The sequence below is a fragment of the Rhizobium sp. rho-13.1 genome (assembly GCF_007000305.1).
GTDB lineage: Bacteria > Pseudomonadota > Alphaproteobacteria > Rhizobiales > Rhizobiaceae > Rhizobium > Rhizobium rhododendri.
Genome location: NZ_SCFL01000017.1, coordinates 1 through 57,671 on the forward strand (window position 1 = coordinate 1; position 57,671 = coordinate 57,671).

General features: G+C 60.4%; 52 protein-coding genes (1 of these 52 running past the window's edge). 25 read left to right on the plus strand and 27 right to left on the minus strand.

Annotation, left to right across the window (positions count from 1 at the left end; translation table 11 throughout):
• Positions 1-353: 353 nt before the first annotated feature.
• Together EQW76_RS24305 and EQW76_RS24310 are read left to right on the plus strand one after the other, a co-directional pair.
• Positions 354-635 carry a hypothetical protein gene (locus tag EQW76_RS24305; RefSeq protein ID WP_142828747.1) on the plus strand — a complete coding sequence of 94 codons (282 nt, stop codon included), beginning with the start codon at positions 354-356 and terminating at the stop codon, positions 633-635.
• A gap of 154 nt (positions 636-789) precedes the next feature.
• A complete protein-coding gene (locus EQW76_RS24310) occupies positions 790-2,676 on the plus strand; it encodes an MFS transporter (RefSeq protein WP_142828745.1) in 1,887 nt (628 codons plus the stop codon).
• Between the two features lie 39 nt (positions 2,677-2,715).
• On the opposite strand, the gene EQW76_RS24315 is transcribed toward EQW76_RS24310, so the two are convergent.
• The 5 genes from EQW76_RS24315 to EQW76_RS24335 form a co-directional block, all read right to left on the minus strand.
• Positions 2,716-3,522, minus strand: coding sequence for a phosphatase PAP2 family protein (locus EQW76_RS24315; protein WP_224127844.1), 807 nt, complete (start codon positions 3,520-3,522; stop codon positions 2,716-2,718).
• 87 nt (positions 3,523-3,609) lie between these two features.
• Positions 3,610-4,722: a 3-isopropylmalate dehydrogenase gene (gene leuB, locus EQW76_RS24320; RefSeq protein WP_142828743.1), complete on the minus strand. Its 1,113-nt coding sequence runs from the start codon at positions 4,720-4,722 to the stop codon at positions 3,610-3,612.
• Positions 4,723-4,899: 177 nt separating this feature from the next.
• Positions 4,900-5,715 (minus strand): sugar phosphate isomerase/epimerase family protein, encoded by an 816-nt coding sequence (locus EQW76_RS24325; RefSeq protein ID WP_142828741.1) that lies wholly within the window; start codon positions 5,713-5,715, stop codon positions 4,900-4,902.
• Between the two features lie 153 nt (positions 5,716-5,868).
• A complete protein-coding gene (locus tag EQW76_RS24330) occupies positions 5,869-6,684 on the minus strand; it encodes a sugar phosphate isomerase/epimerase family protein (protein ID WP_142828739.1) in 816 nt (271 codons plus the stop codon).
• A gap of 174 nt (positions 6,685-6,858) precedes the next feature.
• Positions 6,859-7,518, minus strand: a complete 660-nt coding sequence (locus EQW76_RS24335) for a YggS family pyridoxal phosphate-dependent enzyme (RefSeq protein WP_142828737.1) — start codon at positions 7,516-7,518, stop codon at positions 6,859-6,861.
• Positions 7,519-7,713: 195 nt separating this feature from the next.
• Between EQW76_RS24335 and leuS the strand changes: the two genes are divergently transcribed.
• The 3 genes from leuS to holA are packed head-to-tail and all read left to right on the plus strand — an operon-like array spanning position 7,714 to position 11,932.
• Complete coding sequence (gene leuS / locus EQW76_RS24340) at positions 7,714-10,344, plus strand: leucine--tRNA ligase (protein WP_143123319.1); 2,631 nt, start codon at positions 7,714-7,716, stop codon at positions 10,342-10,344.
• Entirely contained in the window at positions 10,334-10,873 is a 540-nt protein-coding gene (lptE, locus tag EQW76_RS24345) for an LPS assembly lipoprotein LptE (protein ID WP_142828733.1), read from the plus strand. Before leuS ends, lptE begins: the two co-directional genes overlap by 11 nt.
• Positions 10,874-10,894: 21 nt before the next feature.
• Entirely contained in the window at positions 10,895-11,932 is a 1,038-nt protein-coding gene (gene holA / locus EQW76_RS24350) for a DNA polymerase III subunit delta (protein ID WP_142828731.1), read from the plus strand.
• A gap of 1 nt (position 11,933) precedes the next feature.
• Here holA and EQW76_RS24355 read toward each other — a convergent pair whose 3' ends face one another.
• From EQW76_RS24355 to hemE, 8 genes are all read right to left on the minus strand, one after another.
• The gene (locus EQW76_RS24355; protein WP_142828729.1) at positions 11,934-12,818 is read right to left on the minus strand and encodes a ParB/RepB/Spo0J family partition protein; all 885 of its coding nucleotides are present in this window, start codon (positions 12,816-12,818) and stop codon (positions 11,934-11,936) included.
• Positions 12,819-12,854: 36 nt separating this feature from the next.
• Positions 12,855-13,652, minus strand: coding sequence for a ParA family protein (locus EQW76_RS24360; protein WP_111222118.1), 798 nt, complete (start codon positions 13,650-13,652; stop codon positions 12,855-12,857).
• Between the two features lie 18 nt (positions 13,653-13,670).
• Entirely contained in the window at positions 13,671-14,288 is a 618-nt protein-coding gene (gene rsmG, locus EQW76_RS24365; RefSeq protein WP_142828727.1) for a 16S rRNA (guanine(527)-N(7))-methyltransferase RsmG, read from the minus strand.
• A gap of 25 nt (positions 14,289-14,313) precedes the next feature.
• Positions 14,314-16,191, minus strand: a complete 1,878-nt coding sequence (gene mnmG, locus EQW76_RS24370) for a tRNA uridine-5-carboxymethylaminomethyl(34) synthesis enzyme MnmG (protein WP_143123320.1) — start codon at positions 16,189-16,191, stop codon at positions 14,314-14,316.
• A 101-nt stretch (positions 16,192-16,292) separates the two neighbouring features.
• Complete coding sequence (gene mnmE, locus EQW76_RS24375) at positions 16,293-17,612, minus strand: tRNA uridine-5-carboxymethylaminomethyl(34) synthesis GTPase MnmE (protein WP_142828723.1); 1,320 nt, start codon at positions 17,610-17,612, stop codon at positions 16,293-16,295.
• Between the two features lie 82 nt (positions 17,613-17,694).
• On the minus strand, positions 17,695-18,960 hold the full coding sequence (rho, locus tag EQW76_RS24380) for a transcription termination factor Rho (RefSeq protein ID WP_143123321.1): 1,266 nt from the start codon (positions 18,958-18,960) through the stop codon (positions 17,695-17,697).
• A 185-nt stretch (positions 18,961-19,145) separates the two neighbouring features.
• Positions 19,146-19,691: a protoporphyrinogen oxidase HemJ gene (gene hemJ / locus EQW76_RS24385; RefSeq protein ID WP_142828721.1), complete on the minus strand. Its 546-nt coding sequence runs from the start codon at positions 19,689-19,691 to the stop codon at positions 19,146-19,148.
• Positions 19,688-20,722, minus strand: coding sequence for a uroporphyrinogen decarboxylase (gene hemE, locus EQW76_RS24390; RefSeq protein ID WP_142828719.1), 1,035 nt, complete (start codon positions 20,720-20,722; stop codon positions 19,688-19,690). Before hemE ends, hemJ begins: the two co-directional genes overlap by 4 nt.
• Positions 20,723-21,123: 401 nt before the next feature.
• Here hemE and EQW76_RS24395 point away from each other — a divergent pair, with 401 nt between their 5' ends.
• The 5 genes from EQW76_RS24395 to dnaQ are packed head-to-tail and all read left to right on the plus strand — an operon-like array spanning position 21,124 to position 24,748.
• Positions 21,124-21,945, plus strand: coding sequence for a pyruvate, water dikinase regulatory protein (locus EQW76_RS24395; protein WP_142828717.1), 822 nt, complete (start codon positions 21,124-21,126; stop codon positions 21,943-21,945).
• Positions 21,946-21,978: 33 nt separating this feature from the next.
• Positions 21,979-22,578: a Maf-like protein gene (locus EQW76_RS24400; protein ID WP_143123322.1), complete on the plus strand. Its 600-nt coding sequence runs from the start codon at positions 21,979-21,981 to the stop codon at positions 22,576-22,578.
• Positions 22,571-23,434 (plus strand): shikimate dehydrogenase, encoded by an 864-nt coding sequence (locus EQW76_RS24405; RefSeq protein ID WP_142828714.1) that lies wholly within the window; start codon positions 22,571-22,573, stop codon positions 23,432-23,434. The genes EQW76_RS24400 and EQW76_RS24405 overlap by 8 nt, the downstream gene beginning before the upstream one ends.
• A complete protein-coding gene (gene coaE / locus EQW76_RS24410; protein WP_142828712.1) occupies positions 23,431-24,033 on the plus strand; it encodes a dephospho-CoA kinase in 603 nt (200 codons plus the stop codon). The genes EQW76_RS24405 and coaE overlap by 4 nt, the downstream gene beginning before the upstream one ends.
• A 1-nt stretch (position 24,034) precedes the next feature.
• Positions 24,035-24,748 (plus strand): DNA polymerase III subunit epsilon, encoded by a 714-nt coding sequence (dnaQ, locus tag EQW76_RS24415; RefSeq protein ID WP_142828710.1) that lies wholly within the window; start codon positions 24,035-24,037, stop codon positions 24,746-24,748.
• Positions 24,749-24,804: 56 nt separating this feature from the next.
• Here dnaQ and secB read toward each other — a convergent pair whose 3' ends face one another.
• Together secB and EQW76_RS24425 are read right to left on the minus strand one after the other, a co-directional pair.
• The gene (gene secB / locus EQW76_RS24420; protein ID WP_111222128.1) at positions 24,805-25,281 is read right to left on the minus strand and encodes a protein-export chaperone SecB; all 477 of its coding nucleotides are present in this window, start codon (positions 25,279-25,281) and stop codon (positions 24,805-24,807) included.
• Positions 25,282-25,372: 91 nt separating this feature from the next.
• A complete protein-coding gene (locus tag EQW76_RS24425) occupies positions 25,373-25,879 on the minus strand; it encodes an FxsA family protein (protein WP_142828708.1) in 507 nt (168 codons plus the stop codon).
• 140 nt (positions 25,880-26,019) lie between these two features.
• Between EQW76_RS24425 and EQW76_RS24430 the strand changes: the two genes are divergently transcribed.
• The 5 genes from EQW76_RS24430 (at position 26,020) to gyrB (ending at position 31,353) form a co-directional block, all read left to right on the plus strand.
• Positions 26,020-26,721, plus strand: coding sequence for a Tim44/TimA family putative adaptor protein (locus EQW76_RS24430; RefSeq protein WP_142828706.1), 702 nt, complete (start codon positions 26,020-26,022; stop codon positions 26,719-26,721).
• Positions 26,718-27,836 (plus strand): murein transglycosylase A, encoded by a 1,119-nt coding sequence (locus EQW76_RS24435; RefSeq protein ID WP_142828704.1) that lies wholly within the window; start codon positions 26,718-26,720, stop codon positions 27,834-27,836. The genes EQW76_RS24430 and EQW76_RS24435 overlap by 4 nt, the downstream gene beginning before the upstream one ends.
• Positions 27,836-28,411 carry a Smr/MutS family protein gene (locus tag EQW76_RS24440; RefSeq protein ID WP_142828703.1) on the plus strand — a complete coding sequence of 192 codons (576 nt, stop codon included), beginning with the start codon at positions 27,836-27,838 and terminating at the stop codon, positions 28,409-28,411. The genes EQW76_RS24435 and EQW76_RS24440 overlap by 1 nt, the downstream gene beginning before the upstream one ends.
• Positions 28,408-28,773 carry a helix-turn-helix transcriptional regulator gene (locus EQW76_RS24445; protein ID WP_142828701.1) on the plus strand — a complete coding sequence of 122 codons (366 nt, stop codon included), beginning with the start codon at positions 28,408-28,410 and terminating at the stop codon, positions 28,771-28,773. The genes EQW76_RS24440 and EQW76_RS24445 overlap by 4 nt, the downstream gene beginning before the upstream one ends.
• A 144-nt stretch (positions 28,774-28,917) precedes the next feature.
• Positions 28,918-31,353: a DNA topoisomerase (ATP-hydrolyzing) subunit B gene (gyrB, locus tag EQW76_RS24450; RefSeq protein ID WP_142828699.1), complete on the plus strand. Its 2,436-nt coding sequence runs from the start codon at positions 28,918-28,920 to the stop codon at positions 31,351-31,353.
• A gap of 75 nt (positions 31,354-31,428) precedes the next feature.
• Here gyrB and EQW76_RS24455 read toward each other — a convergent pair whose 3' ends face one another.
• Positions 31,429-32,028 (minus strand): nitroreductase family protein, encoded by a 600-nt coding sequence (locus EQW76_RS24455; RefSeq protein ID WP_142828697.1) that lies wholly within the window; start codon positions 32,026-32,028, stop codon positions 31,429-31,431.
• 208 nt (positions 32,029-32,236) lie between these two features.
• Between EQW76_RS24455 and EQW76_RS24460 the strand changes: the two genes are divergently transcribed.
• The 10 genes from EQW76_RS24460 (at position 32,237) to EQW76_RS24505 (ending at position 42,230) form a co-directional block, all read left to right on the plus strand.
• Positions 32,237-33,190, plus strand: coding sequence for a glutathione S-transferase family protein (locus tag EQW76_RS24460; protein ID WP_142828695.1), 954 nt, complete (start codon positions 32,237-32,239; stop codon positions 33,188-33,190).
• A 185-nt stretch (positions 33,191-33,375) separates the two neighbouring features.
• A complete protein-coding gene (locus EQW76_RS24465; RefSeq protein ID WP_142828693.1) occupies positions 33,376-34,218 on the plus strand; it encodes a fumarylacetoacetate hydrolase family protein in 843 nt (280 codons plus the stop codon).
• Between the two features lie 176 nt (positions 34,219-34,394).
• Positions 34,395-35,666 carry a polyhydroxyalkanoate depolymerase gene (phaZ, locus tag EQW76_RS24470; RefSeq protein ID WP_142828814.1) on the plus strand — a complete coding sequence of 424 codons (1,272 nt, stop codon included), beginning with the start codon at positions 34,395-34,397 and terminating at the stop codon, positions 35,664-35,666.
• 142 nt (positions 35,667-35,808) lie between these two features.
• Positions 35,809-36,243: a DUF2852 domain-containing protein gene (locus tag EQW76_RS24475; RefSeq protein WP_142828691.1), complete on the plus strand. Its 435-nt coding sequence runs from the start codon at positions 35,809-35,811 to the stop codon at positions 36,241-36,243.
• 76 nt (positions 36,244-36,319) lie between these two features.
• Complete coding sequence (locus tag EQW76_RS24480) at positions 36,320-37,081, plus strand: SprT family zinc-dependent metalloprotease (RefSeq protein WP_142828689.1); 762 nt, start codon at positions 36,320-36,322, stop codon at positions 37,079-37,081.
• Positions 37,082-37,156: 75 nt separating this feature from the next.
• Positions 37,157-37,825 (plus strand): phosphoribosylanthranilate isomerase, encoded by a 669-nt coding sequence (locus EQW76_RS24485; protein ID WP_143123323.1) that lies wholly within the window; start codon positions 37,157-37,159, stop codon positions 37,823-37,825.
• Positions 37,826-37,827: 2 nt separating this feature from the next.
• Positions 37,828-39,048 carry a tryptophan synthase subunit beta gene (trpB, locus tag EQW76_RS24490; RefSeq protein WP_142828685.1) on the plus strand — a complete coding sequence of 407 codons (1,221 nt, stop codon included), beginning with the start codon at positions 37,828-37,830 and terminating at the stop codon, positions 39,046-39,048.
• 1 nt (position 39,049) lies between these two features.
• Positions 39,050-39,889, plus strand: coding sequence for a tryptophan synthase subunit alpha (trpA, locus tag EQW76_RS24495; RefSeq protein WP_142828683.1), 840 nt, complete (start codon positions 39,050-39,052; stop codon positions 39,887-39,889).
• Positions 39,890-39,937: 48 nt separating this feature from the next.
• Positions 39,938-40,846, plus strand: coding sequence for an acetyl-CoA carboxylase, carboxyltransferase subunit beta (gene accD, locus EQW76_RS24500; RefSeq protein ID WP_143123324.1), 909 nt, complete (start codon positions 39,938-39,940; stop codon positions 40,844-40,846).
• Between the two features lie 31 nt (positions 40,847-40,877).
• Positions 40,878-42,230, plus strand: a complete 1,353-nt coding sequence (locus EQW76_RS24505) for a folylpolyglutamate synthase/dihydrofolate synthase family protein (RefSeq protein WP_142828679.1) — start codon at positions 40,878-40,880, stop codon at positions 42,228-42,230.
• Positions 42,231-42,281: 51 nt separating this feature from the next.
• On the opposite strand, the gene trxA is transcribed toward EQW76_RS24505, so the two are convergent.
• The 11 genes from trxA to EQW76_RS24560 all read right to left on the minus strand — a co-directional run.
• On the minus strand, positions 42,282-42,602 hold the full coding sequence (trxA, locus tag EQW76_RS24510; protein ID WP_111222142.1) for a thioredoxin: 321 nt from the start codon (positions 42,600-42,602) through the stop codon (positions 42,282-42,284).
• 75 nt (positions 42,603-42,677) lie between these two features.
• Positions 42,678-46,229, minus strand: a complete 3,552-nt coding sequence (gene addA / locus EQW76_RS24515) for a double-strand break repair helicase AddA (protein WP_142828677.1) — start codon at positions 46,227-46,229, stop codon at positions 42,678-42,680.
• The gene (gene addB / locus EQW76_RS24520) at positions 46,222-49,416 is read right to left on the minus strand and encodes a double-strand break repair protein AddB (RefSeq protein ID WP_142828675.1); all 3,195 of its coding nucleotides are present in this window, start codon (positions 49,414-49,416) and stop codon (positions 46,222-46,224) included. The genes addA and addB overlap by 8 nt, the downstream gene beginning before the upstream one ends.
• Positions 49,413-50,150 carry a nucleotidyltransferase family protein gene (locus tag EQW76_RS24525; protein WP_142828673.1) on the minus strand — a complete coding sequence of 246 codons (738 nt, stop codon included), beginning with the start codon at positions 50,148-50,150 and terminating at the stop codon, positions 49,413-49,415. The genes addB and EQW76_RS24525 overlap by 4 nt, the downstream gene beginning before the upstream one ends.
• A 12-nt stretch (positions 50,151-50,162) precedes the next feature.
• Positions 50,163-51,680: a tRNA (adenosine(37)-N6)-threonylcarbamoyltransferase complex ATPase subunit type 1 TsaE gene (tsaE, locus tag EQW76_RS24530; protein WP_142828670.1), complete on the minus strand. Its 1,518-nt coding sequence runs from the start codon at positions 51,678-51,680 to the stop codon at positions 50,163-50,165.
• Positions 51,677-54,259 (minus strand): PAS domain-containing sensor histidine kinase, encoded by a 2,583-nt coding sequence (locus EQW76_RS24535; RefSeq protein ID WP_202617210.1) that lies wholly within the window; start codon positions 54,257-54,259, stop codon positions 51,677-51,679. The genes tsaE and EQW76_RS24535 overlap by 4 nt, the downstream gene beginning before the upstream one ends.
• Before the next feature lie 200 nt (positions 54,260-54,459).
• Positions 54,460-55,860 carry an adenosylhomocysteinase gene (ahcY, locus tag EQW76_RS24540; RefSeq protein ID WP_142828668.1) on the minus strand — a complete coding sequence of 467 codons (1,401 nt, stop codon included), beginning with the start codon at positions 55,858-55,860 and terminating at the stop codon, positions 54,460-54,462.
• A gap of 168 nt (positions 55,861-56,028) precedes the next feature.
• A complete protein-coding gene (locus EQW76_RS24545) occupies positions 56,029-56,304 on the minus strand; it encodes an HPr family phosphocarrier protein (RefSeq protein ID WP_111222148.1) in 276 nt (91 codons plus the stop codon).
• 19 nt (positions 56,305-56,323) lie between these two features.
• Entirely contained in the window at positions 56,324-56,725 is a 402-nt protein-coding gene (locus EQW76_RS24550) for a PTS sugar transporter subunit IIA (RefSeq protein WP_111222149.1), read from the minus strand.
• A gap of 154 nt (positions 56,726-56,879) precedes the next feature.
• Positions 56,880-57,326 (minus strand): HPr kinase/phosphorylase, encoded by a 447-nt coding sequence (locus tag EQW76_RS24555; protein ID WP_142828667.1) that lies wholly within the window; start codon positions 57,324-57,326, stop codon positions 56,880-56,882.
• Positions 57,326-57,671: the 3' portion of a sensor histidine kinase gene (locus EQW76_RS24560; RefSeq protein ID WP_142828665.1), read on the minus strand. 1,430 nt of this gene lie beyond the right edge of the window; the window shows 346 of its 1,776 coding nt (coding positions 1,431-1,776); its start codon lies off the right edge, out of view; the stop codon is at positions 57,326-57,328. The genes EQW76_RS24555 and EQW76_RS24560 overlap by 1 nt, the downstream gene beginning before the upstream one ends.

Sequence of the window (57,671 nt, forward strand, 5' to 3'; positions counted from 1 at the left end):
GAGGATCCGGAGTTGCGGATAAAAACTGTCGAACGGGGCACATCTGGTGTCACTTCACTAAAAAATCATCAGGCACACGGTGTGCCCCGGCCATCAGATTTGAAAACACGGGTCGAACAGATCGCGTGAACGGGATGGTGTGTGCGCGATAGACGCCGGATGGGAATACGGGAACACCAAAACATGGAGATCTGCATGTCGACGCCCACCATAGACCACCGTGCCGTCTTTCTTCAGCAACGCGCCGTCAGGCACGAGTTGCTCAGCCGCAGTGCTGCATCCTATTTCTGCAATCGGGCCTCGCCCTGCGTCGTCCACCTTTGCCGCCTCAGGAAATGCCACCGGGACCGCGTTTGCAGCGGGCCGATGCGAACGTCAGCCGTCCTCCTCGACGACTGAACGAACTCCACAGGCTTGGCCTGCCCAGCAGCGCCTGCACCGTTCTCCCCGCCTGCCTTTCAGCTGCCGACAAGGACCTGCTGCACATATTCGAAGAGTGGCGCGACTGGTGGACGCCAAGGCTCAAGAACTTGCCCGAGATGACCTGGCCGCAACTCTCAAAAGTCCTGCGCTACTCCATGAGGCGCGATTGCGACGAGGGCGATCTGTCCAAAGATGGCGACAACGATCTGTAACATCGGCGACACAGGCGGCAACGGCAGGCTGCAATGGCGTGTTTCACTACGGAGTTTTTTCTGGCACACTCTAAAGATGCGCGTCGTGTTGGAGGACGTCCCGGGATCCGGGAGGCGCGCATGACACTCAGCATTCCGTGGGAGGAAAGAATTTATGGCTAACGTCGCAATGACCGGTCGGCCGAAGGCGGCCGCCATGACTGCCGAGGAACGGAAGGTAATCTTCGCCTCGTCGCTTGGCACCGTGTTCGAATGGTACGACTTCTACCTCTACGGCTCTCTTGTCGTCTATATCGGCGCGAGCTTCTTCGGCCAGTATCCGGAAACAACCCGCAACATCTTCGCACTGCTGGCCTTTGCCGCCGGCTTCCTGGTGCGCCCCTTCGGCGCGCTGGTGTTCGGCCGGCTCGGCGATCTCGTCGGCCGCAAATATACCTTCCTCATCACCATCCTGATCATGGGCCTGTCGACCTTCCTGGTCGGCCTCTTGCCCGGGGCGGCCTCGATCGGAATTCTGGCACCGATCATCCTGATTGCGCTCCGCCTGCTGCAGGGCCTGGCGCTCGGCGGCGAATATGGCGGCGCTGCTACCTATGTTGCCGAACATGCTCCGCCCGGACGTCGCGGCTTCTACACCGCCTGGATCCAGACGACCGCAACGCTCGGCCTGTTCCTGTCGCTGATCGTAATCCTGTCCGTCCAGGCCTTCCTCGGCAAGGAAGCCTTTGCCGCCTGGGGATGGCGCGTGCCGTTCCTGGTCTCCTTCGTGCTGCTCGGCGTATCCGTCTGGATCCGCCTCAAAATGAACGAATCGCCGGCCTTCCAGAAGATGAAGGCCGAAGGGAAGGGCTCCAAGGCGCCGTTGACGGAGGCTTTCGGCACCTGGAAAAACGCCAGGATTGCCTTGATCGCGCTGTTCGGCGCCACCATGGGACAGGCAGTCGTCTGGTATTGCGGCCAGTTCTACGCGCTGTTCTTCCTGCAGAACGTGCTCAAGGTCGAGTTCCAGGCTGCCAATATCATGGTCGCTGTCGCCCTGTTCATCGGCACGGGCTTCTTCCTGCTGTTCGGTTGGCTTTCCGATCGCATCGGCCGCAAGCCGATCATCATGGCCGGGCTGCTGCTGGCAATGCTGACCTATTTCCCGCTGTTCAAGGCGATGACCTGGACGGCAAACCCGGCGCTGGCACAAGCCCAGTCGACCGTACGGGCAACAGTAACCGCCGACCCGGCCGATTGCCGCTTCCAGTTCAATCCGACCGGCGTGGCGAAGTTCACCAGTTCCTGCGACGTGGCAACGGCGTTCCTCACCAAGAACTCGGTGCCCTATGATGTCGTCGCAGCTCCTCCGGGCACACCGGCGACCGTGACGATCGGCGGCCAGACGGTGCCGAGCTATGACGTCGTCACCGCCGGCGACAAGGCCAAGGGCCTGAATGCGGCGTTCGAGAAGGGCATCAACACCGCCCTGCACAATGGCGGCTATCCGCTGGTGCGAGGACCCGCCAAGGTGCCGGACAGCAAGCTCGACGCTTTCGTCGTCGCCAACCCGGAAGTCGGTATCGATGCTGCAGCAGTACGTGCGGGCGACAAGACGGTCGTGCCGGCGGACAAGCTGGTGGCTGACAAGATGCTCACCAAGGAGGAGGCCGCCGGCGTGACCGAGATGCCGGTCTACACCATCGCCAAGGCAGGCGCCTTCGCCATGGTCGCCGACCCCGCAGCGGTTAACTGGCTCGGAACTATCCTCGTCCTGACGGTGCTGGTGATCTATGTCACCATGGTCTACGGCCCGATCGCAGCCCTGCTGGTCGAGCTTTTCCCGACCCGCATCCGCTACACCGGTATGTCGCTGCCCTATCACATCGGCAACGGCTGGTTCGGCGGCCTGCTGCCGGCCATGGCCTTCGCAATGAGTGCTGCCAAGGGCGATATCTATTATGGCCTATGGTACCCGATCGTCTTTGCCGGGATCACGCTGGTGATCGGCATGATCTTCCTGCCGGAAACCAAGGACCGCGATATCAACACGATGGATTGAACCGGATCGCAATCCGGCCGGCGCCGGTGGCGTCGGTCGCTATCCGTCGGCAAGCGGCCGACGCCGCATCAAGCGCCGCACACGCGGCACCGGAAAGCCGTTCGGCGAAAGCGCGAACAGCAGGCCGAAGCGAGAAAACATCACCGCCGTCGCAAAGGCGAACCAGGCGCCAAGGGCCAGCCCCGCCGCCACGTCGCTCGGATAGTGCACGCCGAGAATGACCCGCGTCGCCCCGATCCACAGCGCAACCCCGACGAAGACCAGCCTGAACCTTGGAAACAGAAGGGCCAGGGCGACGCAGAACGCACCGATCTGGGTGGAGTGGGCGGAAGGGAAGCTTTGGAACAGGAAGTGACCGTCGAAAGGCTTGAAGCCGAGAATGCCATACTGGTCGTAGATCAGCGGCCGGGCCCGGCCGATCGCGGTCTTCAGCACGTGCACGACCGCGCTTGCCGACAGCACCGAGATCAGCAGATAGGCTGCCATCCGCGCGAAATAGGCGACGCGATAGCGGCGGCGGAGGTCCGCCAGCCGACGCGCCAGAAGCACGCCGACAACGAAAATGACGACGATGGCGCCGAGCATCCGCAACATCTGTCCGACATTGGTGATGTCGCCGGCAAAGGCCACCAGTGCCGCCGGCAGGTCCCGCGCCGTCTTGCCGAGCGGCGCGTCGAGCACGAAGAAGGCAAGGGCGACGATATTGACGATGCTCAGCGTGTAGCCGAGCCAGGGGATGGAACGGTGCTGCGCGCGACGAGCGGCATAGCGGGTCGCCAACAGACGCCACATTCCGCGACGGGTTTTGTCAGGCAGGGAAGGGGCATTCTCGGTGTCGTGTTGCATCGACCAGACATAGGCATGCCGGAGGGCAGATCAAGACGATCGCCGCGCCCGGAATTAGCGGACGCGGCAAAAATGTTTCACGTGAAATCAGGCACTCAGCGTCTTGAACTCGGCAAGGATCGCATCGCCCATCTCGACAGTGCCGACCGGGGTCATGCCGTCCGAGACGATGTCGCCGGTACGGATGCCGCGATCGAGCACGTTAGCGATCGATTTCTCAAGCGCATCGGCCTCGGAAATCATCGCAAACGAGTAGCGCATGCACATGGCGAAGGAAGCGATCATGGCGATCGGGTTGGCAACGCCCTTGCCGGCGATATCGGGCGCCGAACCGTGGACCGGCTCGTAGAGTGCCTTGCGCTTGCCGGTCTTGCCATCGGGCGCACCGAGCGACGCGGACGGCAGCATGCCGAGCGAGCCGGTCAGCATGGCGGCCACGTCGGACAGCATGTCACCGAACAGGTTGTCGGTGACGATGACATCGAACTGTTTCGGCGCCCGGACCAGCTGCATGCCGCCGGCATCGGCAAGCATGTGCTCGAGCTTGACGTCGGAATATTTTTCCTTGTGGGTCGCCGTCACCACTTGGTTCCACAGCACGCCGGACTTCATGACGTTACGCTTTTCCATCGAGCAGACGCGATTGTTGCGGGTACGGGCCATCTCGAAGGCAACGCCGGCAATACGCTCGATCTCGTAGGTATCGTAGATCTGCGTATCGATGCCGCGCTTCTGGCCGTTGCCGAGATCGATGATCTCCTTGGGCTCGCCGAAATAGACGCCACCGGTCAGTTCACGGATGATCAGGATGTCGAGGCCTTCGACCAGCTCCGGCTTCAGCGACGAGGCGGAGGAGAGTGCCGGATAGCAGATCGCCGGGCGCAGATTGGCGAACAGTTGCAGGTCCTTGCGCAGCCGCAGCAGGCCGGCTTCGGGACGGGCTTCATAGGGAACGTCGTCCCACTTCGGACCGCCGACCGCGCCGAACAGCACGGCATCGGCCGCCATCGCCTTGGCCATGTCGCCTTCGGAGATCGCCACGCCATGCGCATCGTAGGCACAGCCGCCGACGAGGCCTTCCTCGGTGACGAAACCGGCCTGGTGGGCCTCGTTGAGATAGGCAATGATCTTGCGGACCTCGGCCATGGCTTCCGGTCCGATGCCGTCACCCGGCAGCAGGAAGAGATTGCGCACTGTCATGAAAAGCCCTCTGCTTTGACAATCGGTTGCGGGTTCTTAGACCCGCAGACCCCGCTTTTCAAGCGAGGTAGGGGCCGAAACGGTACGCTTCATGCCACCGTTTCGGCATCTCGTCATGTTTCGCAACAACGCTGCGACCGGCGGCCTTTCCGCCTGGGTCGCAGCGGCAGAGCCTTATTACTGGGCGAGACCGAGTTGCTCGAGATGCGTCGCAGAAGCGCGGATATTCGTCTTATCGCGCAACTCGATGATCAGGCGCGGGTTGCTGGTCAGCTTGGCGAGCGCCGCAAACACCGAATGCCAGCGGATGATGCCCTCACCGAGACCCCAATGGCGGTCAGCATACCCATCGACGTCCTGCAGATGCACATGCTTCAGCTGGTTGCCGGCCGCGTGGATGAAATAGTCGACCGGCGGTGCACCGTAGCTGCCATGCGCACACTCGGCATGGCCGGTGTCGATGGACACGGCGACGGCTGGCGAATTGAAGCTTTCGGCAAGGGCGACGCGGGTCTGCGGATCGATGTCGTCGCAATTCTCGATGACGAATGTCAGTCCGATGTCTTCGGCCCGCCTGACGGCCTCGGCTATCGTCAGATGTGTATATTCGGTCATCCGCTCCCGCTCGCCGGGAAAGTGGGGGAAATTGTTATGGTGCCAGGCGGTGTAGGGGCTGTGGATGACCATATGGGTCGCACTGAGTGCAGTCGCCACATCCAGCGCCTGGCTCAGCCGTTTGGCGACGACAGCACGGATCTCCTCGTCTTGTGACGAGATGGTGAAGCCGAAGAACGGCCCGTGGATGCCGACCCGGCCGGTGTGGCCGTCGAGCAGCCGCTTGGCGCGCTCGACCAGCGGCATCCAGTCGCCGCCGAGCACCCTCGCGTCGACGAAATTTTGCAGTTCGAGGTCGCGCTGTTTGTCGAGCATCCAGTCGCGGTGGATTTCGAGGTCGTCCAACGAGAGGGCGGCGCCGAGAACGGGAAGGGTCATGGAAGTCTCCTTTTGGGATCAGTGGCGCGAACGATCAGATTGCGGATGGTCACCATGGACCACGCTGTCGTCGGCTGTATTGACAATGCGGGCAATCGGCCGCCCCGCTTTCGGGGCGGGTCGGCTTTTTCAAGGCAACGGGGCAGGCCGGATTTACTGGGCCAGACCGAGCGATTCGAGATAGGCGGCCGAGGCCGGGATCTTCGACTTGTCCTTGATCTCGATGATCAGACGCGGGTTGCTGATAAGCTTGGCAAGGGCGGCAAAGACGGAATGCCAGCGGATCGTGCCTTCGCCGAGCGACCAGTGGCGGTCGGCATAACCATCGGCATCCTGAAGATGGACATGCTGCAGGCGGTTGCCGGCGGCATGAACGTAATAATCGACCGGGGGACCGCCCGTCGAGCCGTGGGCGTAATGGGCATGGCCGGTATCGATCGACACGGCGACCGCCGGCGAGGCAAAGCTGTCGACCAGCACATTGCGGATTTCAGGATCGATATCCTCGATGTTCTCCATCACCATGGTGAGGCCGATATCCTCAGCCCGCTTGACGGCATCGCCCATGGTCTTCTGCGTGTACTCAATAATGCTTTCGCGCGCCCCCGGATTATTGTCGAGATTGTTGTAATTCCAGGTCGTGTACGGGCTGTGGACGACCATGTGGGTTGCGCCGATCGCCGCCGACACATCGAGCGCCTGTCGCATGCGCTCTGCAACGACGGCACGTACGCCAGGGTCTTTGGAGGCAATCGTAAAGCCCCAGAACGGCCCGTGGATGCCGACGCGGCCGGTGTGGCCATCCAGCAGCGTCTTGGTGCGATCGACGAGCGGCTTCCAGTCACCGCCGAGCACTTCAGCGTCGACAAAGCTCTGCAATTCGAGGTCACGCTGCTTTTCAAGGAGCCAGTGTCGGTGGATTTCGAGTTCTTCCAGCGTCATGGCGGCGCCGAGGATGGGAAGGGTCATGGAGGTCTCCGGTTCCAGTCATGTGCGCTGCAGCATGATTGGCAACGCGGCCCCTCTCATGATCCTCATTCTTGTCAGCCATATTACAATTTGCGGGCAGGCTGCGATACGCTATCCGCGGCCAAGGCTGCAAACCGCTGTTCATCAACGCCTGCAGAAAAATTTGACGCGGACCTAACGGGCCCCGAAAATTGCCGAACCGACCCGCACACTGGTGGCACCGAAGGCGACGGCGACCTCGTAATCGCCGGACATGCCCATAGAAAGCTTCTCGACCCCGCAGGCTGCGGCGAGCTTTGCCAGGAGGGCGAAGTGCGGACCGGGATTTTCATCCGCCGGCGGAATGCACATCAGCCCCTCGACCGTAAGCCCCAGTTCGTCGCGGCAGAGGGACACGAAGGCGCCGGTGTCGTCAGGACTGATCCCCGCCTTTTGCGGCTCAAGCCCGGTGTTGACCTGCACGTAGAAACGCGTCGACTTGCCCTGCTGCTTCATTTCGGCGGCCAGCGCACGGGCAATCTTCTCGCGGTCGACGGTCTCGATAACGTCGAACAGCGCCACGGCATCGGCCGCCTTGTTCGATTGCAGCGGGCCGATCAGATGCAGTTCGATGTCGGGTGTCTCTGCCTTCATCGCCGGCCACTTGCCCTGGCTTTCCTGCACCCGGTTTTCGCCGAACAGCCGCTGACCGGCGGCGATAACAGGACGGATGACATCGGCATCGAAGGTCTTGGAGACCACAACCAGCTGCGCCGAACCCTCAGGCCTGCCGGCCTTTTGTTCGGCCTTTGCGATCCTGTTGCGCACATCGTCCAATCGCTCTTGAAGTTCCATCGCTCGACCTCGACATAGGAGTAGAATTGCCCGTCCTGAGTAGACAGCCCGCCCGCCCTTGCCAAGAGCAACCCCTTGAAATTCGGCCATCTCGAACGCCGGATGACGATGCTGTTGGCCACCAAACTTGACGCTTGGTTGGTTTCATGATGAAGGTCACGCCAACTCCCCATTACATCCGGAAATACAGGTCACATGGCTACCGAACGTTATAATCCGCGCGACTCCGAGCCCCGCTGGCAGCAAAAGTGGAATGACGCCAACGTCTTCCTCACTGACAACAACGACCCGCGCGAAAAGTACTACGTCCTAGAGATGTTCCCGTATCCATCGGGCCGCATCCACATGGGCCATGTGCGCAACTACGCCATGGGCGACGTCGTGGCCCGCTACAAGCGTGCGCGTGGTTACAATGTGCTGCATCCCATGGGCTGGGACGCCTTCGGCATGCCGGCCGAAAACGCTGCCCGCGACAACAAGGTGCATCCGAAGGAGTGGACCTACCAGAACATCGCCTCGATGAAGGCGCAGCTGAAGGCCATGGGGCTGTCGCTGGACTGGAGCCGCGAATTCGCCACCTGCGATGTCGAATACTATCACCGCCAGCAGATGCTGTTCCTCGACATGATGGAAAAGGAGCTGGTCTACCGCAAGAAGTCGAAGGTCAACTGGGACCCGGTCGATAACACCGTGCTGGCCAACGAGCAGGTGATCGACGGACGCGGCTGGCGCTCGGGCGCGCTGGTCGAACAGCGCGAGCTGACGCAATGGTTCTTCAAGATCACCGACTTTAGCCAGGACCTGCTGGATGCGCTCGACACGCTGGATCACTGGCCGGAAAAGGTCCGGCTGATGCAAAAAAACTGGATCGGACGCTCGGAGGGCTTGACCATCCGCTGGGAGATAGTGCCCGGCGCGGTGCCAACGGAAGAGCGCGAGATCGCCGTCTACACGACGCGCCCGGATACTCTGTACGGCGCCTCGTTCCTTGCAATCGCCGCCGACCATCCACTGGCGAAGGAAGCAGCAAGCCGGGACGCCGCCGTCGAAGCATTCTGCGAAGAGTGCCGCCGCGCCGGCACATCCGTTGCAGCCCTCGAGACGGCTGAGAAAAAGGGCATGGATACCGGTATCCGCGTCCGTCATCCGCTCGATCCGAGCTGGGAACTGCCGGTCTATATCGCCAATTTCGTGTTGATGGACTATGGCACTGGCGCCATCTTCGGTTGCCCCTCGGGCGACCAGCGGGACCTCGATTTTGCGCGCAAGTACGACTTGCCGGTCATCCCGGTCGTCATGCCGGCAGATGGCGACGCCAAGAGCTTCACGGTCGGGGACGTGGCCTATGACGGCGACGGCGTCATGATCAACTCTCAGTTTCTCGACGGCATGACCACGACGGAAGCCTTCGACGTCGTGGCTACACGCCTGTCGACAACGAATATCGGCAATGCGCCTCAGGCTGAACGCAAGGTCAATTTCCGCCTGCGCGATTGGGGAATTTCACGGCAACGCTACTGGGGCTGCCCCATCCCGGTCATCCATTGCAACGATTGCGGTGTCGTTCCGGTACCGAAACAAGACTTGCCGGTCAAGCTGCCGGACGACGTTACCTTCGATTTGCCAGGCAACCCCCTGGATCGCCATCCCACCTGGCGGCATGTCGCCTGTCCGCATTGCGGCAAGGATGCCCAGCGCGAAACCGACACCATGGACACCTTCGTCGATTCCAGCTGGTATTTCACACGCTTCACGGCACCATGGGAAAACGACCCCACCGACAAGGCTGCCGCCAACCACTGGCTCCCGGTCGATCAGTATATCGGCGGCGTCGAGCATGCGATCCTGCACCTGCTCTATTCGCGCTTCTTCACGCGTGCCATGCAAAAGACAGGGCATGTCGATGTCAAGGAACCCTTCAAGGGTCTGTTTACGCAAGGCATGGTCGTTCACGAGACCTACAGCCGCGGCGAGGGGGCATCGCGCGAATGGGTACCACCTGTGGATCTGCGCTTCGAGGAGGTCGACGGCAAACGGCGTGCCCTGTTGCTGTCCTCCGGCGAAGAAGTGACGATCGGCGCTATCGAGAAGATGTCCAAGTCGAAGAAAAACGTCGTCGACCCCGATGATATCATCGCCTCCTACGGAGCCGACACGGCGCGTTTCTTCGTGCTCTCGGACTCGCCGCCGGACCGCGACGTCATATGGTCGGAAGCCGGTGTCGAGGGCGCCCATCGCTTTACCCAGCGCGTCTGGCGCCTGGTGTCGGAGGCCGCTGACCGGCTGAAGTCGGTCGAGCCAAAGGCGGCTCATTCCGGCGATGGACTGGCCGTATCTCAGATAGCCCATAAAACGCTGAAAGCTGTCGGTGCCGATTATGACAAGCTCGCCTTCAACAAGGCCGTGGCGCGTATCTACGAATTCGTCAACGCCCTTGCAGCGCCGCTGGCAAAAGTCGCGGCCGGAGAGGGCGACGAAACCTTCTGCAGCGCCGTTCGCGATGCCGTCGAGATCCTGATCGCCATCGTCGCGCCCATCACGCCGCACCTGTCGGAGGAGTGCGCGGCCGCGATCGGATGCCCCACCATGGTGGCGACGTCGCCATGGCCCGACTTCGACGCCGTTCTCGTCGTTGAAAACGAGGTGATGATGCCGGTACAGATCAACGGCAAGAAGCGCGCCGAATTGACAATCGCCCGCGATGCGGATCAAAGTGCCGTCGAGGCCGCCGCCCTTGCCTTGGGCGCGGTGCAAAGCGCGTTGAATGGTCAGGCGCCGAAAAAGATCATCGTCGTTCCACAGAGGATCGTAAACATTGTCGTCTGATTTCATGTCCAAGCTCGCCAGGATCGCCTGCGCGGTCACCGTCATTGCGGTCCCGGCCCTGCTGTCCTCCTGCCAGGTTCGGCCTCTCTACGCCGAAAGCACGGGTGCGACGGCCAAATTGGCGACCGTCGGCTTCACCGATGCCGTTGCCGCCGATGCTGCCCAGCGCCGCGTTGGCCAGGAGGTCAGGAACCAGCTGATCTTCATCGCCAGCCATGGCGCTGGCGAGCCTGCCAACCCGCAATACATGGTCAGCCTGAACGTCAGCTCCGGCACAGGCGGCGTTCTCTACCTTGCCTCGTCCGATACATCGCAGGCCGGCCGCACGACCGTGACTGCCTCCTATGTCATCAAGCGTATCAGCGACGGCAAGGTCATCAAGGCCGGCAACCGCTCGATGGTGGCGCTGGTGGATTTCCCGACGCAGGAATTTGCCAAACAGCGCGCCATCCGCGATGCGGAAGACCGTGCGGCACGTGAAGTCGCACAGTTCGTCGGTGCCGACATTGCGGCTGCATTGAGCAATTGATCCAGCCATAAGGACGGCCGCATGACGGAGATAAAATCCCACGAATTCGAGGGATTTTTGCAGACGGCCGCCCGTAAGCATCGGCTGTTTGTCATCTATGGCCCTGACCGGGGTCTCGTCTCCGAGCGAGCGAAGCAAATCGCCGAAAAGACGGGGGTCGATCTGTCTGACCCGTTTTCGCTGGTCAAGCTGGATGTCGGCGACCTCCACAACGACCCCGGGCGTCTCATCGACGAGACCAACGCCATCGGCTTATTCGGAGGTGCCCGCCTTGTCTGGATACGCGGCGCGGCCAATGAAAAATCGGTCGTCGACGGGCTTCAGGCGATCGCTTCCAATCCACCCGAGACGACCTTCCTGATCGTCGAGGCCGGCGACCTGAAGAAGACCGCGGCTCTCCGGAAGCTTGCCGATAGCAATCGCACGATCATGGCGATCCCGTGCTACGCAGATGACGCCCGGGCGCTGAACACGCTTGTGGACCACGAATTGGCGCATGAAAACCTGCGGATCACGCCCGCTGCCCGCCACATGCTGCTGGAACTTCTGGGCGGCGACCGGATCGCCTCACGAAACGAGGTGCGCAAGCTCGCGCTCTATTGCCGTGGCCTCGGCACGATCGACGAACAGCATGTCGTCGACATCATCGGCGATGCCAGCGCAGTCTCGGCTGACGATGCGGTCGATGCCATCCTCAAGGGCGACTCCGCCGGATTTCTCCACGCGACCCAGAAGATCATCGCCTCGAAGACATCGATTTTCCTCGTGCTGCAGGGGTGCCTGCGGCAATTTCAGCTGCTGGATGTCATGAGGGCCGAAATGGATGAAAAACGCCTTCCGGCAGCGCAGGTGCTGCAGACGCACGGGCGGCATCTGCATTTCCGGCGCAAACCAACGATCGAACAGGCATTGCGCGTCTGGACGTCGGACGCGATCGGACGCGAAATGAACAGGCTGCAGGCCGCAATTTTCCAGACACGCCAGCGCCAAAGCCTCGAGGACAGCATCGCGATGCAGACATTGCTGGCCACGACGCTGCAATCTGCCCGCAAGGCTTGAATTAACGGCGCTCCAGGAGCCTGCAGATTTCTTCCAGCTGTTCCAGTGACTTGTAGGAAATCCGCACCTGTCCGCCGCTCCCCTTGTGGGCAATCGTCACATCGAGCCCAAGCGTATCGGTGAGCGTCCGCTCCAGCGCGAGGGTATCCGAATCCTTGTCGTCCTTGCGGGCGCCGGCTGGTCGGGGGTCGTTCTGGGCCTTGATGTCATTCTGGGCGAGGCGCTCCGCATCACGAACCGACATGCCCTTGGCAACGATAGTGCGTGCAAGACCGGCGGCATCTGACGTCGACACCAAGGCGCGCGCATGACCCGCCGACAGCGCGCCGCTCGACAGCATGTCCCTGACAGGCTCCGGCAATTTCAGAAGCCGCAGCGAGTTGGCGACGTGACTGCGGCTTTTACCGATAATTTCGCCGAGATCGTTCTGCGTATAACCGTGCTCGGCAATCAGCTGGTCGTAGCCGAGCGCCTCTTCGAGAGGGTTAAGATCGGCCCGCTGGACGTTTTCGACAATGGCGATTTCCAGTGCGGTCTTGTCGTCGACATCGCGGACGATCACCGGGATCTCGATCAGGCCCGAAAGCTGAGCCGCACGCCAACGACGTTCGCCCGCAATGATCTCGTACCTGCCACTAGAGACGGTGCGAACGACGACCGGCTGCACGATGCCGTGCTGGCGTATGGAGGAGGCGAGGTCCTGCAGGTCCGCCTCGTTGAATGTCCGGCGCGGGTTCTTTGGATTACGGCTGATAAACTCGATCGGCACAAGACGATCCGGATTGATGGTCGGCTTTGCGTCGCCCACGGGCGCCGACTGATCCATCTCACCGATGAGGGCTGCCAGACCGCGCCCCAGGCGGCGCTTCGATTGATCATCATTCATAGGTAAATACGCTCGCTTATTCTACTGGACGAAACCTTATGCCGCGATCTTGCGCTGCCGCTCCCGCTGGATCACCTCCGAAGCCAGCTGCAGATAAGCCTGGCTGCCGGCGCATTTCAAATCATAAAGAATGGCAGGCTTGCCATAGGAGGGGGCCTCCGAGACCCGGACATTGCGCGGAATCAACGTGTGATAGACCTTGTCGCCAAGATGCGTCCTGACGTCGTTGACGACCTGCTGCGCCAGATTATTACGGGCGTCGAACATGGTTAACACAATGCCCTGGATATCCAACGTGGGATTGACCGTGCGCCTCACCTGGTCGACAGTCTCGAGTAGCTGGCTCAATCCCTCGAGAGCAAAGAATTCGCACTGCAACGGAACCAGCACGGAATCTGCCGCTGCCATGGCGTTCATTGTCAACAAATTGAACGACGGCGGGCAATCGATTAGAATGTAGGAAAACTGCTTGGCATCTGGCTGCGAAAGCGCCCGCTTGAGGCGGAAAACACGATCGGCTTGCTGCGCAATCTCCATCTCCACGCCGAGCAGATCCATCGTCGACGGAACGATATAGAGATCCGGCACCACTGTCTGCACCGCGGCTTCCACAACGGTATGGGAGCCAATCAACAGATCGTAGGAGGACACCTCGCGGCGGCGGCGGTCGATACCAAGACCCGTGCTCGCGTTACCCTGCGGATCCAGATCGATAATCAGGACGCGCTCACCAATCGCAGCGAGAGCGGTGGCAAGATTGATCGCTGTGGTCGTCTTGCCGACCCCGCCCTTTTGATTGGCGACGGTGATGATACGATTTCGCTGAGCTGACATGGCCGCACCTGGGTTCGATTAAGCTCGGCGTCTGAGGTTCGAAATTTCCAGGATAACGGAATCTGCCTCAAGAACGCTCTCATGCTTTACCAGATCGAACTCCCAGCCACCATGGGCGGCGTCGATCTCCCGTTGGTAATCCCGGCCTTTATGAAGAAAAAGTTTAAGGGATTCGGTTTCCCCCGCCCAAGGCGATGCATATTCAAATAAAAGAGACAGATCTCCCAAAGCCCTTGCCGAGATCGCATCGCATCTTGCAATCGTGTTCTGCGCTTCCTCGATACGCATGCAGTGGACGCTGCCTCGACCACCGCACTCACGCAGACAAGTCCGCAGGAAAGCGGCCTTCTTCTGGTTGCTTTCGATGAGATCGACATGTCCGTCACCGAGCTCTGCCAGGAATATCGATGTAATTATTCCCGGAAAGCCCCCGCCACTGCCTAGGTCAAGCCAATGAATCGGCTTCGGATAGAGCTGAAATATCTGTGCGCTATCGGCAATGTGGCGCTGCCAAAGCTCGTTGCGTGTCGATGGCGCTACCAAATTGATTGTCTTCGCCCACTTCTCGAAAAGCGCACTGAAGATGATCAGCCGATCAGATGTTTCACGTGAAACACGTAAACCGTTCAATTCCATATGAGGACTCTCCAGCCTTGTAAGATCACGCCACTCTGGTCGATGTCGCTGCGGCATACTTTCTCAATGCAGCAATCAGCAACAAGAGCGCTGCCGGCGTCATGCCATCGACTTTGGCAGCTTGCGCAAGATTGGCTGGGACAGCCTGTTTCAATTTATGCGTCAATTCATTCGACAGACCGGAAAGCAATGAAAAATCAAAACCAGATGGAATAACCATGGCTTCTTCACGTTGTACCTTTTCGATATCGGACGCCTGTCGCTCCATATACACCGAGTATGTCGCTTCGATCGCAAGCGCCTCAGCGACAGGCGATTCGAGCGCTGCAAGCTCGGGCCAGATGCGCTGCAGCGATGAGCGATCGTGATCCTGGTGTGACAAAAGCTCGTAAGCCGAGCGACGTTGTCCATCCTGATTGAGATGAATACCAAAAGCCGCAGCAGCGTTCGGGGTAACAGTGAGCTCCTGAAGCAGCTTCCGTCCAGCTTCCAGACGCCCAAGGTAGCTCTTAAAGCGTGCTGATCTCTCGGCACCTACGCAACCGATTGCCATGGCAGTCGGTGTCAACCTCACGTCGGCATTGTCTGCTCGTAGCGAAAGTCTATATTCTGCGCGGGACGTGAACATCCTGTATGGCTCAGCAACACCGCGTGACGTCAGATCATCGATCATCACGCCAATATAGGATTGCGTACGACTGAAATGGACAGCATCCATTCCCGCAGAAAGACGCGCCGCGTTAAGACCAGCTACCAAACCTTGCGCGGCTGCTTCTTCATAACCGGTTGTCCCGTTGATTTGACCACCGAGAAAAAGTCCCGGTAGCTTGCGCAGCTCCAGCGAAGCGCTGAGTTCGCGTGGATCGACATGATCGTATTCAATTGCATAACCCGGCTGTAGGATCGTAACTCGTTCCAGACCCGGAATAGTCCTGATAAAGGCCTGCTGCACTGACTCAGGCAAACTTGTGGAAATACCATTTGGGTAAATGGTATCGTCGTCCAAGCCCTCGGGCTCAAGAAAGATCTGGTGACCGTCACGTTCGCCGAACTTGACAATCTTATCTTCGATTGACGGACAGTAGCGCGGACCTATTCCCTCAATCTGGCCCGAATACATGGCAGACTGCTGGAGATTATCCATAACGATCTTGTGCGTGGCGGCCGTCGTCCGCGTCACACCGCAATCGACCTGTCTGTTGACGATCATGTCCGTCATGAACGAGAAGGGCACCGGATCTTCATCCGCCCCTTGCCTGCCGACTGCCGTCCAATCGATCGTCTTGCCATCGAGCCTAGCTGGGGTACCAGTCTTCAACCTGGCCAACGAAATGCCAAGCCGCTCCAGCGTGCCCGACAGTCCAACCGAAGGCTCCTCGCCCATACGTCCTGCCGGGACCTTCTGGTCGCCGATATGGATCAATCCTCGAAGGAACGTACCTGTCGTGACCACAACGCTGCGGCAGTGAAGTTCCGTACCGTCTCGCAGGGAGATTCCGGTAACTCGCCCATCGCGCTGGAGGATATCGAAAACATCACCCTCAACAACCTCCAGGTTTTCCAGCGATGCGATTTCAGCCTGCATGGCGAGGCGATAAAGCTTGCGGTCTGCCTGGGTGCGAGGACCGCGTACCGCCGGTCCCTTCTTGCGATTGAGCATTCGGAACTGTATTCCGGCAGCATCTGCAACACGGCCCATCAGTCCATCAAACGCATCGATCTCGCGAACGAGATGCCCTTTACCAAGCCCACCAATGGCAGGATTACAGGACATGACGCCGATGGTGTCCCGGCGATGCGTAACAAGTGCGGTGCGTGCACCAAGGCGGGCGGCCGCAGCTGCGGCTTCACTGCCTGCGTGGCCGCCACCTACTACAACTACATCATAACGCGTCGTTTGCATCGTAATCTCCAGCTTAGGCTGTTTTCCGGACTAACGACCGGGAGTCAAGAAGTTTCACGTGAAACACGTTTCCAACGCAGTCACCGAATGTTTCACGTGAATCATTTACCGACGCAGAACTCAGAGAAAATTACACCGAGCAAATCTTCCACATCCACATGCCCGGTTATCCGCCCCAATGAGCGGGCAGCGGCGCGCAAATGCTCAGCTCTGATATCAAGTCCGTCAGAGGAATTTAAAGCGAAAGTGATGTCTGAAATCGTTTGTTCCAGCAGCACACGGTGTCTCCGCCTCGCGGGAACTGCCATGGAAAGACCACTGGAGCGCTTTCCAAGTTCTGCCAAAAGGCGATCTTTTAATTCCGACAGTCCAGTCCCATTTTGAACAGAAATACAAATATCGTATTGCTCAGACGGCCCGTGGATATCTGCTTTAGTCCCTACCTGGATCGCGTCAGGATGACCGACAGTCTCTGTTTCGGGACTGCCAATCTCTCTCAGCACGAGGACGAGATCCGCTGCCTCAACGGTCTGAAATGCGCGCTTCACACCCTCTGCTTCCACCACATCTTCCGTCTCGCGAACGCCGGCGGTATCGAACAAGCGGACCCGAAAGCCGTCTATATCAAGATTAACCTCAAGGACATCGCGCGTCGTGCCGGCGATCTCTGTGACGATGGCAACATCTCGACCGGCCAACGCATTCAGCAACGTCGATTTCCCGCTATTGGGCGGTCCAGCTATCGCAACTCGGAACCCGTCGCGGACGATTTCTCCGAACCTTGCGCCAGCCAAATGGTCTGAAATCGCATCACGGATCAGGAGCATTTCAGCCCAAACCTGATCTGAGACGGAGCCGGGCACATCACCTTCATCCGAGAAGTCGAGCTCGGCCTCAATCAGAGCCCTGGCGCGCGTTATGCGGATCGCCCAGGCAGCATACAGCTCGGAACGTCCGCCGTTGCTCTGTTCTATCGCCAGCCGCCGCTGCATTTCGGTTTCGGCCGCCAAGAGATCTGCGAGACCCTCCGCCTCTAGCAGATCCATCCTTCCATTTTCGAACGCTCGTCGTGAAAATTCACCATTCTCCGCCAGTCTGCATCCGGAAATAGCTGAGAGCTCGTCCAATATCGCAGCCACAACTGCGAGGCCCCCATGCACTTGAAATTCCGCACAATCTTCTCCGGTGAACGAGTTCGGACCGGGAAAAAGCAGAACAATACCCTTGTCGATCACCGATCCGTTTCGAGTCCGAATCGTTCTCAGTGAGGCAGTGCGAGGCGCCGGCAGTTGCCCTGCAATCCGCGAGGCCACCGCAAATGCACCATTACCACTGACGCGGATGACAGCGACGCCGGCGGGTAAGCCGCCACTAGACAACGCATAGATCGTATCTGCAAATTGTGACACGTTGCACCGCATTTGGTACGGAACCGAATCGATCTACCCAGCATAAAGGCCGCACATGGCGGCCCTTAAGTTGCAAACGTTCGGCCGATTGAAATCAGGTATTCATCGAGTCGAAGAAATCCGGATTGTTCTTTGTCTGCTTCAGCTTGTCGATGAGGAATTCGATTGCATCCGTCGTACCCATCGGGGCAAGGATACGGCGAAGAACAAAGATCTTCTGCAGATCCTGACGCGGAACGAGCAGGTCTTCCTTACGCGTACCGGACTTAAGGATATCCATCGCCGGGAAGATGCGCTTGTCGGCGACCTTGCGGTCGAGCACGATTTCCGAGTTGCCGGTACCCTTGAATTCTTCGAAAATGACTTCGTCCATGCGGCTCCCGGTATCGATCAACGCTGTCGCGATGATCGTCAGCGATCCGCCTTCCTCGATATTTCGCGCAGCACCGAAGAAGCGCTTCGGGCGCTGCAGCGCGTTGGCGTCGACACCACCCGTTAGGACCTTGCCAGACGATGGCACGACGGTGTTGTAGGCGCGACCGAGACGGGTGATCGAATCGAGCAGGATGACGACGTCACGCCCGTGCTCCACGAGACGCTTCGCCTTCTCGATTACCATTTCAGCGACCTGTACGTGGCGAACCGCCGGCTCGTCAAAGGTTGATGACACGACCTCGCCGCGCACAGAGCGCTGCATGTCCGTCACTTCTTCAGGCCGCTCGTCGATGAGAAGGACAATCAGATAGCATTCGGGATGATTGGCCGTGATCGAGTGCGCAATGTTCTGGAGCAGGACGGTTTTACCAGTGCGCGGCGGAGCAACGATGAGGCCGCGCTGGCCCTTGCCGATCGGCGCCACGAGATCGATGACGCGGGCAGAGAGATCCTTGGTCGTCGGCACGTCGAGTTCCATACGGAAGCGGTCGTTCGGATAAAGCGGCGTCAGGTTGTCGAAGTGAACCTTGTGGCGGATTTTCTCAGGATCGTCGAAGTTGATCGCATTGACCTTGAGCAGAGCAAAATAGCGCTCGCCTTCCTTAGGTCCACGGATTGGGCCTTCGACGGTGTCGCCGGTCTTCAGCGAGAAACGGCGGATCTGCGAGGGCGAAATGTAGATATCGTCGGGCCCGGGCAGATAGTTTGCATTGGCAGAGCGCAGGAATCCAAATCCGTCCTGGAGGACTTCAACCACGCCTTCGCCAATGATTTCCACGTCCTGGCTGGCCAGCACCTTCAGGATGGCAAACATCAATTCCTGTTTGCGCAACGTGCTGGCGCTTTCGACCTCGAGCGATTCGGCGAAAGCCAGCAAATCGGTCGGGGATTTGCTTTTCAGTTCTTGCAGCTTCATTTCAGCCATGAAGGGACCATTACTCTATTTTTAGAAAGGGAAAGGCGACGTTTTCGTATTCGGGACCGCGAAGGGGACTCGCGGGCGACAGGATGAATACATGCCACGAAGATGAGATGCGCGAAAATAGCGACTTCCGCAGGAAGCCGCAAGGGGCATGTCGCCGATGGCGAAAATTTAAAATGACGCCTTTTCTAGGCGAAAGGTTTGACCACGACGAGGATGACGATGGCAATCATCAGCACCGTCGGCGCCTCGTTAGCAAAACGCCAATAGCGGGCGGAGCGGGTGTTCTGGTCTTTTGCGAAGGCTTTCACGGCACGACTGAAATACACATGGACACCAGTCAGAAGCACGACAAGACCAATCTTTGCATGCAGCCAACCACCCTGGAACGCAAACCCCGACCAGGCAAGGTATAGCCCGAAGATCCAGGTCAGCATCATTGCAGGATTCATGATCACCTTGAGCAGCCGCTGCTCCATGACCTTGAAGGTTTCCGACTGGGCAGAGCCCGGCGCCGCGTCGGTGTGATAGATGAACAGCCGAGGCATGTAGAGCAGCCCGGCCATCCAGGAGATAACTGCGATGACATGCAACGCCTTGATCCACAGATAGAGATTATCCGGGTTCCAGTAAAACAGCGCCACGGCGAGCAGCACGAAAACGAGGATTGCGGTCAGCGCGCGGCTACGTGCCGTCCGTCCCGCCTTTTGATCCGTCTGCTTTTCGGCCGTCAAAACTTGAAACTCCGCACCCTGTCGACCAGCACAGCAACATTTTCAGGATCTGCCTGGGGCGTGATGCCATGGCCGAGGTTGAATATGAGGGGTCCGTCGCCAAGCCGCTCCAGGATCCGGTCTATCCCGTCTGTCAGCGCATCGCCGCCGGCCACCAGGCGCATCGGATCGAGGTTACCCTGGATAGGCCCGTCCCGCTGCAGTTCGGCAGCGAAGGAGAGGGGAACGGACCAGTCCAAGCCAATCGCATCGGCGCCGGTCTTGCGGCGATAATCCTTCAGCATGTAGCCCGCATTTTTGGCAAAAGCGATGATCCGCGCCTGAGGACGGCGCGCCTTTACCGAAGCGATAATCCGCGCCACGGGAGCCACGGCAAATGCCTCGAATTCCGCTTCCCCGAGGACGCCCGCCCAGGAATCGAAAATCTGCACCGCGTCGGCACCGGCATCGATTTGCGCCACGAGATAATCGGCAGAGAGCTCGGCGAGCATTGCCAGCAGGTGTTCGAAAGCCTTGCGATGGCGATAGCCGAACAGTCGGGCCGGCGCCTGATCAGGTGTCCCGTGTCCGGCGATCATGTACGTCGCCACCGTCCACGGCGCCCCGCAGAAACCGAGCAGCGTCGTTTCGCCCGGCAGTTCGGCCCGCAGCCGCCGCACAGTTTCAAACACAGGCTTCAGGTGCTCGAGCACATCCTTCGGTTCAAGAGCCAGAATACCGGCCTCGTCGATGGGATTCATCTGTGGCCCGTGGCCTTCCGTAAACCTTACATTCCGGTGCAAGGCGTCAGGGATGACGAGGATATCCGAAAACAATATCGCAGCATCGAAGCCATAGCGCCTTATCGGCTGCAGCGTCACCTCAACGGCGTGATCCGGCGAGTAACAGAGGTCCAGAAAGCTCCCCGCCTGAGCCCTCGTTGCCTTGTATTCGGGAAGATATCGACCTGCTTGTCGCATCAGCCATATCGGAGGGGGTGTCAGCGTTTCTCCCGCCAACACTCTCATAATTGCCCTGCGTTCTGCCGTCAAATGCCTCTTCCCTCTAAAAATTATAAAGCTCTTCTTAAGGTTTCTATTTCTAAGAGTCGGTGACTATCAAGGATTATCACTTATCCACGCGAAGTCCCCGTGACTGCCATATCCCGGAATAGTCGGGACGAAAATTGCGGCATCTTGACGAGATATGGGGACAGAATGAATTTCATCAATCATCCCTGGCATTTAGCGTGACCGTAGATTTGCGTATCCTGTGGACAAGGTTAGGATGACAATCGGTCGAAGCTTCTTTATCCCCAGTCTTCAAAGCTTCTGTTTTCAGCAAGCCGCAAAATCGCAATTGTGGACAACTTGGCAGTTATCCCAGCCCCTCCGCCATGAGGCTGCCCAATTATATTTTCCTCCCCGGTTATCAACAGACGACGGAAAACAACGTGGAGAACAGAATAAATTTCTTTCATCTGCACCTGATATCTGACTCAACCGGAGAGACTCTCATTTCCGCCGGAAGGGCGGCGTCGGTCCAATTCCAGGCGAGCCAACCAATCGAGCATGTCTACCCGCTGATCCGCAATCGCCGGCAGCTGCTGCCGGTGCTCGAGGCGATCGATGCTTCTCCGGGTATCGTGCTCTATACCATTGTCGATCACGAACTTGCCGATCTCATCGACGAGCGCTGCAAGGCGATGGGTGTCCCGTGCGTCGCTGTGCTCGAACCGGTACTCAACGTCTTCCAGACCTATCTCGGCGCCGTTTCCCGACGCAGGGTGGGCGCCCAGCATGTGATGAATGCGGATTACTTTGCCCGCATCGAAGCTTTGAATTTCACCATGGATCATGATGACGGCCAGATGCCGGATGATTATAATGATGCCGACGTCGTCATTGTCGGCATCAGTCGAACGTCGAAAACTCCGACCAGCATCTATCTCGCCAATCGCGGCATCAAGACCGCGAATATTCCGATCGTCTACGGCGTACCGCTGCCGCCGAGCCTGGCTGCCGCAACCAAGCCTCTCATCGTCGGCTTGATCGCCACCACCGACCGCATTTCGCAGGTTCGCGAAAATCGCATCCTCGGCACTACGCCCGGCTTCGATCGCGGTCATTATACCGATCGCGCGACGATCTCCGAGGAATTGAAATACGCCCGTGCGCTTTGCGCCAGGCACGGCTGGCCCGTCATTGACGTGACCCGGCGCTCGATCGAAGAAACGGCTGCCGCCATCGTTGCCCTCAAACCGAAGCTGCGCTAAGCGCAAGTCTGCCGAATAGCGCAGGGACACTCCATGACATCGCCACTCATCCTCGCGTCCTCCAGCCCCTTTCGTCGCATGCTAATGGAAAATGCCGGCCTGCGGTTCGAATCCATCGCTGCCAGCATCGACGAACGTGCCCTTGAGGCACCGCTTGAAAAAGCCGGCGCCGGCCCGGATGCCATTGCGCTGGTTCTCGCCAAGGCCAAGGCTGTCGCTGTCAGCGAAAGCCACCATGGTTCGCTGGTCATCGGTTCGGACCAGACGATGTCACTCGGCTCTCGCGTGTTTCACAAGCCGAAGGATAGCGCCGAGGCAGAGACCCATTTGCTGGCCCTCTCAGGAAAAACCCACCGGTTGAACAGTGCCGTCGCGATCGCAAGGGATGGCGACATGCTCTGGGAGCACCTGTCCCATGCCGAATTGACAATGCGGACGCTCACACCCGCTTTTATCCATCGGCATATCGGCAGGGTCGGCGACAAGGCGCTCGGCAGCGTCGGGGCCTATCAGCTGGAAGGCGAGGGGATACAGTTGTTCTCGCGGATAGACGGCGACTACTTTACGATCCTCGGCCTTCCCATGCTGCCGCTGCTCGCCGAATTGCGGGCCCTGGAGGCGATCGATGGATGATTCACGTGAAACAATCGGCCGGCGTGCGTTCGTCACAGGCTATCCTGTCAGCCATTCCCGCTCGCCGCTCATCCATGGACACTGGCTTAAAACACTGGACATCGCCGGCAGCTATCAGGCGCACGCCGTGTCCCCGGCAGATTTCCCCGGCTTCATCGCATTGCTGAAGGACGGCACCGCCGACTTCATCGGTGGCAATGTTACGATCCCGCACAAGGAACAGGCATTCGCGCTGGCCGATCGGCCGGACGAATTGGCGCAAGAGCTCGGAGCCGCCAACACGTTGTGGCTGGAGAACGGCCAGCTCATGGCAACCAATACCGATGGCCACGGCTTTGTCGCCAATCTCGATGCCCGCCACCCCGGGTGGGACAAGGTGGAAACCGCCGTCGTCCTCGGCGCCGGTGGCGCAAGCCGCGCCATCATCCAGGCGGTCCGCAACCGTGGCATCGGTACGATCCATGTGGTCAACCGCACCCTGGATCGCGCCCGCGAACTTGCCGACAGGTTCGGTCCCAGCGTCCATGCCCATCCGGAAAAGGCTTTGCGCGAGGTCATGCAGTCGGCGGGCTTGTTCATCAATACCACCTCTCTTGGCATGGATGGAGGAGGCCCGGTGCCAGCAATCGATTTCACGACGATGGCGAGGGACGCCGTTGCCACAGATATCGTCTACGTGCCGCTGAAGACGGAAACGCTTGTCCAAGCCGAACGGCAGGGTATCGCCGCGGTCGACGGTCTCGGCATGCTGCTACACCAAGCGGTGCCGGGATTTGAAAAGTGGTTTGGCCAGCGCCCAGAGGTTGATGACCCCCTGCGGCAGTTGGTTATCGCAGACATGGAAGCGCACAAATGATCCGGCTTGGCCTGACGGGCTCTATCGGCATGGGCAAGACGACAACGGCCAGGCTGTTTGCCGATGCCGGCATTCCGGTCAACGATGCCGACAAGGCGGTGCACGAACTGTACGCGGGCGAGGCGGCACCTTTGATCGAGGCGGCTTTTCCGGGAACCGTTGCAGCCGGTATCGTTGACCGGCAGCTGTTGTCTAGGCAGCTGGCGGCAAACCCGGCTGGCTTCAAGACACTCGAAGCCATAGTCCATCCGCTGGTGCGCCGCGGCGAACTGGCATTCCTGGGTGAGCAGGCCCTGGCCGGCGCCGATATCGTTGTGCTCGACATTCCCCTGTTGTTCGAAACGGCAAGCACAGATCGCGTCGATCGCATCGTCGTCGTTACTTGTGATCCACAGCTTCAGCGCCAAAGGGTTCTTGCGCGACCGGGCATGACGGAGGAGAAGTTCAATATGATTCTCTCTCGGCAGATGCCGGACGCCGACAAGCGGGCGAGGGCGGATTTCTTGATCGATACCGGAAACGGTATCGAGGCGGCCCGCAGCCAGGTCGCGGCGATCATTGCCGCCTTGAGGGCGGGCACGACGGACAGGGATTTGTGACATGCGCGAAATCATCTTCGATACGGAAACGACAGGCCTCGACAGCCGCATCGACCGCATCATCGAAATCGGTGGCGTCGAACTGTTCAACCATTTTCCGACGGGACGCACCTTTCACATGTACGTCAATCCGACCGGCCAGAAAGTCCATCCGGACGCGCTGGCGGTGCACGGCATTACCGACGAGTTCCTCGCCGACAAGCCACCCTTTGCCGAGGTCGCCGGACCGATGCTGGAATTCTTCGGCGACGCCAAGTGGATCGCCCATAACGCCAATTTCGACATGGGCTTCATCAATGCGGAGCTGGCGCGTCTCGGCATGCCGTCGATCCTGCCGGAGATGGTGATCGACACCCTGTCTCTCGCCCGTCGCAAAAACCCGATGGGTCCGAATTCTCTCGATGCCCTCTGCCGCCGCTATGGCATCGACAATACCCACCGCACCAAGCACGGTGCGCTGCTCGACTCGGAATTGCTGGCAGAAGTCTATATCGAGATGATCGGCGGCCGCCAGACAGCCTTGGGTCTAAGCTCCGATAAAGGCGGTCAGAGCGGTTCAGATCGCCGGATGGATAATGACGACGTGGTTGTCGCGGTGCTTGCGAGACCATCTCCGCTGCCGGACAGGGTAAGCGATCTGGAGCGCGAAGCACATCGGGCGCTGCTCACCAAGCTCGGAGAAAAGAGCATCTGGCTGAAATATGGTTCTGCCTGATAGATAAAAAAATGCCCGGACAAGCCGGGCACATGTCTCATGATATCGATCGAGGATCAGTTCGGAACGGAGCTGACCTGCGCACGCGTCTGTTCTTCGGCAACGCGCTGGGTGAACATCGTCGCGAAATCGATCGGGTCGATGATAAGCGGCGGGAAGCCGCCGTTGCGGGTGACGTCGGCAATGATCTGGCGCGCGAACGGGAACAGCAGGCGTGGGCATTCGATGAACAGCAGTGGCAGCATATGCTCCTGCGGAAAGCCAACGACCCGGAAAACGCCGCCATAAACCAGCTCGGTGTGGAATACGGTCTTGCCATCATCCTTGGCATCGGCATTCAGCGTCAGCACGACGTCGAAATCGGTGTCAGAGAGCGGGTTGGCATTGACGTTGACGTTGATATTGATTTCCGGCGGCTTGTCGCGGGACTGCAGCGAGCGCGGCGCACCGGGATTTTCGAAGGACAAATCCTTCGTGTACTGGGCAAGAACGGATAGGCTGGGGGCGGTCTCGCCGTTGATTTCGTCGGCCATGGCACTTCCTCGCGGCTCAAAATGGTGTCGCCATCTAACATTTCATGCCGGGGCTTACAACCCTTCGGCCGCCGGGCCAAAACCGCGGGGCTCAGTCCTTCAGGCGCTTGTGATCGGACCACGGAGAGCCTGGATTCGGGCCGCGACGAAAATCATCTGCGTCGAGATCGACCACGGGCCCCGAGCTGTTCGGCTTTTCCGGCGCGCCGCGCGAGCGATTGAACGCCGGCGAAGACCCCAGGATGACGATGCGGCGGCTGAGAAACTTCCAAGCGAGATCGCGCACGCCAGGAATGAAGAGAAGCAGGCCAAGGATGTCTGTGAAGAAGCCGGGTACCAGCAGCAGGAACGCAGCCACCACCACCATCGCACCATGCACGAGATCGCGGGCAGGCGCTGCACCGTCGCGGCTTGCCATCGAGAGCCGCCGCAGGATGCTCAATCCCTGGGATCGCAGCAGAAACGCGCCGACGACGACACTGAGGACGACGAGGCCGAGCGTTGCCCAGATACCGATCGCCTTGCCGACCACGACGAAGCCGGCGATCTCCACCAGGGGGAGCAGCAGGACGAAGGCAGGTAGAAGCGAAAGGCGCATGGTCTCTTCCTCGAATGAGTAACTTGGCTGCCGTTCAGCATAGCAGATCACAAAGATGAGGACCTGCTATTTGAATGATGGCATTATGCTGACTATATGGGTGTTGAAACTTCGAATGTGAACAGTGGTGCCGGAGCGATATGGGTTCGAATGACTTTGTGACGATTTTCTTTCTGGTCGCAGCGGTGCTGATCTTCCTTCAGTTGCGCAGCGTGCTTGGTCGCCGCACGGGCACCGAGAAGCCACCACGTGATCTGTACACTCCGCGCGATGCTGTCAAAGGTCCCGATGCGCCGGATACCGGCAAAGTCGTTACTCTGCCGCGTCGCGACGCCGTCGATGACGAAAATCGCTTTGCAGCCGTCGATGCCTTCGCCAAGCCTGAAACGCCGCTGAACGCGCAGTTGCGCGAAGTGGTGAAGATCGACCCGTCCTTCGATCCGAAGGAGTTCGTCAAGGGCGCCCGCATGGCCTACGAGATGATCGTCATGGCTTTTGCCGATGGCGACCGGAAGGCGCTGAAGGGTCTGCTGTCAAACGAGGTTTACGAGGGCTTCGACGCAGCGATCGCCGATCGCGAAGCACGCGGCGAGAGGGTCAAGTCCAGCTTCGTCGGCATCGACCGGAGCGATATCATGAGTGCCGAGATCAAGGAGACCGATGCATTGGTCACCATTCGCATCGTCAGCCAGATGATATCGGCGACATACGACAAGGCCGACGTGCTGGTGGATGGCGATGCGGAGCAGGTATCTGAAGTCAGCGACCTCTGGACATTCGCCCGCGACACGCGCTCACGCGATCCGAACTGGAAACTTGTGGCGACCGAATCCGAGCAATGAGTGCCCGATCCAACGATTTTTTGCTGGAGCCGACAACCTTTGACGATCTGAAGGGCTGGGGGGATGACGATCCCTCCGGCCTTTTCGATGCAATGCGGGCCTGTTATCGGCACGTCACTGAGACAAAGTCCTACCGAGCCGGGTCGCTCGGGCTGACGACGGCGGACCTGCTGCCGCTGCTGGAAGCGGCAAAGGACATCGAGCCAGCCGATGCCGGAGAGGCCCGGGCTTTTTTCGAAGCCAATTGCCAGCCGTTTTTCATACGGCGGAGCGAAGACCGCAGCGGGTTCGTCACCGCATTCTTCGAGCCAGAAATAGAAGTGTCCGCAACACCCGATGCGGTCTATCGCTATCCCTTCTACCGTCGCCCGACCGATTTGGTCGATCTCGATGACAGCAACCGCCCGGCCGGACTGGATCCATCCTACATGTTCGCACGTCTGAGGGATGGCGAGATCGATGCCTATCCGGACCGCGGCGAGATCACCTCTGGCTACCTTGCCGGCAAGGGTCTGGAAATCGCCTGGGCCAGATCCAGCGTCGATGTGTTTTTCGTGCATGTTCAGGGCGCCGCGCGGCTGCGATATCCGGATGGGACGCTCCGTCGTATCACATATGCCGCCAAGGCCGGCCATCCGTTCTCGGCTGTCGGTCGGCTGCTGATCGACCGTGGCGAACTGGACCGCTCGACGATCTCGATGCAGACGATCCGGGACTGGCTCTACGCCCATCCGGAAGAAGTCGACGAGGTTCTCTCACACAATCGCTCCTACATTTTCTTCCGCGAGGCCGATGTTGCAGATCTGCAGGCCGGGCCAATCGCAGCGGCCAAGGTGCCGCTGGTGGCGGGCCGGGCGCTCGCCGTCGACAGGCTGATCCATACCTTCGGCTTCCCCTTCTTCATCCGCTCGGAAAGCCTCACCCACCTGGACAACGGCGGACCGTTCCAGCGGCTGATGCTGGCGCTCGACACCGGTTCGGCAATTGTCGGCCCCGCACGTGGCGACATCTTCACCGGCTCGGGCTATGAAGCCGGAGAACTGGCGGGCACCGTCCGTCATGACGCCGATTTCTACATTCTCGTGCCCAGGGCGGCTGCCGCGAGGTTCAGCTGATGGCGAAGGACCGCAAGCTCAGCCCGGAGGAGCGCATTCTCTGGAGCAAGGTCGCCAAGAGTACCCGGCCGCTGCCGCAGCATATGGCCGAGATGCAGGCGCTCGATATCTTTCTGACCGAGCAGCAGGCCGCCGAAGCGCAGCGCGATGTATCATCACCTCCGCCTCCGAAGATGCCGATTTCGCAACAACCCCTGCCGATGCCGCAAAAGCCGCAGCCTTCCGCCAGCAAGCACCATCCGCTCGAGCGGCCGGTGAAGCGCAAGATCGCCAAGGGTCGGCTTCCGCTGGAAGCAAGGATCGACCTGCACGGCCTCTACCAGGACGAGGCGCATGATCTGCTGCTCGATTTCCTGGTTCGGGCCCATATGCGCGGTCTGCGCCATGTGCTGGTCATAACAGGCAAGGGAAGCTCGATGGGCAGCGAAGGCGCTCTGAAGCGGGCAGCACCTTTGTGGTTCTCCAAGCCCGACTTCCGCTATCTCATCTCGTCCTATGAAACGGCGGCCCAGCATCATGGCGGCGAAGGCGCCCTCTATATCCGCCTGGCAAGGCGTCCGGGAGATGCGCCATGACGCCATTCGGCGAAGCGGTGCGCAAGCTCCGCGAACGCAAGGGCGTGACGCAGAAGGAAATGGCGGCCGCGCTCGACGTGACGCCCGCCTACCTCTCGGCGCTGGAACACGGCAAACGGGGTCTCCCGACCTTCGTCATGCTGCAAAGGATTGCCGGCTATTTCAATATCATCTGGGACGAGGCCGAGGAGCTGTTCATGCTGGCGCGCGGTTCCGACCCGCGGGTCGTGATCGACACGGCGGGGATGGCGCCGCAATATACGGCGCTCGCCAATCGCCTTGCCGGACAATTTCGCTTTCTCGACCAGGATGCTGTAGAAGCACTGGAGGCCATCCTCGAAAAGGCTCGGAAAACTGGCTGAAATCAGCCTTAATCCCCTGCTTTATAGGTCTTTTCGGGGTCATGTATTTGGCATTGACTATGAAATACCCCTATAGTCCGGGGAGGAAAAACGATGATTCGCAAGGATCGTCGCGCCCTGCGATAACACGAAAGACTTCAAGCCATGACCGATATTCCCGCGACCGAAAATGCCGCCAATCCTGAATATGGCGCTGACTCCATCAAGGTCCTGAAAGGCCTCGATGCCGTGCGCAAGCGGCCCGGCATGTATATCGGCGACACGGATGATGGCTCCGGCCTGCATCACATGGTCTACGAAGTCGTCGATAACGCCATCGACGAAGCGCTCGGTGGCCACGCCGACCTGGTAACCGTGACGCTCAACCCCGACGGCTCGGTGACGGTGACCGACAATGGTCGTGGTATTCCGACGGATATCCACACGGGCGAGGGAATATCCGCTGCCGAAGTGATCATGACCCAGCTGCACGCCGGCGGCAAATTCGACCAGAACTCCTACAAGGTGTCCGGCGGTCTGCATGGCGTCGGCGTCTCCGTCGTCAACGCGCTGTCGGTCTGGCTCAAGTTGCGCATCAAGCGCCAGGGCAAGATCCACGAGATCAGCTTCACCCACGGCGTCGCCGACGCACCGCTGGTGACGCTCGGAGACAGCGGCGGCGAAACGGGCACGGAAGTCACCTTCCAGCCCAGCACCGAAACCTTCACGATGATCGAGTTCGACTTCGCAACGCTGGAGCACCGGTTGCGCGAACTCGCCTTCCTCAATTCCGGCGTCCGCATCCTTCTCACCGACAAGCGTCATTCCGACGTCAAACAGGTGGAAATGCTTTATGACGGCGGCCTCGAAGCCTTCGTCGTCTATCTCGATCGCGCCAAGAAGCCGCTGGTCGACAAGCCCGTTGCCATCCGTGGCGAAAAGGACGGCATCGTCGTCGAAGTGGCGATGTGGTGGAACGACAGCTACCACGAGAACGTACTCTGCTTCACCAACAACATCCCGCAGCGCGACGGCGGCACCCATATGGCCGGTTTCCGTGGCGCCCTGACCCGTCAGATCACCTCCTACGGCGAGACCTCGGGCATCAGCAAGCGCGAGAAGGTGACGCTGACGGCAGACGACTGCCGCGAAGGCCTGACGGCCGTGCTGTCGGTGAAAGTGCCGGATCCGAAATTCTCTTCGCAGACCAAGGACAAGCTGGTTTCCTCGGAAGTTCGCCCGGTCGTCGAAAGTCTTGTCAACGAGGCGCTCGGCACTTGGCTCGAAGAACATCCGACCGAGGCCAAGATCCTGATCGGCAAGGTCGCGGAAGCCGCCATGGCCCGCGAAGCCGCCAAGAAGGCCCGCGAACTCACGCGCCGCAAGGGCGCCCTCGACATCGCCTCGCTGCCGGGCAAGCTCGCCGACTGCTCCGAGCGTGACCCTACCAAGTCCGAAGTCTTCCTCGTCGAAGGGGATTCCGCCGGCGGCTCAGCCAAGCAGGGCCGCTCGCGCGAAAACCAGGCAATCCTGCCGCTGCGAGGCAAGATCCTCAATGTCGAGCGTGCGCGCTTCGACAAGATGCTCGGCAGCCAGGAAATCGGTACGCTGATCATCGCGCTCGGCACCGGCATCGGCAAGGATGAGTTCAACGCCGACAAGCTGCGCTACCACAAGATCATCATCATGACGGACGCCGACGTGGACGGCGCCCATATTCGCACGCTGCTGCTGACCTTCTTCTTCCGCCAGATGCCGGAGCTGATCGAGCGCGGCCACATCTACATCGCCCAGCCGCCGCTCTACAAAGTGTCGCGCGGCAAATCGATCCAGTATCTGAAGGACGAGAAGGCGCTGGAAGAGTATCTGATCGGCCAGGGCCTCGACGACGCCAGCCTGCGGCTCGGCAGCGGCGAAGTCCGCTCCGGCCAGGATCTGCGCGAAGTCATTCAGGACGCGCTGCGTCTGAGGGCACTGCTCGAAAATCTGCATTCCCGCTATAACCGCGCCGTCGTAGAGCAGGCGGCGATTGCCGGCGCGCTCAATGCCGACGTGGTCAGCGATCCCGCCCGGGCCGCGACGATCGTTGCCGAAGTTGCCCGTCGTCTGGACATTATTGCCGAAGAAACGGAACGTGGCTGGATCGGCGACATGACCGACGAGGGCGGCTTGCGTCTGGAACGCACCGTGCGCGGGGTCAAGGAAGTCATCACCCTCGACATGGCGCTGATCGGCTCGTCCGATGCCCGCCATATCGACCAACTCGGCCCGCGCCTCAAGGAAATCTACGACGTGCCGCCGAAACTGGTGCGGAGAGACGGCGAAACGGAAATCTCCGGGGCCCGTGCGCTGCTGGAAGCCGTCTTTGCCAGCGGTCGTAAGGGTCTGTCGATGCAACGCTACAAGGGCCTCGGCGAAATGAATGCCGAGCAGCTCTGGGAAACGACGCTCGATCCGAACGTGCGCTCGCTGCTGCAGGTTCGCGTCAACGACGCCGTCGATGCCGACAGCCTGTTTGCCCGGCTTATGGGCGATGAAGTCGAGCCGCGCCGCGAGTTCATCCAGGACAATGCGCTCAACGTCGCCAACCTCGACATCTAATCTATCAGCGACCAGACATGGAAAAGCCCGCGCCGCAAATCTGCAGCGCGGGCTTCGTTGTGTCGGAATCAGGGATTACTTGGCGATGAACTTGCCGTTGAAGGCGACCTCGGCCAATGGCTTGCGCGGGCTCGGGACTTCGCGTTCGCGCAGGCCTTCCGGCAGCTGGTTCTTGTCGCCGATCTTGCCGATGGCGACGGCGCATTCGACGCGGAAGCCGTCCGGAATGCCGAGTACGCCCGGCACCTTGTCGAAGTGAACGCCGGTCATGCCGTGCGCTTCATAGCCGGAGAGATGGGCCTGCAGGGCAATGTAGCCCGATGCGGTGCCGGCGTCGAAGGAGTGGCTGTAGATCGGCTTCTGGTCGTCGGCACCGAGTTCGCCGGAATGCGTGCGGGAAACGATGAACAACAGCGCGGATGCAGACTTAACCCAGCTCTGGTTGAAGTCGATCAGCAGGCTGAGGAACGTGTCCCACTGCTCGGAGCCGCGCAGCGCGTAGACGAAACGCCAGGGCTGGTGGTTGTAGGAGGAGGCTGCCCAGTGGCCGGCTTCGAGGATCGTCAGCAGATCTGCTTCCGGCATGGTCTCGTTGTTGAATGCACGGGGCGACCAGCGATCCAGGAAAAGGGCGTCGATCGGATGGTTGGATTCGCGGCTGTTGCTGCTTGTCATGGTTTTTCTCTCTGAAACGGTCTGCGCTGGGAGCAGCGCTTGTGTTTGGATGGAGTGCCCGACGATGTATAGCGTGCCGCCCGCCATAGTCCAGATCGCCGGCGCTTCTGGCGATGGCGCAAGGGTGACGGTCTGTTTCAACAATGTGTGATGTGGCCTTCGCAGGGGCCGGGTAGAACAGTAATTCCCGCGCGCGAAGGAGAAGAACATGCTGGTCGACGGAAAGTGGACGGAAGATTGGCAGCCGGTGCAGGCAAAGGACGAAAAGGGTGGCTTTGTCCGCCAGACGTCCAGCTTTCGAAACTGGGTGACGCCGGATGGCAGCGCCGGCCCGACCGGTACCGGTGGGTTTGCTGCCGAACCGGGCCGCTATCACCTTTATGTTGCGCTGATCTGCCCTTGGGCATCGCGGACGCTGATTGGCCGGGCGATGAAGGGCCTGGAAGCTGCTATCGATATCTCCATCGTCGAACCTGCCCTCACAAAGCAGGGCTGGCAATTCGGCGACTATCCCGGCGCGACCGAGGACAGCGTCAACGGTGCCCGCTATATCCACGAACTCTATACGATGGCTGATCCGCATTTTACCGGAAGGGCGACAGTTCCCGTCCTCTGGGATACCCGGACGAACACCATCGTCAACAATGAATCGTCCGACATCCTGAGGATGATGAATGACGGCTTTGGCGATCTGGCAACCCTCTCGACCGATCTCTATCCGAATGACCGGCGCGAAGAGATCGACGCCTTCAACGCGCGGATCTACCCGTCGCTCAACAACGGCGTCTATCGGACCGGCTTTGCGACGACGCAGCTCGCCTACGAGGAAGGTTTCCGGGATGTCTTCGACTGTCTGGATTGGGCCGAACTCCAGTTCGAAGGCAAGCGCTTCCTCTTTGCCGATCACCCGACTGAAGCAGATATCCGTCTGTTCGTGACGCTGGTGCGCTTCGATGTCGCCTATCACGGCATTTTCAAATGCAATCTCAGGCGTCTCTCCGATTACTCAAATCTCAGCGCTTTCTGCCGGAGCATGCTCGATTGGCCTGGCATCGCGGAGACGGTAAGTTTCGACCACATCAAGCGCGGATATTACTCGATAGAGACGCTCAATCCATCCGGCATCGTTCCGGTTGGCCCCGCGCTCGAAGAGCTGTTCTGATCGCCAAGCCATCGGATATTACACTCAGGCAAGTGGTATATCCTTTCCCATCGCGTCGCTTTGCCGGTTGCCTTCACGGGCTGTCGGCGTAAAGTTTGGCACGCAATCCACGGGTGACACAGGTGAATGTTTCGTTCATATATGGCGAAACACACTTCTGAAGACATGGCAGGAAGGAAAATACGATGAAACTGATGCGAGTCGGCGAGCCCGGCAAGGAAAAGCCGGCCCTCCTGGACAAGGAAGGCAAGATCCGCGATCTGTCGGCGCATGTTGCCGATATCGGCGGAGAGGCGATCCATCCGGATAGCCTGGCAAAGCTTGCCCAGATCGATCCCGACACCTTACCGGAACTGGCGGCAGGCCGTATCGGCGCTTGCGTCGCGGGTACGGGCAAGTTCATCTGTATCGGCCTCAATTTTTCGGACCACGCCGCAGAGACCGGCGCTACTGTGCCGCCTGAACCGATCATATTCATGAAGGCCACTTCCGCCATCGCTGGTCCGAATGACACGGTTCTCATTCCGCGCGGCTCTGAAAAAACCGACTGGGAAGTCGAACTCGGCGTCGTCATCGGCAAGACGGCTAAGTATGTCAGCGAAGCCGACGCACTCGATTATGTCGCCGGCTACTGCGTTTCGCATGACGTCTCCGAGCGCGCTTTCCAGACGGAGCGCTCCGGCCAGTGGACTAAGGGAAAGTCCTGCGACACATTCGGCCCGATCGGCCCCTGGCTGGTCACGAAGGATGAAGTTGCGGATCCGCAGAATCTCGGCATGTGGCTGAAGGTCAACGGCAAAACCATGCAGGATGGATCCACCAAGACGATGGTCTACGGCGTCGCGCACCTGGTTTCCTACCTCAGCCAGTTCATGTCGCTGCAGCCGGGCGACGTCATCTCGACCGGTACGCCCCCGGGCGTCGGAATGGGCATGAAGCCGCCCACTTACCTGAAGGCCGGCGACGTGGTCGAACTCGGCATCGAAGGTCTCGGGGACCAACGCCAGACGTTCGCCGCCGACGCTTAAGTTCAACGACCACAAACGACACCATGCCGGAGATCAATTCTCCGGCATTTTAATTTATAGGCCCTCCACTGTGTCTAACTTTGGCAGAATGTGATAGGGACCTCGGTAATACTGCCGCTGATCCGCACGAAGGACCAGCCATTCTTTCGGCCGCAGTCGAAAAGGTAATGTCGGTCATGTACTATCATCTCTACGAACTGAACCATGCGGTCATGGCGCCATTCCGGGCTGCTGCTGGCATGATGCGCCAGGCTTACGATAATCCGCTCAATCCCATGGCCGAAACCGCGTTCGGCAGGACGATATCTGCCAGTCTCGAGGTCTTCGAGCGCAGCACGCGGCGTTACGGAAAGCCCGAGTTCGGGCTGGTGCAGACAGTCATCGACGACAAGCCCGTGGTCGTCACCGAGGCTGTCGTCTGGCAGAAGCCGTTCTGTCGTTTGCTCCATTTCGAAAGGGACCTGCCAGTCCCCCGTCCGTCCGATCCGCGGATCCTGATCGTGGCGCCGATGTCCGGCCATTACGCGACGTTGCTGCGCGGTACGGTGGAGGCGCTGTTGCCCGGCGCCGATGTCTATATCACCGACTGGACCGATGCCCGGATGATACCCGTCGAAGAGGGCGACTTCGATCTCGACGACTACATCGACTATATCGTCGCCATGCTGCATCACCTCGGGCAGGATACCCATGTGGTGGCCGTCTGTCAGCCATCCGTGCCGGTGCTCGCTGCAGCCGCCCTTATGGAAGAGGCTGGCGATCCGCTGTCGCCCGCGTCCATGACGCTGATGGGCGGCCCGATCGATACGCGCATCAATCCGACCGGTGTCAACAAGCTCGCCATGGACAAGCCCATCGAGTGGTTTGCCGATAATGTGGTGATGAACGTTCCGTGGCCGCTGCCGGGTTTTGGGCGGTCGGTGTATCCGGGCTTCCTGCAGCTTTCTGGCTTCATGTCGATGAACCTCGACCGGCACGTCATTGCCCAGAAGGATTTCTTCATGCACCTCGTCAAGAACGACGGGGAGCCCGAAAAGCATCGCGAGTTTTATGACGAGTATCTGGCGGTCATGGACTTGACCTCGCAGTTCTACCTGCAGACGGTCGAGCAGGTGTTCATGAAACACGCCTTGCCGAAGGGCGAGTTGCACCATCGTGGTCACCGCGTCGATCCATCTGCGATCCGCAAGGTGGCGCTCCTGACGGTGGAAGGCGAAAACGACGATATCTCCGGCGTCGGCCAGACCAAGGCGGCGCAGACGATCTGCAGCAACATCCCCGACGCAATGCGGATGCATTATTTGCAGCCAGATGTCGGTCACTACGGTGTCTTCAATGGCTCTCGCTTCCGCCGCGAAATAGCGCCGCGCATCCTGGCTTTTGCCAGGGCCCACTCGAGAACTGCCGATGTCCCGAAGCGGAAGGCCAAGGGCTCAAGAACGGCCTAGGCGCGAAAAACGGGATTTTCGATCCGGAATGAAGAGTATTTGCGATTTTAAAGCACTTCCTTATTGAAGCCGGAGCCCGTTATTCCCACATCGATTTGAGCGGCTCCGGCATTCAGCCGGCCGCCTTACGAGGTATCTCACGATGAATCAGTCAGCATTGATTCGGCCGGAGTGGACCCCGGCGACCATCGCGCTCATGGTTCTGGGCTTCGTGGTTTTCTGGCCGCTTGGTCTTGCTATGCTCGCATACATCCTCTTCGGCGATCGCCTGAGAGGCTTCAAACGGGACGTCAACCAGGCAGCCGATGGCATGTTCAGCGGTTTCCGCCGCAACGGCCGTCGTTACCGTCAGCAGTTCAACAGCGAGAACGTCGCTTTTGACGACTGGCGCCAGGCAGAACTCGACCGCCTGGATCAGGAGCGCCGCAGGCTCGACGAGACCCGCGCCGACTTCGACAACTACGTGCGGGAATTGCGCCGCGCCAAGGACCAGGAAGAGTTCGACCGTTTCATGCGTGACCGCACAGCGGCGCGACGCACGGATCAGGGCTCCGGGCAGGAGTTCAGAACCTCCTGACGCATTCGACAGCCGGCATCGCGAGATGCCGGTTTTTCTTTGCAAGACACTGCAGCGAATCATATAAACCGGATCGATGTTTCCGCTTCTTTCAAAAGTCCGCAAGACTGCCCGGACGCCGCCTGTTCCGGAGGTGAGGACGCTCGATCTCGCCGGACGTCAGATGCCGCTGACGATCCGCAAGCACGAGCGCGCCACCCGTATTACCCTGCGCATAGAACCCGGCGGCCGGGCCCTGAAGATGACCGTGCCGCACGGCGTGCCGTCGCGAGAGATCAATGCCTTTCTCGACCGCCACCAGGGCTGGCTCATCACCAAGTTGTCGAAGTTCGAGCCTGATGCGAAGCTGCGCGATGGCAGCGAGATCCTGATCCGTGGAGTGCCCCACCAGGTTGAGCATTCAGGCAGCCTGCGTGGCATCACCGAAATCCTCGAACTGGACGGCGAGCGCATCCTGCGTGTCAGCGGAATGCCGGAGCATGCCGGGCGGCGCATTGCAGCCTTCCTGAAGAAGGAAGCGCGCGCCGATCTGGAGCGCCTGGTGAAACTGCACGCCAGCACCATCCGCGCGGAGGTTGCTTCGATCACCATGAAGGATACGCGCAGCCGCTGGGGCTCCTGTTCGTCGCAGGGCAATCTCAGCTTTTCTTGGCGGATACTGATGGCACCGCCCGAAGTTATCGACTATCTGGCTGCCCACGAGGTGGCGCACCTGAAGGAAATGAACCACGGCCCCCGCTTCTGGGCGCTGTGCAAAAAGCTTTGCCCACACATGGAAGAAGCAAAAGCCTGGCTGAAGCGGCATGGCACCCACCTTCATGCCATCGATTTCGGCTAGCGCGGCAGGCTCTGAAATCCAGCAACTGTCGCGAATGGGCTCGACTCTTTTGCCATTTCGTGTCACTTGCCTGCCATGAAACCCGATATCAAGATTTGCGGATTGAAGACGGCCGAGACGGTCGATCGCGCTGTCGCGCGCGGCGCCACACACATCGGTTTCATCTTCTTTGAAAAAAGCCCGCGCTACATCGATCCCGATCTTGCAGGCGTGCTTGCTGACCGCGTTCGTGGCAAGGCCCTCATCGTCGCCGTGGTGGTCGATCCGGACAATGACGATCTCGATGAGATTATGAACCTGGTTCGGCCCGACGTGCTGCAATTGCATGGCCATGAAAGTCCGGAGCGGGTTCTGACCATCAAGGCCCTCTACGACGTGCTTGTCATGAAGGCCTTTTCCGTGCGGGATGCCGAGGACCTCAGGCGTGTGGAGGCCTACATCGGCATCGCAGATCGCTTCCTGTTCGATGCCAAGGCACCCAAAGGTTCGGAACTGCCCGGCGGAAACGGCGTTGCTTTCGACTGGAGCCTGATGGCGTGGCTTGACGGCCGCGTCGACTACATGCTTTCGGGAGGCCTCAACAAAGACAACGTCGCCCTTGCGCTCGCCTCCACCAAGGCCTCGGGTATCGATATATCGTCCGGTGTGGAAAGTGCGCCGGGCGTCAAGGATCTGACCATGATCGACGAATTTTTCGACGCGGTTGCCTCGGCTCGCATGCCGGCAACAGCCTCAGGGAGTTGACAGTGAACGAGACGCCAAACGTAAATTCCTTCCGCGCCGGGCCAGACGAAGATGGCCGCTTCGGTATCTTCGGTGGACGATTCGTCGCAGAGACGCTGATGCCGCTGATCCTCGCCCTGCAGGCCGAGTGGGAAAATGCCAAGACCGATCCGACCTTCAAGGCCGAGCTCGATTATCTCAACACCCACTATATCGGTCGCCCAAGCCCGTTGTATTTCGCCGAGCGGCTCACAGCCGAGCTTGGCGGCGCGAAGATCTATTTCAAGCGCGACGAACTCAACCACACCGGATCGCACAAGATCAACAATTGCATCGGGCAGATCCTGCTCGCCAAGCGCATGGGCAAGACCCGCATCATCGCAGAAACCGGCGCCGGCCAGCATGGCGTGGCTTCGGCTACCGTTGCTGCTCGCTTCGGGTTGCCCTGCGTTGTCTACATGGGCGCAACCGATGTCGAGCGCCAGGCGCCGAACGTGTTCCGTATGAAGCTGCTCGGTGCCGAGGTCGTTCCCGTCACATCCGGCCACGGTACCCTGAAAGATGCCATGAACGAGGCGCTGCGCGACTGGGTCACCAACGTCGACGACACCTACTATATGATTGGAACTGCGGCCGGACCGCACCCCTATCCGGAAATGGTTCGCGATTTCCAGTCTGTGATGGGCCGCGAAGCCAAGGAACAGATGATGGCCGCAGAAGGCCGCCTGCCGGACATGCTGGTGGCAGCAGTCGGCGGTGGCTCCAATGCGATCGGCCTGTTCCATCCGTTCCTCGATGACAAGAGCGTCCAGATCGTCGGCGTCGAAGCCGGCGGCAAGGGCCTGGAGGGCGAGGAGCACTGTGCGTCGTTGACGGTCGGTTCCCCGGGCGTGCTGCATGGCAACCGCACCTACCTGCTGCAGGACAGGGACGGGCAAATAAAGGAAGGCCACTCGATCTCCGCCGGCCTTGACTATCCCGGCATCGGCCCGGAGCATTCATGGCTGAAGGATATGGGCCGCGTCGAATACGTGCCGATCATGGACACCGAGGCTCTGGCAGCCTTCCAGATGCTGACTCGCCTCGAAGGTATCATCCCGGCACTCGAGCCTGCCCATGCGCTGGCCGAAGTCATCAAGCGTGCGCCGAAGATGGATAAGGACCAGATCATCGTGATGAACCTCTGTGGCCGAGGCGACAAGGATATCTTCACCGTTGGCAAAATTCTCGGCGTGGAGCTCTGACATGACCGCACGGATGGACAAACGCTTCGCCGACCTGAAGACCGAGGGTCGCCCGGCGCTGGTTACCTATTTCATGGCTGGCGACCCAGATTACGAAACGTCGCTCGGCATCATGAGGGCGCTGCCGGAAGCAGGCTCCGACATCATCGAGCTCGGCATGCCTTTCTCGGACCCGATGGCCGATGGTCCGGCAATCCAGATGGCCGGTCAGCGGGCGCTGAAGGCAGGCCAGACGCTGAAGAAGACGCTGCAGCTTGCCGCCGATTTCCGTAAATCCGATGACGCTACGCCGATCGTACTGATGGGCTACTACAACCCGATCTATATTTACGGCGTCGAGAAATTTCTCGATGACGCGCTGGCATCCGGCATCGACGGCCTGATCGTCGTCGACCTACCGCCGGAAATGGATGACGAGCTCTGCATCCCGGCTATCCGCAAGGGCGTTAATTTCATCCGTCTGGCAACACCGACGACGGACGACAAGCGCCTGCCGATGGTGCTTCGCAATACTTCGGGCTTCGTCTACTACGTATCCATGAACGGCATCACCGGCTCGGCTATGGCCGATCCGTCACTTGTCTCGGCTGCCGTCCGCCGTATCAAGAGCCATACCGACCTGCCTGTTTGCGTCGGCTTCGGCGTCAAGACGGCCGAGCATGCGCGGGTCATCGGTGCGGCTGCCGATGGCGTCGTCGTCGGCACTGCGATCGTCAATCAGGTTGCGAATTCGCTGACCGCGGATGGCAAGGCGACTGCCGATACCGTGCAGGCGGTGGCAACCCTTGTTCGTGGTCTTTCAACCGGAACCCGCTCGGCGCGCCTTGTTGCCGCCGAATAGTTCCCCCACATTGGCCTTGGTCAATTCAGTCATTCAGGAGATCTCGATTTGAACTGGATCACGAATTACGTTCGCCCGCGGATCAATTCCATGCTGGGCCGTCGCGATGATATCGCCGAAAATCTCTGGATCAAATGCCCGGAAACCGGAGAAATGGTCTTCCACAAGGATCTGGAAGACAACAAGTGGGTCATTCCTGCTTCCGGCTTCCACATGAAGATGCCGGCAAAGGCCCGCCTGATCGATCTGTTCGACAATGGCGAGTACGAGGCCCTGGTGCAGCCGAAGGTCGCCCAGGATCCGCTGAAGTTCCGTGATTCGAAGAAATACAGCGACCGTCTGAAAGACAGCCGCGTCAAGACCGAGCAGGAAGACACGATTCTCGCCGGGGTCGGCAAGCTGCAGGAACTGAAGATCGTTGCCGTCGTGCACGAGTTCAACTTCATGGGCGGATCGCTCGGTCTCGCTGCCGGCGAGGCGATCGTCAAGGCATTCGAGCGCGCTATTGCCGAGAAATGCCCGCTGGTGATGTTCCCGGCTTCGGGTGGTGCCCGCATGCAGGAAGGCATCCTATCGCTGATGCAGCTGCCGCGCACGACGGTCGCAGTCGACCTCCTCAAGGAAGCAGGCCAGCCCTATATCGTCGTATTGACCAATCCGACGACCGGCGGCGTCACTGCCTCTTATGCGATGCTGGGAGACATTCACCTGGCCGAACCCGGTGCCGAAATCTGCTTCGCCGGCAAGCGCGTCATCGAACAGACGATCCGCGAAAAGCTGCCGGAAGGCTTTCAGACGTCGGAATATCTGCTCGAACACGGCATGGTCGACATGGTCATTAAGCGTCATGATATCCCGGATATGCTGGCACGACTGTTGAAGATCCTGACCAAGCAGCCGGCGACCGCCTCGCTTGAACCGAGCGAGATCGTGCTGCCGATGGCTGTCGGCGCCTGAGTCGACGAAGACCGAAAAGCGGAGGTGCGGAATGGGCTCCATAGATCACTCCACCAAGAGCCAGGCCGAACAGGTGATCGACGAGCTCCTGGGCCTGCACCCCAAGGGCTTCGACCTTTCGCTCGACCGCATCACGCGGCTGCTTGAGCTTCTCGGCAACCCGCAGACCAAACTGCCGCCGGTGATCCATGTCGCCGGCACCAACGGCAAGGGCTCCGTTACAGCGTTCTGCCGGGCGCTGCTCGAAGCGGGCGGCAAAAGCGTTCATGTCCATACGTCACCGCATCTGGTAAACTGGCATGAACGCTATCGCATCGGCGTCAAGGGCGGTCGAGGACAGCTCGTCGACGACGCCGTCTTTGCCGATGCACTGCGCCGCGTCGCTGATGCCAATGCCGGCCAGAAGATCACCGTCTTTGAAATCCTGACCGCAGTCACCTTCCTGCTGTTCTCGGAACAGCCCGCCGATGCGGCGATCATCGAGGTCGGTCTCGGAGGCCGCTTCGATGCGACCAACGTTATCTCCGACCCCGCCGTGTCCGTCATCATGCCGATCTCGCTGGATCATCAGCCTTATCTCGGCGACCGCGTCGAGTTGATTGCCGCTGAGAAGGCGGGGATCATGAAGCGCGGGCTTCCGGTCGTCATCGGCCACCAGCAATATGATGCTGCGCTAGAGGTCTTGACGACGACGGCCGAGAGGCTGCATTGCCCGACGGCAGTATTCGGCCAGGACTTTTCGGCCCATGAGGAATACGGACGGCTGGTCTACCAGGACGAGTTCGGCCTTGCCGATTTATCGCTGCCACGTCTGCCGGGACGCCACCAGCACGCTAACGCTGCTGCCGCCATCCGTGCCGTCAAGGCCGCCGGCTTCATCGTCACTGACGCCATGATGGAAAAGGCGATGACTACGGTCGAATGGCCCGGCCGACTGCAGCGCCTGACTGAAGGCAAGCTCTTCACTCGCGCGCCGAAGGGTGCCGAAATCTGGGTGGACGGAGGGCATAATCCGGGTGCTGGCGAGGTGATTGCCGAGGCGATGGCCGGCTTCGAGGAGCGTCAGGCCCGACCGCTGTTCCTGATCACAGGCATGATCAACACCAAGGATCCGATAGGTTACTTCAAGGCGTTTGCGGGTTTGGCGGAGAAAGTGTTCTGCGTGCCGATCGCCCATAGCGATGCGATGATCGATCCCGTCGTTCTCAGCCATGCGGCCTATGATGCCGGACTGGTCGCCGAGCCGATGTCGTCGGTCGGCGATGCGCTCGACGCAATCATGCGTGCTATGTCCCCGGATACCCTGCCCCCTCGCATCCTGATGGGCGGCTCGCTCTATTTGGTTGGCGAGGTATTGGCCGAAAACGGAACTCCACCGCAATAAAAAAACCCGGACAATGCCGGGCTTTCAACTCTGGTCGCTCTGGCGACGCAATCAGGCGGCGTTGGAAATCCAGCTTGCCAGCGCAGACTTCGGTGCAGCACCAACCTTGATATCGGCAACTTCACCAGCCTTGAAGAGGGCGAGCGTCGGGATCGAGCGGACGCCAAACTTGGCGGCGAGTTCGGGATTTTCATCGATGTTAAGCTTGGCCACCTTGACCTTGCCGGCCATCTCAACGGAAATCTCTTCGAGGCTCGGAGCAATCATCTTGCACGGGCCACACCATTCAGCCCAGAAATCAACCACGACTGGTTCTGCAGAATCTAGAACTTCCGCTTGGAAGTTCGAGTTATCGACTTTCACGGTAGCCATAAAAATGCTCCTTCACCGGAATTAACTGTTGAACCACATGTGATGTTGCGGTGCCGAATTTCAAGCTTTGGTATTTCACTTTGTCATGAGTTCGGCAAGCGCCGATCTGAGAGCTGCCTCCGACAGCGTGTGGACAGTCGCGTTCTCGGAGTAGACCAGCACGCAATCGATGCGCTTGCCCGGATAGAGCGGCGCCAGGATCTCGCGGTATATCGCCAGCTGAGCCTTGTGCGCGAAGGGTATGGCTTCGGCTGTAGCCGGCGGCACGCGATTGGTCTTGTAGTCGAGGATCACCACGCGATCGTCCAGCACCGCCAGCCGGTCGATACGGCCGGAGACCGCATAGGTCTGACGGTCGAGTGCAAGCGTCCCCATAATGGAAACTTCGGCTTGTGCGTGGCTACTGAAAACCCCCAGCAGGTCCTTGTGCGCCATCAGCGCCAAAACTGAGGCGACCAGCGCCTGGCGCTCCGTTGCCGGCCAGAAGCGCGTCGTCCGTTCGGCGTAGCGCGCGGCGGCCTCAGCGCGTTCGGCTGGAGGCAGATCCGGCAGCATCTGCACCATACGGTGGACCAGTCGGCCCTTTTCCAGCGCACGATCGGATGCACCCTTGTCGCCGAACAGCGGGGAAGCGACCGCCAGATTCCCGGCTTCGTCATCGATGATGGTGCCTGCTCCCGACGGGCTCAGCGGACGCGGGAGATGGCGGGGGGACGGAAGCGGTTGCAGCAGGGCAGGCGGCAGCGCCGTTTTGTCCCTTCGTGCCTCCGTCGACACTGCGGTTTCGAGATCTTTTGCCATTCCCCCGACGCGCCAGCGCAGGCCGGTCCAATCGCCGTCAGGTCCGGTGAAAGTGGCCTCAGTACAACGCTCGGGATGTTGTGCGAGGGTGGTCGCGATCATGCTGTGCCAGATGTCGGGGTTCTGTCGCACGCCGCGATAGCCGCAGACGATCAGTCTGTCAGCGGCCCGCGTCATGCCGACATAGAGCAGCCGGCGATATTCCTCCTCTGCCTGGCCCTGGATACGGCTGGCATTGGCCTGGGTCAGCGTGTTGCCGAGCGAACTCAGCGGCAGCCAGGCCGGCATCGGCACTTCTTCGCCGCGCCCCTCCAGCAGCCGCAGCTTCGGCAGATGGCTGGAAGTGAAGGATTTCGAGCCGCCATCGACGAGAAAGACAATCGGCGCCTCCAGCCCCTTGGCGGCATGCACCGTCATGATCCGCACCTCGTTGCGGCCCTTGTCCTGTTCGCGCTTGACGACCGGTGCTTCCAGTTCCAGCGTCGAGACGAAGGATTGCAGGCCGGGCAGCCCGGATGTCTCATGGTCGAGCGCGAATGTCAGGAACTCGTCGAGGATATCGCTGACTTCGCTGCCAAGCCGAGCCAGGAACTGACGCCGACCGCCATGGCTGCCGAGAATTCGCGCAAAGAGATCGTGGACCGAGTAGGTCTTCGACAGTGCCATGAAGAGTTTCAGTCGCTCGACTGCATCGGCAAAGGTATCGTTGCCGTCGGCTGCAAAGGCTTGGAGATGCTGCCAGACGCTGGTGCCATCGCCGCGCAGCGCCGCCACCATGAACACGTCGTCCTCGGAGAGGTCGAAAAGCGGGCTTTTCAGCACCGCCGCCAGCGACAGGTCGTCCTCCGGCAATAGCAGGAAGCGGCCGAGCGCCAGCAGATCCTGGATGGCGATATGGCTGGTCAGCACCAGGCGGTCGGCGCCGGCGACGGCAATGTTGCCACGTTTCTTCAGCGCACGGGTGAGGGCATTGACGAAAGCATCGCGCTTGCGCACCAGCACGAGGATATCACCCGCCTCTATCAGCCGCGTCTTACCCTTGTCGATAATGCTCTCGCGGCCGACCAGTGTATCCATCACATGAGCCATGCGCCGCGCGAGAACTGCGGCCGGCGCGCTTTCAGGCGTCGAATCGAAGGGCGCCGTCCAATCCTCTTCCTTGGCGGCAGGCTCCGGCGCGATCATGTGCCAAAGGTCCACTTCCCCCGGATGACCGATACGACTGGAGCGATGGACGACGGCCTCATCGGTGGCGCTGAGGCCCCTGGCATTGTCCGGCGTCGAAAAAACGTGATCGACGGCTGATAGCACGTCAGATGTCGAGCGGAACGACAGCGGCAGCCGCACCGGCGAAAACGCCTGGCCACTGGCAAGCACGCGACGCCGCGTACGGTCGCTCTCCTCGGAGAAACGCTCCGGTCGCGCGCCCTGGAAGGAATAGATCGACTGCTTCTCGTCTCCGACCGCAAACAGCGTCCGCAGCGTCGGCCGGGCGCTGGCGCCGGAGAAAAAATCTTCCGCCAGAGACTGGATGACACTCCACTGGATCGGGCTGGTATCCTGCGCCTCGTCGACGAGAATATGGTCGATGCCCTGGTCGAGCTTGTAGTGGATCCACGGGCCGACACCGCTGCGCATCAAAAGATCGGCCGTTCGGGTGATCAGGTCCTCGAAATCGAGCTGGCTGCGCTGTTTCTTGAGTTCGGCATAATCGGCGTTCAGCCGGTCGGCAAGCGTCAGGGCGGCGCGTGTAGCGCGGTACATCTGCATGCGTTTCAGCCTGTCCCGGCAGTCCACGACATGGGCGCGCGCCGTCGCGATGGCATCCGTCAGCTCCGGCGCCTCGGCCAGCATTGCCTTAACCACGAACTGGCCATCGGATTTTGGCTCGCCCTTGGCGGTCAGCATGACCTTTTCAAGGATTTCCACACGCTCGTTGGGATCTAGCGCGCGCATGACCAGCCTCAGGCCGTAGGCGATCTCCTGGGCCTTGCTGCCACCCTTGCTGTCCGCGAGCTCAAGATAGCGGTCCAGCATCGCACCTGACAGTCCCCGCAGCGGCCAGAATTGCTGTGCGATGTCGGCTTCCGTCTCGGTCGCCGACAGCCCCAGCCGCTGGCGCATCACCTTATCGAGGCCGCCGCGCTGTTCCGCATCGAGCGCGAAGCGACGGATGGCGTTACGGTGGGCGATGATCTCGCCCAGCAGCGTCTCGAGACCGGATTCGTCCCCGAGATCGAGCACATGGGCAAAGGCCTCCGCCAGAGCAGCATCGTCTTCAGGCGTCGTTGCGGTTAGCAGGGAGCGTCGGGCGTCCGCCAGCAGCGTCGTCGCAGCGCGGTCGTCGAGCACTGAAAAATGACCGGCGACATTGGCTTCGAGCGGAAACTGGTGCAGCAGCGCCTCGCAGAAGGCATGGATGGTCTGGATCTTAAGCCCGCCCGGCGTTTCCAAGGCCTTTGCAAAAAGTCGCCGCGCCTCTGCCAGCTTGAAGACGTCCGGCACAGCTCCCTCGACATCGGTAATGCGCTTGATCAGCGCTTCGTCCGGCAGTGTTGCCCATTCGGCAAGCCGGTCGAAGACGCGGTTCGACATCTCAGATGCTGCTGCCTTGGTGTATGTCAGGCACAGGATCGCCGAAGGCCTCGCGCCGGCCAGCAGCAGCCGGATCACCCGCTGCGTGAGGACATGCGTCTTGCCGGAGCCGGCATTGGCCGAAACCCACGCAGACCGGGTCGGATCGGAGGCCAGCGATTGCTGGACCGTCGTCCAGCCGATCCAGGTGCCGGCGTCGTCGCCTTCCGGAAGCTCTGCCAGTTCACTCATCGTCTGCAGCCTCTTCCGCTTCGGCCGTCGACCATTCCGACACCCGCGCCAGATGGTCGTAATCGCCGCCGAATTCCTGCTGCTGGGCCGGGATCAGCCGCGAGGCGAAACCTTTTTCGCCGGATCGCAGCAGCAAAACGAACTGGCTGAGCTGTTCGATCGATTCGTGGCCGAGATCGAGCGCCGATTTCGGCTGTGTCCGGGCGCTGGCCTTGGCGAGCTCGTTGTTGACCTGATCCTCCCTGAATCGATCGCCCGGCCGTAGGCGAACGTAAAGCAGGTTTTCCGGCGTCAAAGTCCCGACATCGCGAAAGGCACCGGCCTGCAGCGCGTAGGCCTCGAGTGCCAGCTGCGGATCGAGCAGCGCCCGGGCCTGCTGCGGCGTAGGATTGAAGCCGGTCTTGTAGTCGATGATATCGGCCGCTTTGCCGCCCTTCAGGTCGATCCGGTCGGCAACGCCGGTCAGCCGGATGCCGGCGGCTTCGAGATCGACGGCGGCGCGGACTTCGGTAAATGTTTGGCGGATCTGCGGCTGCCGGGTCTTCTCCCAGTTGAGAAAGGCCCGTGCGACCTCGCGAAAGCGCGGGCGCCAGACGGCGTCGATATGCGGCGGCAACTGCTCGGCGTCGAACAGCTCCGTCAGGATGCGCTCCATTGCCTTCAAGGCATCCGGCGCCGTTGCCAGATGGCCCTCGCGGGTGAAGCGATCGACAATCCGGTGATAGAGCGTGCCGCGCTCGGCAGCGCCGGGGTCGCTGTTGAACGGGTTGACTGGGTCGAGCCGGAGGACGCGGCGGGCATAGATCGCGTACGGATCGCGCCTCAGACGTCCGACCTCGCTGAACGAATAGCTTTTCGGCTGCATCGCTGCCGGTGGCTTGGGCGAGGGGCGCTGAGCGGGTGCCTCGCGGTCGCCGGCATCGATCAGCGCTGCCCAGTCGCGAAAGCAGTCGCCGCGCACCTTCAGCTCTTCTGCAAATTCCTTGCCGCCCAGCGCCATAAGCCTTTGCAGCCAACGCGAGGCGACTGTGGGCGTTGAGCCCTGCCGCAACGCTCTAGAGTAGATGAGGTCCGCCGTGCCGTTTGCCATCTCGAAGTCATGGGCCAGCTGGCCGATGCGTCGCTCCGGCGGCTCCAGGCCGATCTCCGTCTTCATCATCCGCGACACGAAGGGGTTGTTGGCCGTCTGTCCGGGCCACGAGCCCTCGTTCAGGCCGCCGAGGATGAGAGTATCGACGCTTTGCAACCGGGCTTCCAGCGTACCGAAGATGAACAGCCTGGGATGGCTGAGCGCCCGGGGTTTGACTGCCTGGCCGGCGGAAAGCGCCATCATGATGTCGATCCACTGCGGGCCATCGGCTTCCATCTGGCCATCGGTCGCCATCACTTCGCGCAGCACGGTCGCCAGCGCATCGCCCGCTTCGGAAGACCAGAGCGCCGCAAGGTCGCCTTTCTCGTCGGCAACCACCGCCTCCAGAGCTCGCCCGGTGCGTTCGGCCCATTCTGACAATGTGAAGCTGGTCGTCAGCCGCCGATCCTCGGGGCGGCGTCGGACCAGGGCGCCAGCCAGCAGTTCGGTCGCGAGCCGCACACGATTGGCAAGTAAGGCCGCCATGTCAGCCGCTTCCGGCGGCAGGCTGTCGCGCCATCTCGGCGCATGGCGATCGTTCTCCTGGTCCGCTAGCCGCTGTTCCAGAAGAGGCTCCAGCGTATTGATGTCGACCTCGCCGACGCCTCCGCGCAGGGCCAGCAACTCCAGCGCGTCGACGGCATGATCCAGCACGGATCGTTCCAGCCCGAAGCTCGTAAGGGGGTGTTTGAGCAGGCTGACGATGGCAACGGGGTCGCCGGGCCTGAGCGTTGCCTCGAGCAGCAGCGTCAACAGGCTGCCTTGCGGTGTGGAGGACAGCGGCGTGCCTGCCGAATCATCGGCGACGATGCCGAAGCGGGCAAGTTCAGCCGTCACTCGACGCGCCAGGTTCCGGTCGGGCGTAATCAGCGCCGCTTGGCTTTCATTGCCGTTACGGCCAGGCTTTTCCAGCGCCAGCCGCAGGGCAATCGCGATGGCCGTCGCCTCTTCGCGCTCGTTCGCAGCCTCGATCAGCGAGACATCGGCGAACGCCGCGCGAAACGCGCCGGGCGGCAGCGTCTTTTGCCAATCTCCCCAGCCGCTCGTAGCCTTGGCTGGCGCCAGCGCACGGGACAGGATTTCGGCACGCCGCTGCAGATCGACCGGCGCCGTCTCTATGGTATCGACCTCGGCGCGCTCCGTTTTCAGTTGCCGCAACAGGTGCGCAAGACCGTACTGTGGATGGCTGCGGCTGGCCGGATCGCGATCGGCAATGCCAGCAATCGGCGCGACCATGGCCCAGTCCTCATCGGACATCGTCTGGTCGAGACCCGGCAATACGATGACGCCTTGCGGCAGGGCAGCGACGGCGGCTATCAGCTCGGCGGTGGCCGGCACGGAACCGGTCGAACCGGCGATGATGATCGGCCCTGTGGGCTGCGCGGTCGCCAGCCGTTTGGCCTCGGCGCGCAGGATGGCATTGCGATGCCGGGCTGGCGAGGACCGGCCAAGTTCGTCCAGGCGGGCCGGCCAGAAGGCGCTGGCGATCTGCAGAAATTCGGCTGTCAATTGCCACCAGAGAGCATGATCCTGGGCATCCAGCGTCGCGAGATCAGCCCAGTCGCGGTCTTCCGTCTCGATCGAATCGATCAGTTCGGCAAGATTGCGCGCAAGCCAGATCGCATCGGCCGGGCTGGCAGGCGCCACCAGCGGTGAATCGGAGTGGATGTCACGGACGATCTGCGGCAGCTTGTTGCGCCAAGCGAGGATCAAGCGGGCCAACTCCAACAGCCGGGCGGTATTCGAGAGTGGCTGCAGCAGGTCGGCGGTGGCTGGCAGGTCCTCGTCGAAATAGCCGCTATCTTCGTCGGTCTCGCCGAGAGGCCGGATCACCGGGAGGATCGCCGATTGGCCGCCGAGCAGATAGACGAAGGCAGAGCGCAGCACGCGGGCTGCGCGTCGCGTCGGCAGATAGATCGTTACCTTGGCAAGGGACAGCGGATCGGCGGGGTCGTGGCGAAAGTGATCGGTCAGCCGCCCGTCGCAGAGCGCTGCTGCAAGCGTTGCAAGGAAGGGCAATCCCGCCGGTATCGTCAGGATGCGCTGCCGTTGCTTCATGATGGCTCGCTTGCGCTGATGCGACGGATCGTTTCTTCTGCAGCTTCTATCGCATCCGGCGTTCCGACCGTCAGCCATTCGCCCTCGAGCACAAGGCCGTAAAGCCTGCTGCTCGCTATGGCCCGGTCGAAATAGAGGTTGAGGTTGAAGGCTTCGTCCGGCGCGTCGTCGAACAGTGCGGGATGCAAGGCAATGGCGCCGGCATAAACCACGGGATTGGGCATTCCCTCGCGGTAGCGCGTTAGGCAACCATCGGCAGCCATGGAGAAATCCTTCTTGCCGTCATGGCCGGTGGTCTTGTCCAGCGGGACGCAGAGCAAGGCCATGTCCATGGTGCCCGCATCGAAGACGTCCGCCAATCGCTCGAGGTTTGTCGGCTCCCCAGGCGTTTCGCCAATCCAGAAAAGGTCGGCGTTCATGACCAGAACCGGGTCGCGGCTGAGCAGCTTCAGGCCTTTGGCAAGACCACCGCCGGAGTTCATCAGGCCTCCGGTCTCGTCGGATACCACGATCTCCAGTCCCTCACGAGCTTGGAGATAGGCTCGCATCTGATCGGGATGATGATGAATATTGATTGCGACCCTGTCCACCCCTGAGGCGACCAGAAGGTCGAGCACATAGTCGAGCATTGGCTTGCCACCGATCTTCACCAGCGGCTTCGGGGTGTGGTCGGTGATCGGGCGCATGCGGGTTCCAAGCCCCGCTGCGAGCACCATGGCCTGTTTGATTGTCATCTGATCCGGTATTTATGATTCGCCTGCGCCTATACCAGCCCTTGCGCACCAATCGCGCAAGGGGGCAAGCGTTTCGTGCTCGAATGCAGCCTGCAGGTAGGTGAGGGTACGCGGCATATGCTGGAGATAGCCCGGCTTTCCATCCCGCTGCTTCAACCTGACCCACAGTCCGGCCAGCTTGCAGTTGCGCTGCGCCGACATGATAGCCCAGCTTTTCAGGAACAACGGCTCGTCGAAGCCTGGCTGGGCGCGACGGAGCGCCAGGTAGTCACCCATCAGTTGCTCGAACAGCGGCCGCTCGATGGTGACGCGGGCGTCCTGTACGAGAGATGCCAGGTCATAGGCCGTCGGCCCGATCATTGCGTCCTGGAAGTCGATCAGGCCGATGCGGCGAATACCGACGTCCTCGCCGCGCCAGATGATGTTCGGGGAATGCAGGTCGCGTAGCAGCAGGCTCTTCTCCGAGGCGGCGAGCTGGTCGATGAGATCGTCCCAGATTGCCAGATATTCTGCGCGTTCCGTGTCGCTGGCAGCTTCGCCGCGTTTCCAGGGCAGGTACCAGTCGAGCAGCAGGCGGGCTTCCATGCCCGTCGCCGTGCGGTCGAAATCCGGAATATGGTGGACATGATCTGAAGTCACCACGATATCCCGGGGCAGGGTAAGCCCGTGCAGCAGTGCCAGGCAGGCAACGCCGGCTTGATATCGCTCCGGGATGGGTCTTCCGTGCGTGTCGAGAACACCATCGGTGCCGAGGTCCTCGATCAGCAGAATGCCTTGCTTGTAGTCGACATGATAGATTTCCGGCGTGGCGAAACCGTTGTCCCGCAGCATGCCCGCGATCGCTACGAAGGGATAAGCGTCTTCGGCAAGGTGCGCGACCTTGGGGTAAGGTTTGCCGTCCAGCACCGGGGGTCCCTCCGGACGGCGTGGCCAGTCCATCAGGATGATGCGATTGCTTCCGTCGGCAGGGTAGATCGATTCATAAGCGCGCATCGACGCATCGCCTGTCAGGAAGCGACGTTCCGCGCCTGCAAGCCCGCTCTCGTCGAGAAACGAGCGGATATTCAACACGCGCCGGATGCGGGCTGCCTGGCCTGGCGGTGCCGATATAGTCGCGCGGCGCCCTTGGCCTTCGGTCTCGAGACGAAGTGTAATACGACTTCCGGGTAATTCCGTCTCCGCCATTTCAGGCCATTCGACCAGGCAGATACCAGCATCGAGCGCTTCGTCGAAACCCAGTTCCACGAGTTCCGTCGGATCGCCCAGACGATAGAGATCGAAATGCGAAACCGGAATGCGCAGCGCATAGGACTGGACAAGCGTGAACGTCGGGCTAGGCACTTCCAGCCCCTCGTCGTCGGCCATCGCCCGCAGAAAAGCGCGTGCCAGCGCCGATTTGCCTGCGCCAAGATCGCCGCTCAGCGCCAGGCAGTCGCCCACCGTAAGCGCGAGCGCCAGATCTTCGCCGAGTTGGCGTGTCGCCGCGTCATCTTGCAGAAAGACCGAGATCGGGGCGTCCATGGACGTCACTCGGCAGCGGCAATCGATTGCGGCACGTCGGCAGACGGAATGCGGCAGCGCACGATGGTTCCCTTGCCGGGCTGGCTGTCGATGGAAACTTGGCCGTTATGCAGGCTGACGAAACTTTCGACGATCGAGAGCCCCAGACCGGCGCCGCTGCGCTTTCCGCCCTTGCCGTTGGACGCGAAGCGTTTGAATACCGTTCCCATCACATCTTCCGGGATGCCCGGGCCCTGATCGGCGACAGAAAACAGGAAGTCGGTGCCGTCACGATGGCATTTCAGCGAAATGACCGAGCCTTCGGGCGCAAAATTGGCGGCATTGTTGAGAAGCTTCAGCAAAATCTGCTTCAGGCGCTGCTGGTCGGCAACGACGCTGCCAAGTTGTGCTGGAACAATGATTTCCAGCGTGACGCCACTCTCCTGCAGCCTGTCCGCGATTTGCAGCGAGACGTCATCCAAAAGGTCATCGAGCAGGATGTTGCTGCAATTGAGCCGCATGATACCAGCATCGACGGTCGCCAGATCGAGAATGTCGTTGACGAGCGTCAGCAGCACCGACGAAGATGTGGCGATATGGTCGATATACTCGGCCTGCCGCTCGCTTAGCGGTCCGATACCGGGCGTTTTCAGGAGGTCGGTGAAGCCGATGATGTTGGTCAGCGGCGAGCGCAGTTCGTAGGACACGTGCTGGACGAAGTCGTTCTTCAGTTCGTCTGCCTTGCGCAGCGCCTCGTTCTTTTCCGTCAAGGCGCGCTCGGCGCGGACGCTGTCCGTCATATTGACGAAAGTCAGCATCGTCTGGGCATTCGGCAGCGGTGTCACCGCATAATCGAGCACCAGCCCAGAGAATAGCTCGAGCGTCCCTTGCGAAGAAGGTCGCTCGTCGTTGAAGCTGGTAATCTGCTCCGCAAAGGATTTCCAGCCATCCGGCTTGTCATAGGAGGCAAGGCAGGCATCGGCCACCATGCGGATATGGGTCCCGGGCTTGGCTTCCGTCTCGCTGATGCCCCATAGCGCGCGGAACGCCGGGTTGGACAGCCGCATGCGACCGTCGGGCCCGAACACCGCAACACCTTCCGAAAGGTGGTCGATGGTCTCGCCCTGGACCTTGACGAGCGTATTGTAGCGTGTTTCGAGATCGACCTGCTCGGTGAGATTTTCGAACACCCAGGTGGCGCCACCCTGGGGATGCGCGGTCGCGAAAACGCGCAGGATCTGGCCGTTCGGCAGATGCCAGAGGTCGGATTGCGTATCCAGCGCCCGGTAGACGGAAAGCACACTTTCCTTCCAAGTCTTCCAGTTCAGCGGTTCCGGCAGCTTCTTGGCAGCGCGCAGCCGGTCCAGCAGTTCACTATTGTCGGGCTTCGATTCCAGGAACGAGATATCGAGTTCCCAGAGCTGCACGAAGGCCTGGTTGTAGAATTGCAGACGACGGTTACCGTCGAAGATGGCAACGGGTGTCGCCAGATGGTCGAGCGTCTCGGCATGGCTCTTCAGCGTGCGCTGTAGTTCGGCGCGGACAGCCTCGGTCTCCGACACGTCGATTGCCATGCCTGCCGAACCGCTGCGGGCGCGCACGTCGACTACGTCGAAAAATGTACGGTTGCCGCGGACGACAGTCGAAATCTTGTCGTGGAAAGGCGAGTCGGGTGTTGCGGAGGCGCGGATGCGTTCGCGGGCGATGGTGCTCAGGAACTCACGACCCTCGCGGATCGCTTCCTCCGGTGAAACAGCTTCCACGGCTTCGCCATAGGCATGATTGACCCATGTCAGCTTGCCGTCTGGATCGCGCTGCCAGACGGGAAGGTCGATGGCATCGAGCAGGTTCTGAAAGGCCGAGATCGACGTCAGCAATCGGTCCCGCTCGATCTTGATTTCAGCCAATTCGGCACGGAGGTTGTTCAGCGCGACAAAGCGCACAAAAGCCCGCCCGCCGGAGATCCGGCCCTGCGCTTCGAGAATTTCGTCGCGGTTGGTCTCGACGACCATGTCGAAGCCTTGGCCGCTGCTGCGCAGCTTGTCGATCGCCTTGTCGAGATCGCCTGCCGACCATGATTTCATCCAGCGCCCGAATGCCAGAAACTCGTTGTCTTGCGGAGCGCCGGTTTCGACAGGAAGCTGACCCAGCAGTTCCGGCCGTGTGTTGGGCCCGTCCCAGATGACAATGCGGCGGTTCTTGTCGGCGATCAGTGCCTGATAGCGGGATATGCGCTGGTTGGCGTCCGACAGTGCCGTGCGGATCTCGCGGCTTTCGGTCTCTAGGTTGCCACGCTGGCGGACGAGCCATAGCGTCGACAACAGAGCGGCAGAGACGACGCCGATCACCACCGAGAAGGTGACCATTTCTGAGGATGTGAACAATCGGGCGGCTACCGGCATCTGCGCCTGGGCCAGCGCCGGGCCTGCGAGTGCAGCGATGGCCGTTCCGGAAGCAAGGAAGGATAATATGGCGACGAAGCGCGACGATTTACGCGGCGCGCGCTGGCGATTGTCATCAGCCGCCCTTGTTTCGTCTTGCCTTGGCAGGACTGGACCGCAGGGTCGCGCGTCAGCCTGCTCTGGCAGGCTTTCGTTCATTTCCATCAGCGGTCTGTCTCCGTCCTGTAATGTGCCGTATCTCGACAAGACATCCCAATTTCGCAGGGTCCCGAAGCTCGGTTCAATGCGAATCAAGTCCCAAAAGGATACAGTTTTAACGATTCCGCGAAAAGACTCCTGCCCAAAAAAGAAGCCGCAGCATTTGTCAATGCTGCGGCCACAAGATGTTGTGGATATAGAGGGTAAAATTAGTACCTGTAGTGGTCAGCCTTGAAGGGGCCCTGAGCCGGGACGCCGATATAGGCAGCCTGCTCTGTCGAAAGTTCGGTCAGCTTGACGCCGAGCTTGGCGAGATGCAGGCGGGCGACCTTTTCGTCGAGGTGCTTCGGCAGAACGTAGACGTCGTTCTTGTACTCGCCAGGCTTGGTGAACAGTTCGATCTGGGCCAGCGTCTGGTTGGTGAACGATGCCGACATCACGAAGGAAGGATGGCCGGTGGCGTTACCGAGGTTCAGCAGGCGGCCTTCCGACAGCAGGATCATGCGGTTGCCCTTGGGGAACTCGATCATGTCGACCTGCGGCTTGATGTTCGTCCACTTCAGGTTCTTCAGCGAAGCGACCTGGATTTCGTTATCGAAATGGCCGATGTTGCCGACGATCGCCATGTCCTTCATCTCGCGCATGTGCTCGATGCGGATGACGTCCTTGTTGCCGGTGGTGGTGATGAAGATGTCGGCCGAAGAGACGACGTCTTCGAGCGTAACGACTTCAAAGCCATCCATAGCAGCCTGCAGGGCGCAGATCGGGTCGACTTCCGTGACCTTGACGCGAGCGCCGGCGCCGAGAAGCGAAGCGGCCGAACCCTTGCCGACGTCACCGTAACCGCAGACAACGGCAACCTTGCCGGCCATCATCACGTCGGTACCGCGGCGGATGCCGTCGACCAGCGATTCCTTGCAACCGTACTTGTTGTCGAACTTCGACTTGGTGACGCTGTCGTTGACGTTGATCGCCGGGAAGGGCAGCAGGCCCTTCTGGCTGAGTTCGTAGAGGCGATGAACGCCTGTCGTGGTTTCTTCGGTAACGCCCTTGATGGCATCGCGCTGCTTGGTGAACCAGCCCGGCGAAGCGGCCATGCGCTTCTTGATCTGGGCCATGAGGATGACTTCCTCCTCGGAAGTCGGCGTCGAAAGTACATCTTCGCCGGCTTCGGCACGGGCGCCGAGAAGGATGTACATGGTGGCATCGCCGCCATCGTCGAGGATCATGTTGGAAAAGCCACCGTCGGCCCACTGGAAGATCCGGTCGGTGTAGGTCCAGTAGTCCTCAAGGGATTCACCCTTGATGGCGAAGACCGGAATGCCCGAGGCGGCAATCGCGGCGGCAGCATGGTCCTGGGTCGAGAAGATGTTGCAGGAAGCCCAGCGAACTTCCGCACCCAGCTTGACCAGGGTTTCGATCAGCACGGCCGTCTGGATGGTCATGTGAAGCGAACCGGTGATGCGCGCGCCCTTAAGCGGCTGCGTCGGGCCGAATTCCTCGCGGCAGGACATCAGTCCCGGCATTTCGGTTTCGGCAATATCGATTTCCTTGCGACCAAAGTCGGCAAGCGCGATATCGGCGACAACGTAGTCCTTGTCAGTGCTCATTGAATTCTCCAGCCTGGACAGGGCACCCGGACCACCGGCTTGCGGCGACGGAATGCGTGGGGGATTTTTGGGGCGCAGTCGCGCCGACAGTGACCCCGTCTAGCAGGCCGGACGGCAAAATGCAACCAGCATATAAAGAAGTCTTTATGTCTTTATATGATTTACGGTTTACATTTCCTCGCCAAATTTGTTGGCAATCAGGGCATCCAGGGCGTTAAGCGCTTCTTCCGCCTGGTTTCCGCTGGCGGTGACCAGCACGCTGCAGCCTGGGCTTGCAGCAAGCATCATAAGGCCCATGATCGAATTCCCCCCCACGGTAGTTCCATCCCTGGAGACCGTGATAGCGGCATCGAAGGCTTCGACGGTCTGGACGAATTTTGCCGAGGCGCGGGCATGCAGGCCACGTTTATTGATGATGAGCAGTTCGCGGGAATGCGATGTCATGGGCGAGATAGCCGTTCCGTCACTTGCCGCTCAAGACGCGGCTGGCCACATTGATATATTTCCGTCCGGCTTCCGATGCTTCGACCAGCGCCTTTTCCATATTGTTTTCGCCGCGCACGCCAGCCAGTTTTATCAGCATCGGGAGGTTGACGCCGGCAATGACTTCCGTATGGCCGCTGTTCATCACCGAGATCGCCAGGTTGGAGGGCGTGCCGCCAAACATATCTGTGAGGATGATCACTCCGTGGCCGTCATCGGCACCGGCGACGGCCTGGATGATGTCCTGTCTCCGGCGATCCATATCGTCTTCCGGGCCGATGGAGACGGTTTCGATGAATTTCTGCGGACCAACGACATGCTCGACGGCATGACGAAACTCTTCAGCCAGCTTGCCATGTGTGACAAGCACAAGTCCGATCATGATATTACTGCTCCCATCGCATAAGCAAACAGGTGGCCCTTATCGCAACGCAGCAATCGCGTCCACCGGTGGGGGGACATCTTGGCCATGAAAAGCCGAAGTGCAAGCGTAAAATCAAGAGATTGGCCCTCATCCTTTGCTCGGGTTGCCGCCATCAGAAGCACTGCGGATGCATCGCCATGATGATGGCAAGCGGATTGATACTTGTTTTTGAAAGGTGGATCGCCGGCAAAACAATGCCCTCGGACACCTCGATCTCGGCACCTTCAGGCGGAAGCCTTTCGGCGGTCGCAAGGTCGACAGGCAAGACTGCGAAATGCATCTGGTTGGAAAGGACGCTGCCGATCCGCAGGATCCCGGTGCCGCGGATCTCGATGAGCCCTGCGATGGACGGTGGACATTCAGCAACGACGCTGCCGTCGCGACGCGAGACAAGCACGCGATCGTCAGCTACCAGCGCCGACGACAGCCCCAACTGTCTGGCCGATGCGAGACAGGCAAAGGCGAGGGCCGATTTTCCGATGCCGGAGGGTCCGAGAAAGAGCAGCCCGGTCGCGCCGACCACGATAGCGGTGGCATGGATGTTGACCGCTACCTGCATCAGACGCTGGCCTCGGCGGGGAGGGACAGGATAAAGCGAGCGCCGCGCGATTTTCCGGTGTCGGCATCGATGATGTTTTCCGCCCTCAGCGAACCGCTGTGCGCCTCGGCAATCTGCCGGCTGATCGACAGGCCGAGCCCGGAATTCTGTCCAAATCCTTCGGCTTCAGGTCTGTCTGTGTAGAAACGCTCGAAAATCCTGTCGATGTCTTCCGCCTGGATGCCGGGACCGTTGTCTTCGATGTGCACCAGGCAACGTGTTCGCGTCCGTGACAGGCGCACGGCGATCTTGCCGCCGTCGGCTGGGACGAAGGACCTGGCATTTTCGATCAGGTTGGTGATGATC

Coding starts and splice junctions, on each gene's coding strand:
- EQW76_RS24465 (WP_142828693.1), top strand. CDS start 33,376: ATGAAACTGATGCGAGTCGGCGAGCCCGGCAAGGAAAAGCCGGCCCTC.
- secB (WP_111222128.1), bottom strand. CDS start 25,281: ATGGCCGACGAAATCAACGGCGAGACCGCCCCCAGCCTATCCGTTCTT.
- mnmG (WP_143123320.1), bottom strand. CDS start 16,191: ATGCAAACGACGCGTTATGATGTAGTTGTAGTAGGTGGCGGCCACGCA.
- EQW76_RS24360 (WP_111222118.1), bottom strand. CDS start 13,652: ATGTCAGCTCAGCGAAATCGTATCATCACCGTCGCCAATCAAAAGGGC.
- addA (WP_142828677.1), bottom strand. CDS start 46,229: ATGAGTGAACTGGCAGAGCTTCCGGAAGGCGACGACGCCGGCACCTGG.
- EQW76_RS24430 (WP_142828706.1), top strand. CDS start 26,020: ATGGGTTCGAATGACTTTGTGACGATTTTCTTTCTGGTCGCAGCGGTG.
- trxA (WP_111222142.1), bottom strand. CDS start 42,602: ATGGCTACCGTGAAAGTCGATAACTCGAACTTCCAAGCGGAAGTTCTA.
- EQW76_RS24455 (WP_142828697.1), bottom strand. CDS start 32,028: ATGACAAGCAGCAACAGCCGCGAATCCAACCATCCGATCGACGCCCTT.
- EQW76_RS24335 (WP_142828737.1), bottom strand. CDS start 7,518: ATGGAACTTCAAGAGCGATTGGACGATGTGCGCAACAGGATCGCAAAG.
- EQW76_RS24330 (WP_142828739.1), bottom strand. CDS start 6,684: ATGACCCTTCCCATCCTCGGCGCCGCCATGACGCTGGAAGAACTCGAA.
- EQW76_RS24405 (WP_142828714.1), top strand. CDS start 22,571: ATGGATGATTCACGTGAAACAATCGGCCGGCGTGCGTTCGTCACAGGC.
- EQW76_RS24435 (WP_142828704.1), top strand. CDS start 26,718: ATGAGTGCCCGATCCAACGATTTTTTGCTGGAGCCGACAACCTTTGAC.
- holA (WP_142828731.1), top strand. CDS start 10,895: ATGACGGAGATAAAATCCCACGAATTCGAGGGATTTTTGCAGACGGCC.
- coaE (WP_142828712.1), top strand. CDS start 23,431: ATGATCCGGCTTGGCCTGACGGGCTCTATCGGCATGGGCAAGACGACA.
- dnaQ (WP_142828710.1), top strand. CDS start 24,035: ATGCGCGAAATCATCTTCGATACGGAAACGACAGGCCTCGACAGCCGC.
- EQW76_RS24475 (WP_142828691.1), top strand. CDS start 35,809: ATGAATCAGTCAGCATTGATTCGGCCGGAGTGGACCCCGGCGACCATC.
- EQW76_RS24555 (WP_142828667.1), bottom strand. CDS start 57,326: ATGCAGGTAGCGGTCAACATCCATGCCACCGCTATCGTGGTCGGCGCG.
- EQW76_RS24425 (WP_142828708.1), bottom strand. CDS start 25,879: ATGCGCCTTTCGCTTCTACCTGCCTTCGTCCTGCTGCTCCCCCTGGTG.
- EQW76_RS24315 (WP_224127844.1), bottom strand. CDS start 3,522: ATGCAACACGACACCGAGAATGCCCCTTCCCTGCCTGACAAAACCCGT.
- ahcY (WP_142828668.1), bottom strand. CDS start 55,860: ATGAGCACTGACAAGGACTACGTTGTCGCCGATATCGCGCTTGCCGAC.
- gyrB (WP_142828699.1), top strand. CDS start 28,918: ATGACCGATATTCCCGCGACCGAAAATGCCGCCAATCCTGAATATGGC.
- addB (WP_142828675.1), bottom strand. CDS start 49,416: ATGAAGCAACGGCAGCGCATCCTGACGATACCGGCGGGATTGCCCTTC.
- EQW76_RS24445 (WP_142828701.1), top strand. CDS start 28,408: ATGACGCCATTCGGCGAAGCGGTGCGCAAGCTCCGCGAACGCAAGGGC.
- EQW76_RS24550 (WP_111222149.1), bottom strand. CDS start 56,725: ATGATCGGACTTGTGCTTGTCACACATGGCAAGCTGGCTGAAGAGTTT.
- trpA (WP_142828683.1), top strand. CDS start 39,050: ATGACCGCACGGATGGACAAACGCTTCGCCGACCTGAAGACCGAGGGT.
- EQW76_RS24485 (WP_143123323.1), top strand. CDS start 37,157: ATGAAACCCGATATCAAGATTTGCGGATTGAAGACGGCCGAGACGGTC.
- leuS (WP_143123319.1), top strand. CDS start 7,714: ATGGCTACCGAACGTTATAATCCGCGCGACTCCGAGCCCCGCTGGCAG.
- phaZ (WP_142828814.1), top strand. CDS start 34,395: ATGTACTATCATCTCTACGAACTGAACCATGCGGTCATGGCGCCATTC.
- EQW76_RS24310 (WP_142828745.1), top strand. CDS start 790: ATGGCTAACGTCGCAATGACCGGTCGGCCGAAGGCGGCCGCCATGACT.
- EQW76_RS24545 (WP_111222148.1), bottom strand. CDS start 56,304: ATGACATCGCATTCCCGCGAACTGCTCATCATCAATAAACGTGGCCTG.
- EQW76_RS24525 (WP_142828673.1), bottom strand. CDS start 50,150: ATGACAATCAAACAGGCCATGGTGCTCGCAGCGGGGCTTGGAACCCGC.
- EQW76_RS24355 (WP_142828729.1), bottom strand. CDS start 12,818: ATGAATGATGATCAATCGAAGCGCCGCCTGGGGCGCGGTCTGGCAGCC.
- rho (WP_143123321.1), bottom strand. CDS start 18,960: ATGGCTGAAATGAAGCTGCAAGAACTGAAAAGCAAATCCCCGACCGAT.
- EQW76_RS24460 (WP_142828695.1), top strand. CDS start 32,237: ATGCTGGTCGACGGAAAGTGGACGGAAGATTGGCAGCCGGTGCAGGCA.
- EQW76_RS24440 (WP_142828703.1), top strand. CDS start 27,836: ATGGCGAAGGACCGCAAGCTCAGCCCGGAGGAGCGCATTCTCTGGAGC.
- EQW76_RS24400 (WP_143123322.1), top strand. CDS start 21,979: ATGACATCGCCACTCATCCTCGCGTCCTCCAGCCCCTTTCGTCGCATG.
- EQW76_RS24480 (WP_142828689.1), top strand. CDS start 36,320: ATGTTTCCGCTTCTTTCAAAAGTCCGCAAGACTGCCCGGACGCCGCCT.
- leuB (WP_142828743.1), bottom strand. CDS start 4,722: ATGACAGTGCGCAATCTCTTCCTGCTGCCGGGTGACGGCATCGGACCG.
- EQW76_RS24325 (WP_142828741.1), bottom strand. CDS start 5,715: ATGACCCTTCCCGTTCTCGGCGCCGCCCTCTCGTTGGACGACCTCGAA.
- rsmG (WP_142828727.1), bottom strand. CDS start 14,288: ATGGAATTGAACGGTTTACGTGTTTCACGTGAAACATCTGATCGGCTG.
- EQW76_RS24505 (WP_142828679.1), top strand. CDS start 40,878: ATGGGCTCCATAGATCACTCCACCAAGAGCCAGGCCGAACAGGTGATC.
- mnmE (WP_142828723.1), bottom strand. CDS start 17,612: ATGCGGTGCAACGTGTCACAATTTGCAGATACGATCTATGCGTTGTCT.